The sequence below is a fragment of the Chitinophaga sp. 22308 genome (assembly GCF_052045305.1).
Lineage (GTDB): Bacteria > Bacteroidota > Bacteroidia > Chitinophagales > Chitinophagaceae > Chitinophaga > Chitinophaga varians_A.
This window is the reverse complement of sequence record NZ_JBQEOP010000002.1, coordinates 1156040-1211777: the sequence shown is the minus strand read 5'-3', so window position 1 is coordinate 1211777 and position 55738 is coordinate 1156040. Positions and strand designations below refer to the sequence as shown.

The window sequence follows — 55738 nt, the reverse complement described above, 5'->3', positions numbered from 1 at the left end:
CAGGTACCCGGATAAAATTGGGTAAAAATTACTTTTGAGACAGCCTCATTAAGTTCGAAACTATCCGGGGAATTAGCAGGAAGAATAATTTATCCTGATAAGTTTAGTATGCCGGACTAATCCTCCGCCGGAGATACTTTCAACGGGCTACTTCCGAACTGCCCCAAATCCGTCTCCTTCATACGTTTAATCCACACATTCCTTCCCGGAAATGCTGCGTCACAAATATTATCGCCAATAGTTACATGCCGGCATCCATCGAGGTACACATTCACCTTACGGGAAAATGGCGGATACGTATTCGTATATATTATCTTGTTAGATGAAAACACCAGTGTATCTACGGAACGGGCGTACAGCAACGCATAATCGTAATGCTTGAAGGTATTACCGGTGATACGGATGTTGTGATGATATGCCGGAGAGACTGAATCTTTCGGAGTGATAGATGGTGTAATGGTAATAACTCCTTCTCCCCACTCGGAGGTATAACAGTTCTCAAAGACATTGTTTTCAATAGCTACATCCCTCACTGCACCTGATTCATAATACACGGTCCGGTCGCCTTCAATGAGGATGGCTGAGCCCGCAGTATTGAAGTAGTTATTGGATATACGTACTTTGCCTGGACTGGTTACCAGTATCCCCCTTGCGCGGTGGCGCTTCATCACGCGGCAATTGGTGATCTCCACATCCGGGTTCTTGTCTATATTTTCCAGCAGATCTCCAATTTTGAGTATACCGGTGATATTCTCGTTGAACTTAATCCGGTGTCCTGTAACATCGTCGTTTTCCAATTCATCCTCCTGCCCTACCACGGATAAAATCTGCCTGCGCTGCATGGTAGCTGTATCCACACGCCAGGCTTTTTCGCCCTGCTCAAAGCCTATGTACCTATCATGCTGCGCCAGCAGCACTTCATGATCGCTCAATACTTCGACTACCGGGGCATACATACTATGTATATTGACAAAATCATCGCCCGCGCCGGTTACCGTGCATCCGTCGATCACAATGCGGCCTTTACAACCACTAAAATGCGTGGCGTCGGCTACGGTACTGAATACACGATTTTTCTTTTCATTGGCTATGATATTCACCTGCTTCAGGGTGATGTCTTCACATTCGGAAGCGCTGACCCCAGCACTCAGGGCATGGTAAATGTTGATTTTCTCCAGCCACAGCCGGCTGCTCTGCATCAGCTGTATACCATCGGTGATGTAATAGTCGTGGTAAAGGGCAATCAGCGTTCCGCGCTCCGGCTTCCTTTCAAGCGGGAAATGCAGCCGTACCAACCCATTCTCACGCAATTCAGCCGTGGCGTTCCAAATTTCCCCCAGAGGATTATCGGTGGTCTCGTATACGAGGTCTTTATTACCTGCATTGAAGATATTGTTGTAATTGGTGCCAATCTTACTTCTCCATTCCTCTCCTGTAAAGTAAAGTGTATCGTTCTTTATCTCGTACGGATATTCGTTTTTGTCTATCTTCAGATCCAGAAAGGTGTCGCTGTATCCCACAATCTCCGCCTGCGAAATTAAAGGCCGGTCCCAGTCGATGCTGAAATTCCGGAGCGTTATATCCTTCGCATTCTGTACGTTGAACGCCATCATCTTTTCATGAAATACAAACTCCGATCCCTGACCGTCGATGCATACACCCGACCTGTCGCGGATCTCAATCCCAACGGGGGCGTCGGACAAATCCTCCCTATCTTTATTCGGACAAAAGTCGTACCTGCCACGGGGAAAAACCAGTTTCAGGTAGCGCGCGTTCCTGTTTTCTTTCAACAGCTTCCTGATCTCCGGTTCTACATTGACCCGGCTGTCAGGATGGATGCCATAATCTGTTACGTTTATCTCAACAGTATCCTGCTGGCCAAAACACGAGCTGTTAAGGACCAGTAGTAAAAAAGATATCAATGTAACTCTCATCTTGTTAATTATTAAAGATAAATCATCAGAATGCACCGATCTCAGAAAAGTACAACACCTTGTTAGTGCCGTGAATAGCGGTGACCACCAGTTTCAGGTAACGTGCATTCACTGCTGCAGGAAATGAAAGCCTTGTTTTGCTTTCATCCACAGGGCCTTCCGGTATTTCGATGTTAGTATAAGTAGCCGCCGTTTGCCAGTTAACGTTATCCTCGCTCACCAATACCTGCATATCTTTGGGCTGGCCGCTGGAATAGTCGATATCAAATTTGCGATTCTTAAATGTAATACCATGCAACGATTTTGCCGATTTCGTATCGATGGTAATATGATGCGGAAAAGGCGCTTCCCCGTTTACCCCGGCGGTAGACCAAAACGTATATGGATTATTGTCCAGTACATAAGCAGCACCTCCTTCCTCCGGCGCTGAAGGCCAGGGCTCCTGAGAGGAAAAGTCGATCACTTCCCAACCAGTCCGGTCATATTCTTTCATATCGAACACGATATGGTAATCATACCCGTGCCGGGCCTTGGTAACCAGATTTAACCCGGCTGTATAGAGCTTGAACGACTGCCCCATGACATGCTGGTTATTGTTGGTTACATTCACAAACCAGTTGTACCACCAGGAGATTTGCGGAAAACCGAAATCCCTGGGGCTCCAATCCTGTGTTGGCATACTATTGGCAAAAGAAATAAATGTTTTACCATCGGTATCATTGCCAATGCAAACATATTTTTTGAGGAATTTATTGTAACATACATTGGCAATATTCACGTCCGGTATAATGATGGTTTCATGGCCACCAATGCCGGCTTCCACCCAGCTACCGTTGTAGAATTTCTTCCAATACCCCGGTGCAAGTTTATCACTGAGCCGGCACCTGGCCACACAAATATCCTGCTCCGTTCTGTGCCCCGAACTATCTGAATAGAAGCCTTTTTTATAATAGACATACGCATACCCATCGCCCGGAATGAAAAGATCAAGATCACCCGCACCGTAATATTTTTGCCCCGGCGGCGGTGGGATGGATTTGTCCTGCGTGATGATATCGCCCTGATAGGTCCATGTTTGTCCATTGTCAACCGACGTAGCAAGCCCCATGCGCCGTTCCTTTGCTTCGGTTTCCCATTTTTTCATGTAGTTGTATTCACTGTAGGCAATGGAGTAGAATTTACCATCAGACGGATCTATCCAAAGTCCCATCAGCCAATAGTTACACCAGTCGTCGTTTCCTTCCGTAGTATAGTAAGGAAAGTTAGCTGCAGGTTTTGGCTGCTGCAACTGCTTCACGGCATTGTTGACATTAGCGCCTTTCCATAGCTCCCATAAATTATACTCGCCATCCCAACTAGCACAGTTTCCGCCGAGTATATAGAGCTGCCCCTGGTATCTGTCGATGCCCGCCATCTGATCAAACTTGTACGCATTTTCGTTTTTTACGGTATCCACTTTCCAGAGAATAGAATCATAGGTAGCACTGGAGCCTATCACACCTGCTGTGAGCGAGCGTTCTGTGAGCGAGCGTTTAGCAGTATTTTTCGGATCCGGGGCCACTGTTTCCTTTACCATTTCTTTGTTACACCCCATCCCTCCAATACTCAAAAGTATAATCAACAATAGTTTACGGTACATATATGTATGTGTTTAAGGTGAGATAATAAAAGGTTGTTATCCCCCGCGGCCAGCGCCGCAGGGGGGATAAGGTAGTGTTTGTTTTTATCGAATACGCGGCTTGTCCTTACGGGATAAGAGAATTTCCCGCTGAATGCGTCATTAAGTATCTTTATTGATTCCGCGACATCAGCATCAGAATAAGCGTCTGGGTCTTCATTCACAATATGTATAACTACAGGTAATGTAACTAAAGTCAGAGGAGGCGCCAGTTGACCAGGGGCGGCCATGTAATGCCTTTGCAGGATAGCTTTGTTGGCAGCTTGCTCCCTTCCCCGGAAAATAGAATTCTTTCGCCATTCCTTTTGTAGTATCTCTGTACCACAAGGACGGACAAATACAGGCATCCCTTCCTGAGCATAAGTAATAAAAGGCAATAAAAGCACCATCAAAAGCGATAGCTTATGTCTTTTTAGCATAGGTATGATCGTTAAAAATATGGTCCAGGTCATAATAGGTATGATCGTTAAAAAATATGGTCCAGGTCATAAAAGGAATCTGCCAAACTAATAAAACACCGATCGACTACATTCTTCCTATGCGACAGCTGATTTTTTTTATTCTTCGGAAAAAATCTGAAAAATGAAAGCGTTTTGAAGTAAAAAAGAATCAGTTTACAACAATCCCGCCCGTTTTTTTTAAGATGGCAGCTCAGGATGGTCGTCAGCTTAGAAGATACAAGCGCAGATGGAAGATAGAACGTTTTTTTTACATGGCTCAATGCCTTCAAACGTGTAATCGCACGATATGACAGAGAAATAGAACGCTATCAAGCACTTATTCATCTTGCTTTTGCTTTAATCCTGATGAGAAGAATTATATAGTATTTATGAAATAACCTCTAGTAACAATGCATAAATTCTCATAGAGATTCATTTTTTTGGTGAAAAATCATGCACCGATTCGTCTTATCTGACCAGGGTTTCATGGGCAGTACGTTATATCCGCACGAAGGTTTTATTGCGATACATATAATAAAGTAAGAGCCAGAGAACGCCAAAAGTGCCAGCGGTCAGCAGAAAACCACCAAATTGCCCGAGATGTTTTGCCAGACCTGCGAACAAGGTATTACTGATGTCGCCAAAGGGGATGATACCCGGCGCTATGTAGGCTACAATAGCATTTGTGCCGATAATGATGAAGACAAATGCCCACCGCCGGAAGCCTAAAATGTCTATCACCCAATAAAATAATGCAAGTAACAAGAGGCTCCAGCCTCCCGCCCACAAAACCATCGAGCTGGTCCAGATATGCTTGATGATTGGAAATTCAAAACTCCAAAGCCAGCCTGCCAACAGGCAGGCCAAACCTGATATAATTAACCAGAACACTTTGGGCAATTTAGGCCCCGGAGCGCGTAGCAAATGGCCCGCCAGAACGCCTATCAGCGTCGTAGCGCCGAATCCTATGCTGCTGAGTATCCAGGTGTAATCATTACCGTCCCGAAAACGGCCTAACAGAGACTGATCAACCCACATTGCCAGATTTCCCTCGGGCGAAAGCACCCCAATTCCATGGCCCGGCACCAGTACAAAACGCATCAGCCCCCAAAAAATCAGTAGTAAAATGCCTGCCAGCACAGCCTGTCCTTTTACCGGCAGCTCTACCAATGCAATTGCGGAAATCAGGTAGCCCGCCGCAATTGCCTGAAGGGTGTTGCTGTAAAGCAGCAGGTCGTCCATGCGGAAATGAAGCAGATTGCCTTGGGCAACCATGCCAAGCGCCCACAATAGCAGCACGCGATAAATGACTTTCAGGTAAATGCGGCGGCGACCATCCCCCTGCGCCAGCCGTTTCCCTATCGAAAACGGCATGGCGGCCCCCACGATAAACAAAAAGAGCGGCATGATCAGGTCCCAGGCAACAAAACCCTCCCACGGAACATGATCGAATTGTTCTTCCAACCAGGATGGAAGCGGGTTGGCGAAAAGCTTGAAAAATTCATATACCATAGGGCCGCCGCCCGCAATCCAAAACATATCAAAACCCCGTAGCGCATCTATTGAAACTATACGTTCTGCAGGCGCAACAGTATGGGACAAGCGCGTACCTTTCATTTGAGTGGATTCTTTCGTCATTAGTGATTTGAATAAGTTGCTAAAAAAAGAAATATCTGATTTTTGGGGCCGTTGTTTCCCGGAAGCTGAACGAGACTGATCAGATATCGCCATATTAGTTCACGTCCCATTTTACGTTCCATCTGGCAGAAAAATATTCCAGTGCTTTGCAAAAATTGCCAAAATTTTTGTTGGCAACCAATGTCCAGCCATCTTCCGCATAAGCGGCCAGTCTTGGGTACACCTGCTTATTCATACTGGCTTCATCGGGTATCCATTCGCCCCACATCTGGCAGCCAGTGCCGAGTATTTTTGCATGATATTTTGGATCCAGCCCTTTGGGGATAGGATCAAAGCCATAGGCTTTTTCCAGGGAAATGTCTTTGTAGGAATAATCAAGGTAGGTAAACTCACTGAAGGAGTTCACCACATCGTAACCTCTTGAAACAGCCTGGTCAATGATTTTAAGGTCGCCTGTCCAGAACTGTATAATAGTGCCGGGCGCTAATTTTTCTCTGTTGGAAACCTTGCCGGCATCAACATCCTCCAGCATGCTGTTCATGATTTCATTCCATCCGGCCATCCTGCGGTATTTGCCAGCCAGGAAGTTGGATATCCCGTTGGTGAACGCAATCTGGAGGTCTCCAGGAGACACAATGTGATGTTCTTTCATGTAAGCCTGTACGCCGGCATCTGCCTTCCACTGGTCAAACTTCACTTCATCCCCACCTATGTGTATTACTTTAGAAGGAAATAGGTTGATCACTTCCTCTAAAACATCATGCAAAAAGGCAATTACCTTTGGATCTGCTACGTTGTATACATCGTATTGTATGCCAAATTTGCATGGTACCCGGATTTTTTTTTGCGATGTTCCGAGCCAGGGATAGGAAGCAATGGCTGCAGCGCTATGCCCTGGCATTTCTATTTCCGGGATAACAGTGATATGTCTTTCAGCAGCGTAATTGATGATTTCTTTGATGGCTGCCTGCGTATAGAAGCCCCCATGAGGCTTACTGTCATAGGTATTGCCGTCAGCATCCCCGCCAATTTGCGTAGAGTCGCGGTGGCTGCCGATGGCAGTGAGCTGCGGATATTTGAGTATCTCAATGCGCCAGCCCTGGTCGTCGGTAAGGTGCCAGTGAAAAGTGTTCATCTTGAGCAAGGCCATTTCATCCAGCAGACGCTTCACGACTGTGCTGCCTTTGAAGTATCTGCCTTCGTCGAGCATGAAGGCTCTCCACGAAAAGCGAGGCTTATCTTTGATACTGACCGCATTTAACGTATATGTGTTACCATTACCATGAATGAGTTGGCGCAAGGATTGAATGCCGTAAAAAATGCCAGTTGAAGCAGGGGCAGTGATAGAGATATTATCCGGATTTACTTTCAACAGGTAGCCCTCCTCTCCGAGTTCTTTTTTCAATTTTTCATCGACAATCAGCCGAATAGAGTTGTTTTTCGAAGATGTTTTCAATTGGATGTTCAGGCCAGATGCTTCCTGTATTGCCTGTTGCAATTGACGCGCTTCCACAATATTGTTGCCGGCGTTTATGACTGTGGCGCTGGTCAGTTGGAACACGCCGGTGCCGGTTTTTACTTCAGCTGGCTGAGGTATAATGTTGATCGCGTGAAGAGGAATACTGATAATCAGTAGCATGCACCCATATACCCCAAAGGCAAATAATTGTTTCATCAAATATTTTTTTTTGTTTATTGAATATTGCTAAGACTGTGGCAAAATGAATGCTCGTTTATTTGCCGGCCGTTTTTATTGCATATATTTTAGAATAGTTATAGTAATTCTGCGGATTGATACTGCTTGTGGCAGTGCTGCTGCCTGCCCTTATGTAATAAGTGGTATTGGGAGCTAACCCTGTGAATACTACAGTAATAGTCGTATCTCCATTTACAGGCTGTATTTTCCGGTACCGGGTGTCTCCCTTATTCACCCCCCGGAATTCCTGAACATCCACAACTGAAGCGGTATTTAAAAATGCTCCCCCCTGAGCAATTTGTTGAGCGGCGTCATTGCTCTTGATACTATAAGTAAAAGTTGCGGAGGTGTCGGTTATATTACCCGTCTTCAACGTCACATAAATCCAGGGGCGTACTTTGAGATCCAGTTTCGTATCTCCATTCACAGTCGCAATAATAGTATCTGCATAGAATGGTCCTGATGGCGCCACCTTATAAGTTCCGGAGAAAATACTTGCATTTTTATATGTTCCGTTGGTAAGAAAGTTGCTTCCAATAGCACCAGATGCTGTTGAACTGTAGTTCATCTGAAACAAATTAAGTATGCCTCCCTGTCCTATACTGCTCGCCATAGGAACGGTGTCGTTCGTTCTGCTGTCTATTATTGCGCCAGACAGGGATGCCCGGGGAGGCTCATAGTTATCCAGCTTATTACTACAACCGCTCTGTATACATGCGGCAAGGAATATCAGGTAAAAAAGGATTTTATTTTGGTTCATATTTTTAAATTTTAAGACACTCAATAACCTGGATTTTGCGCCAGGTAGCTATTTGCTCCACTGACGTCAATTTGCTCATAGTACAGCCGTGGTGGAAAAGTACGACCGGGTTTAACAGGTATGGGAGCAATGGTGAACGTGTATTGCATTTGTGCCGGATTGGTATTTGCTTTCCAGTTTAACCAGGGAAAGAGTGCGTGGAATGTGGTGGCATTTAACACCTGGTCTGCAATATGCCATCTCCGTAAATCCCAGTAACGATGGTTCTCAAAAGCCAGCTCCACCCGCCGTTCATGTCTCACCTGACTGAGGCCAACCATTGATAGTAACTTTATTCCGGCCCTGGCTCTTATCTGGTTAATAGCGGATAAAGCATCACCTGGTTTTCCCAGCTCCACAGCCGCTTCCGCAAAATTCAGCAACACTTCACCATACCTGAATACGAGCCACGGCTGGTGTGACTGTCCATCATTTGGCGTAAAGTTCGCATCTTCTATCAGGTATTTCTTCTGATAGAAACCAGATTTTGTTGGATCTGCTGTTGTAGTAGGTCCGTCTTTCCCTGTGAATGCAATTGTATATGGAGCAGTACCATAAGTTTTGGTCAGATCCTCGTTAATGAGTGTGTCAGTTCCGTTCACAATTCCTCTTCTTAACTCAATATATCCACCCTGAGGGTCTTTATTGGCATGCCACTCAGCACCAGGATACTGAATGGATGCGAAAAAACGCGGATCCTTTCCTTTAAACAGATCGGCCGGATTGTTATACCTGATCGGGTTGCCTCTGTCGTCTACTATTTTTAGTTTACCCGGTGTGCCATCTGTATATTCGAACTCTTCAACCAGCTCAATCACAGGATTCACAGAGTTGCCATAGTCAACCCTAAAGCTTTGAGGGGAATTATAGTAGTCGAAACTATGTCCTCTGTTTGGTAATGAATAGGCTTCAGCCAGAATGGCTTCCGGATTGGTGGCAGCATCCCGGCCATTGAACAATAATTGAAAATTTTTGGCCGGATCGCTGCTGCCCTGAAATAACTTAAATTTGTCAGATGTAATAATAGCCCTGGCTGCTTCATACGCTTTTTGCCAATATGTGTTTGCCATAGATGAGGGGATACCTACCAGACCATTCAGCTGCACATGCCCATATTTGGCTTCTGAGGCGGCATATAACATTGCTCTGCATTTCAACGCAAGGGCGGCAGCGTTAGTGACTCTGAGTGGTCCGCCAGCCTGTAATCCATTACTGCCAATAATATCATCTAACTCACTGGCAACAAAATCATAAATCTGTTGCGCTGTACTTCTTGGTATTTTCAGATTGTCAGCGGTGGTCAGTACTTTGGTAACCAATGGTACGCCTCCATAGCGTTTAACCAATCCGAAATACGTGAGCGCGCGGAGGAACCGTACTTCCTGCAAATATTGATTGCGGTCAGCGGCTCCCAGATTTGTGGCATTAACGATTTTGGCAATAAAGTCGTTTTGCCGGCGTATAAGATCATACGGCCACCAATTCCCAAATTGTCCATTAGGTATCACGCCAATGATTGACGGATCCGACCAGGCATAAGACTGAACGGCTTCGTCTGTCCAAACACTCATATAGTTGCTTCCCTGCCCGTAGGTAAAATCTTCGTATCCGGCGCCGGAGAGATCGTTATAGAGCGCCGCAACAAGGGCCTGCACAGCAGCAGAAGAAGCATAAGCCTGGTTGTCCGCTATCAGGTCCTGAGGCTGAAGCCTCACAAAGTCTTTGTTACAGGCCAAAAGTATGGTCATCCAAATCAGGCATAATATATATGTACGTTTCATGACTTTACTGAATATAAAATGAAGGATTTTAAACCTAAAATTTTGCATTTATTCCAAATACAAATGTTCTCTGCTGAGGGTAATACGCCGCTTCAGCATCACCAACTTCGGGGTCAAGATATTTTACTCCGGTGATAGTAAATACATTCTGACCTGAAGCAAAGAACCGTAAACTTTTTATACCTGATTTTGCCAATATTTTCTTTGGAATGGCATAGCCAATCTGTACGGTTTTCAGGCGCAGATAGGTGCCTTTTTGCAGCCAGAAGCTGGAGGTTAACCTGTTATTTGGATTGCCGCTTATGATGGTAGCCGGGAATTTTCCAGGTACCCAGGGACTGTTCGGATTATATATATCTTCACGATGCCAACGATCAGTAAAATAGGCATAGGAATTAGCGTTATTCCAAAAGGGATTTTGCAGCACGCCGCTGTAATTCACATTAAAATTGCCTGCGCCTGCAAACAGCAGGGAGACGTCAATACCCTTATAACTTGCATTCAAGGCAAGTCCATATTGAAGTTCGGGGTAGTCGCCCCTGCCTATTACTGTTTGATCCCGGCTATCAATTACACCATCTCCATTTATATCTTCGTATTTAATATCACCGGGATGTAAGGTTGCATTACCACGGCTGTCCTGTACAGGAGAACGATTTATTTCTTCCTGTGACTGAAACTGGCCGATGGCATGGTAACCAGTTAACCTATTTTGCCATCTGTAAGCGGTATTATTCAGATAGTTCTCACTTGCGCTCCCGTAAGGAGGTTGTTCTATATATGCATTCCTGCCCCGGGTCCATGATATATTGGGACTTACATTTAATACAAAGTCACCTATCCGTTTATAATATCCCAGCTCCAGTTCAAATCCCCTGTTATTGGTGCTGTTCAGATTCTGCTGGGCTACGGGTATCGCGGCAATGCTGGGAAAGGAGGCGGCAGGATAGGCCGGAATACCTGTCACATTTCTGTAGAATACTTCAAAGGTACCGGTAATAGTATTGTCAAATAATCCAAAGTCAAGCGCTGCATTAAAGATATTAGCTGTTTGCCATGAAAGGCGTGGATTGGCAAGAGTACCTACTTGCAGACCATTAACAACTGTACTGCCCGAGAAAATATAGTTACCGCTGGGATAGTTGTACCCACTCAGATATTTAAATTCGTCGAATGAACCGTCATCTGCCACCTTCGCCCAGGAAGCACGCAATTTCAAATTACTCAGGAAGGCGAAGTTAAAAAATGGTTCTTTATTGATCACCCAACCGGCAGAAATTTCCGGGAAGAAAGCACCATTTAAGAATTTGTAAGAGTAATCATATCTTCCTCCCAACTCTAACAGGTATTTAGCCTTATAGTCGTAGTTGATACGACCTACATAGCCCTGGTACGCGCTTTGACCGAGCTGGTAAGTCCCTGTGGTTTGATTGGCAGCGTTGCCCAGGTCCAGATTGGGTATAGCATCAACGGTAAACTGCTTCGATCCCTGTATGCCGGTAGAATTGGTTTTTCTTCTCTCCAGCAGCAACAAACCTGTAAAGTGATGGGCGCCGTTGAAGGTATGATCGTAATTAAGCGAAAGTTGTACATTGGAAGTGGTCCCTCCCTGTGAATAACCCTGCTTTAAGGTGGAAGGCGCATTTCCGGTGTAAGTGGGGGTATACTTTTTTGTTGTGGGATCATAGCTGTACAGGAAATACTGTTTGCTCCAGGTCGAATACCTGTTATTATTCGATTCATAGTTGAAGGAAAGTCTGGCATTCAATCCTTCAATATACGGGATACTATATGTTAAAGTGCCAATACCAGTAAAAACATCCCAGACGCTATTGTTATAGCCAGAATAGGCGGCCTGGGCCATGGCAGCAGGATTTACCTGAACATTTGTAACCGCAAAGTAATTGGGATCGTTGTTGGCATATACCGGCGTTATAGGATAAGACCGCTGAATAACATTGACGATGTTAATGGCATCGGTGCCAGGTATAGGGGCGTTAGGGGAAAACCTGTTTTCCTTTCTGCCCCCCAGGTTTAATTCTGCAGTCAATCTTTTATTAATCTGCATACTGATATTACTCCGAAAATTATAACGCCTGAACTTCACATCTCCTGAGCGAAGTAACCCCTGCTGGTCTAACATCCCGCCTGAAACAAAGTACTTTACCTTCTCCGTGCCACCCTGTATATTGAGATTAACATTGTTCATAGTGGCCCATTTTCTAAATACTTCGTTATACCAGTCTGTGCTCTTGTAACCGGAGTCAACTCCCATTTTCCATTTCTGCACCTCTTTCGCTCCGTAAATTGGCGCATTCCCTGCATTTACGCTCGCTTCATCCATGAGTTCAGTGAATTCCCCCGCATTCATTAACCTGGGGTATCTTGTGATACCCTGGATGCCTGTGTAAGCATTTAGCGCAACCACTGGCTCCCCTGTTTTCCCTCTCCTGGTAGTAATAAGTATTGCGCCATTTGCGCCTTTGAAGCCATACATAGCGGCAGCGCCGTCTTTCAAAATGGTAAAGCTTTCAATTTCATTAGGATCAATCTGGGCGATGTCGGATGGAACGCCGTCAACAATTGTCAGAGGAGATCCAAATCCCCTTATATTAAACTTCGCTACATCGTCTCCGGGCTGACCGCCGCCCTGGCGAAACGTTAAACCCGGCAGGCGCCCCTGTAAACCATTGATAACATTGGCAACAGGCGCTTTTGCTATTTCGACGCCGCTGATCTGCGCTACTGATCCCGTGAGGGTTGTTTTCCGTTGCTTTCCATATGCCACTACCACCAGGTCTTCTAATTTATTTTCTGAAACAGCCAGTATGACCTGTAAATAATTACTGCCTGAAAAGGCTATTTCCCGCTGTTTAAACCCTATGGAGGAAATAATAAGTATGCCGGCGGGTTCCGGTGATTCCAGGAAGAAAGTTCCGTCGTCTTTGGTCACAGTACCTGTTTTGGTCCCTTTTATAAAAACGGTAGCCCCAATAACCGGACGCCCGACTGAATCTGTGACCTTACCCGAAATCCTGGCTGGAGGGGTGACGTTGTGAATAGTAGGGGAAAAGGGCAATGCCGGGGCCTCCCCGACCACGATCATTTTGTTAACGATTTTGTAGGTGAGGGGCTGACCTGCAAAACATATATCCAGCGCTGTTTTCAACGATTGATTATTAATGTCTGCCGTAACCGGCCTGGCATTCTGAATATGTGTTTCATTATAGAAAAAAAAGTAGCCGGATTGTTGCTGTATTCTGGAGAATACCTCGCTTAATTTTGCATTCTTCACTTTAATAGTGATGACCTGACCGGTTGAGGCCCTGGATTGCAGGCAGGCAATGACAAGCAGGAGAGCTGTGAGTTTCATGAATAAAAGGAACGTGGATCGTTTTACCAATATTTGTATTAAATAAAATAATAATACAAATTTCGTGATAAGAAATTGCATATCTTTGATAGATTAAGGCTGATAATAAGAAGGTCTGATTAAATCTTGTTTACGCCTTTTAACGTCCCGGTGCTGTCAACACTGGGATTTTTATTTGCATAAGGCGTCCATGAAGTCATGTATACATCTGTCTGTTTGATTTTGATAAAAAAATTATAGGGATAAAACAGTTAATTTATTCCCCTCTATTTTGAAACGGATATTTGCATGTTGCAATACCATCAGGAGCTCTGAAAGGGGTAATGTCCTTGGCACAGTGCCGGTAAACAGATCCTTTGCCGGCGCACCTTCATATTGCACATCAACATTATACCAGCGGCTTATCTGGCGCATCAATGTGGCAATATCGGTTCTATGAAAGCGGAAAAATCCATCTTTCCAGGCAATGATTTCTTCAGTATTTACTTTTTCTACGCTTATATTTCCCATTTTATCCAACCTTGACTGCTCACCGGGAACAATTATTCTTCCATGTTGGGTGAACGTTTCTATTATTTTGACGCTTCCCTCCAGCAGCGTGGTCCGGATTGTATTTTCATCAGCATAGGCATTGACGTTGAAATGCGTACCCAACACACTTACCTGCATGTTACCAACGGATACAATAAAAGGTTGTGCAGCATTTTTAGCTACTTCAAAGTATGCCTCCCCCGATACTTTTACGGCTCTTTCTCTCGTCTGGAACAACGTAGGGAAAGTTATCGACGACGATGCATTCAGCCATACCTTCGTACCATCGGGTAAAGTGAGCCGGTATTGGGATCCACGGGGCGTGGTTACCGTATTATTCACAACAGTGACGGCCCCCTTTCCTTCTTCATAGGTAACACCATCTTTGCCGGATTTGACGATCCGGGCACCGCCTTCGTCAGCCAGCATACCGCTTGTTGAATCATCAAGCGTTATCTTTCTCCCGTTTGATAATGTAAGAATAGCTTTGTTTACACCGGGGGCAATGTCATTTTTGAAATATGGACTCTCTGTCAGGGTTTCAGGATCCTGCATGGAATCCTTACTGCTACTATACCGGTAAAAAGAAATAGCTATAAAAAGCAACACCACAGAAGCCGCGGCAAAGTATAATTTCTTCCTTTTTTGAATGGATAAGGCAGGACGATGCAAGTCGGCAATCCGGGAAATCTTCACAAAGATCCGCCTTTTCAGCTGTTGTCTGGAAGCGGCAAAATCCGGCTCCATCTTAATCTCTTTATCGTCTGATACGCTGTCATACCAGTCATTATACTCCCGCTCTTCCTCTGGAGTAAGCGTTCCCTTTAACCACTTCCTGGCTAATTCACTGTATCTCCTGTTATGGTCGTGTTCTTGATTATTGAAAGCACTCATCTCGCTGAAGGGAAGTTTTCCGGAAGCCCCTGTTAATAGGAAGTCAATCAGGGAATAAAAATCCCCCCTTGTTTTTTGCTTTTTTTTGGGGTAATATTTTAATGAAAGTGTTCCTTTATTTGTAAGTTATTAAAAATCAACTTAAAATTTCAGAAAGCGGGGAAATATCAAAAGAAGCTGGTAAAATGCCTGAAAGAGTTCATCAATGATTGAATGGCGCGGGCAATACTTCGTTCAACGGCCTTTTCAGACACTTGCATTACGCGGGCTATTTCTTTATGGCGTAACCCTCCTTTATGATTAAGTTGAAAAGCTATTCTTGCTTTCTCAGGCAGGGAGGCAATATGAGTTTCCAGGCGTTGTTGCAATTCTTTAAAGTCAAGCCATTCTTCCTGGCTTGAGCATGAGACGTCGATGTTTCGGATAATTTCCTGCCCGTAGCGTGTAGCATGGTTCATTTTAGCCTGGATATTGATTATCCGGTATTTCACTGCAACGGCGAGATAAGCGGGAAAACTATTTTTCACTTCCAGTTCGCCTCGACGTTTCCAAATGTCTGCAAAAACATCTTGTACAGCATCTTCTGCACAACTGGCTATCTTCAATCTTTGCATGGCCATATAAAAAACCTTGTCCCAATACCGGTCATATAGTGCAGCAAAAGCCTGCTCGTCGCTATTGCGGAGCAGCAATAGCAAATCATTGTCACTATAAGTATCATATGTCTCTCTGTTGGGCTTCACGAGCTACTTGTTCTCAGAAGGGGAAATTTATTAACCCAGGATCTGGCAAAAGATTTGGTTGCTACTTTTTAGGTAACTGGTATTAAAGTGCGATGTTAAGGTAATGAAATTTCTTAAAATAATATTAAGGCATGGATGTTTTTTTATAGGCACCCTATTACCGCCGGCGTCTACCAACTCCTCCATTCATGCGCACCGGGTGCAACCATCGAGGTTGTTGTATGGGGTATACATGCCTTCAGCGATATTTGAACGATGGCCGATAGAGATTGCGATTCAAACCATTGTACGAGGCATCATTTTCGGATAAGTGTAAGCAGGGTTCCTTTCTATTTTTAATTTTATATTTTCGCATAACTTATCCCTCAACCGGTAACATAAGTATATATTGTGTACGCTAAATATGGTTATTAATTATGAACAGCATCCAAAAACTCAGCCTGATTGTTGTACTGATGGGAGTTACATTACTTGCAAATGCCCAGCATCCCTGGAAGATACGTACCGACAACATCAATCCGGCGAGTTACTACGGCGTCACAGTAGCTAACGGCATGATTGGCCTTGTATCTTCACCCGAACCTTTTAAAGTAAAAGATGTTGTGCTGGCAGGAGCCTATGATCTGTATGGACGGGGACGGGTAAGTAATTTTCTGCGCAGCTTTAACCTACTGAACATGCGTATGAGCATAGACAACCAGAATATTGAGGGCGCTGCTGTCCGGCATATGCGACAGGAGCTTGATATGCAGCATGGCAGTTTTTCCACGTCGTTCGATTACGGTGATAAAGCTACCATTACCTACACCTATTATGCGCTGCGCCATCTTCCTTTCACCGTGCTGATGGATGTGAGCATCACTGCCGGGAAATCCATTACGATTACAGCAGGCAGTGTACTGGAAGCGCCCGATGCGCTGAAAGATGTACAAAACTATTATAATGAAATAGACCGGCCCCATGTCCTTATCAGCCTCCTGAGCTCATCAGCAAAAAGCCCTACAGGAAAACTGCAGCTTTGTGCCAGCAATACTTTCCTTTTCAGTGAGCCTCATGGTAAGGAACCCAGGGTAGTTCACGAAATGTGGGACAACAGCATGCACCTGATGAAGTTCAGTAAAACACTGCATGCTGGGGAAACTTACCGCTTCTCTATTGCAGGTTCTTCCATCACATCCGCACACGATGACGATCCGCTGAACCAGGCCGAACGTTTAACCCTGTATGCCAGGCTCGAAGGCCGTGAACGCCTGCTGAAACTACACAACAAGGCGTGGGAAGAGCTATGGAAGAGTGATATTCGCATAGAGGGGGCAGCACAGGCGCAGCAGGATGTACATAGTATGTTATATCACCTGTATTCGTTTATACGTGAGAACAGCGCGCTATCGCCCTCCCCTATGGGACTCAGCGGCCTGGGATACAACGGCCACGTATTCTGGGATACCGACCTGTGGATGTACCCGGCATTGCTGGTACTACACCCTGAACTGGCCAAATCTATGATAGAATACCGTTATCAGCGATTGGAACAGGCAAAGCGCAATGCTTTTGCCAAAGGCTTTAAGGGAGCTATGTATCCGTGGGAAAGCGCCGGCAGCGGCGCGGAAGAAACGCCGGTATGGGCGCTGAGCGGTCCCTTCGAACATCATATCACTGCCGATGTGGCCATAGCTGCATGGAATTATTTCCTGGTAACAAAAGATACGGCATGGCTGCGGGAAAAAGGCTGGCCTATATTAAAGCATACCGCTGATTTCTGGAGCAGCCGCGTGGAGCGCGATGGCCCGGGACATTATAACATCAACAACGTAGTGGCTGCGGATGAGTGGGCGGAGAATGTAGACAACAATGCCTTTACCAATGCCGCGGCTAAAGCCAATCTTGTGTTTGCCACCGAAGCAGCCCGACTGCTTAATACAAACGCAGATCCCGACTGGCAACATGTAGCCGCCAACATACCGTTATTAAGCCTCGACAACGGCGTAACAAGAGAACACGCCACCTACAAGGGCGAACCTATCAAACAAGGTGATGTGAACCTGCTGGCATACCCGCTGAAAACAATAACGGATACTGCGCAGATAAAGAAAGACCTTGCCTACTACGAAACAAGAGTACCTGACGAAGGCACACCCGCCATGACGCAGGCCGTGTTTGCACTACTCTACAGTCGTCTTGGAGATTCCCGTAAAGCAGCGCATTGGTTCAAAGAATCCTATGAACCTAACCTCTTACCGCCCTTTCGCGTGATCGCAGAAACAAAAGGAGGTACCAATCCCTACTTTGCCACCGGCGCGGGAGGAATATTACAAAGTGTTCTGATGGGATTTGCCGGATTGGACATTACTGACAATGGCATCAGACAGATATACTCCGTGCTGCCGGAAGGATGGAAAAAACTCACCATCACCGGAGCCGGCACTGAGAAGAAAACTTTTGAACGGAAATAGTAAAAAGAGCCCAAAGGGATAATTTTCCCTTACCATGTTGGAGACCGGCTCTGCCGGTCTTTTCATTTAGAAGGAACTTCCCCCAAGTGCCATAGTAACAGCAAAAGGGCAAAAATCGCAGTCTCCACTTTCCTGCCGACCAGAAAATATTTTTCCCCAATATATCGGCTATTCAATGGGTCAAATGTAATTGACCGGTGTTATGTCTAAGGAAGAGAGTTCCTGAAAAGTAAACCTGAGAAGACCTGTGGTTTGCGCTGTAATATCTGCCCCTCTTTACGATCGCACCGTGTACTTTTTCATTTAAAGCGATAGGGGGTAATCAATCGTCGTGCGTTTATAGATTACAGGAGGAATTTCCGAATAAAATCTGCTATACATCTCCGGCCGCAAATATATGATTACTAAGTATTATATTTATAAACTTCATCAGTGAGCACAGAGAAACTTTACAGACACTTTCAGCAAGTTTTCGAACAGTATTATAAGCCACTTTGTAAATATGCCTTCAGTTTCATAAAGGAAAAGGAGGTGTGCGAAGATATTGTACAGGATATTTTCGTGAAAATATGGGAAACCCGCAAAGACCTCCTGATGGTTGCAGGTATAAAATTTTACCTTTATACCGCTGTTCGCAATAATTGCCTTAACCACCTCTACCGTGGACAATGCCGCCCTGTGTACAGCCTCACGAACATGGACATAGAAGCAGCGTTACCGGCAGAGGCAGAAACAGGTGAAGGAGAACTCATAAATTATAAAGAATTGTTAGAAAAAGGGATTGAGCAGCTTCCCACTAAATGCAAAGAGGTCTTTCTATTAAGTCGTATCGGTAATTTCAGCAACCAGGAGGTCGCTGACAACCTGGGTATATCCATTAAAACAGTGAATAACCAACTTTGGAAGGCGCTAAAATTCCTAAGAATTTTCGTTAAAGCTACGCCATAAATTTTCTTTGAATTATTTTATTCTGCGTGTAGGAATTTTACCAACAATTGTGTTTTAGTAAATAGGGGAAGATAACAAATGGAACAATTACCTGACTATATAAAAGAAATACTGCTCAAAAAGCTTCAGGGCTTGTCCTCCGAGGCGGATGATAAAATAATCGACGACTGGACATCGCCGGATCCTGCTAACAAAGAGTCAATTGCGCAATTGACTGCCACCTGGCGCATGGCAGACCAATGGCTGGAGGAAAAAGAGTTTGACATTAGCCGCGCATGGTCAAAAGTAGATCAGCGAATTATGCTGGCCACAGAGCAGGAGACCGACACAGCTAAATCCGTGTTCCGGATAAACACGTTCCAGAAAATAATGGTAGCCGCGGCTATTATAGGAGGCTTCATTTTCAGTGGATGGTGGTGGTACAACAACCGGCAGGAATCCCTTACCGTCATCACAGCTGCTGCCAATCAGCAAATAACATTATCCGAAGGCACCACGGTATGGCTTAGAAAAGGAGCTACTATCCGGATTCCCAAAATATTCAAAGCTCATGAGCGGAAGATATATCTCTCAGGCGAGGCATATTTTGACGTAAAAACAATCACACAGCAGCCATTCCGCATCGAAACCGGAAAGGGACTGATCACGGTACTCGGCACCGCTTTCCTGGTAAATGCCGGGCGCCAGCAGGAAAGAGTAGCTGTCGCTACCGGCAAGGTGTTGTTTGCAGATAAAAACCATCCACAAAAAAAGTGCATCTTAACAGCCTGTGAAGAAGCTATCTACACAGGAGATACATTTGAAAAAAACATATTTTTCGGCTCTCCCCTGCAATGGCAACAAGAAGAATTAAGTTTCAGAAGTATTCCGTTAAAAGAGGTACTCCAAACACTTGCAATTTATTATAATCATCCTGTCAAAGTTGATACCACACAGACGCCAGGGGCAGGTAAAATATCTATCACCGCCAGCTTTGGAAAGGAATCTTTATCTCAGGCAGTAGATGAAATAGCAAAATTAACAGGGCTTCATTACCGACGACAACAAGACACCCTTATTTTATACTAACATTTATTCGACTTATTGTAAGGAATTTTAAACATAGCAAATACATTCACATTTTCGGCCGTCGGCCGTTATGGCATTGCTGTGTCAATCGTTGCCAAGCTTTAGGCTTTCTCATATCCGTGGTACTGCTTTGTAGTGCATTACACTCCTATGCCCAACAATCCCTTACCAGGAAAATATTCACATGCCATGCTGCCACCGGCAGCATTCCTTTCTTACTATCCAAAATAAGCAGCTATAGCGGCACGATCATCGAATATTCCACCAACTACCTCACTACAGACAGTACCTATTCTATTGCTGACGGAAATGTCATGCTGGGTACCGTACTCCATAAATTACTGAACGGGCAGCAAGTAACAATAGAAGAAATAAACAACAAGATCATCCTTCTGCCTGCAAAAAAAACACCTGAGCAGTATCCGCTCTACGGATTCACGATGGAAGAAGGCAGTATGGAACCATTGGCCTATGCCACAATACAAGACCTGGCGTCCGGTCAGATCTGCCAGGCCAACAGGTTTGGCTATTACAACATGATGTTGTCTCGGGGCAAACACTACCTGGAGGTAAAACACAGCAGCCTCCCTCCTAAAACAATCACCATCTTGCTTGAGACATCTACTCAAAAAAACCTCATCATCTCACCAGTTAAACTACCAGAGGTAAAAATTGACGCGGGCAATACACTTCAACCCGATGGCGGCTCCCGGATGGATAAATACCAAACTGATGCCTACAACAATTTCATGGGAGAAACAGACCCCGTGAGATCTTTATACTTGTTGCCGGGCAATGTGGAAACACAGGAGACTACCGGAAAACTGGTGGTTAGAGGTGGTGATCCGGACCAGAGTATTTTCCTGCTGGATGGCAACCAGGTGTACAATCCCAGTCACCTGCTGGGTGAAATTTCAATCATCAACAGTACGCTGGTTAAATCAATCAGGCAATATAAAAATGACTTCCCCAGTCGTTTCGATGGCGCCATTTCTTCTATCACGGAAGTTAATACCCGGGATGGAAACATGGACAAATGGACGGGGGAAGCCAATGCGGGACTGCTCGCCGGCGCCATGTCCGTAGAAGGTCCATTACGCAAACAATCAACCGCCATGATGTTCTCCATGCGCCATAGTTGGTCCAATCCACTGTTGAATATCCTGGATGACAAGTACCAACTGCGGTTTTATGATATCCATTTTAAGTTAACCCATCTCCTCAATGCCAATAATAAGCTGATGCTTACCGGCTACCTCGGCAAAGACCACCTGAATATCCATAATTCGGATTATCAACGTCTGCAGGCTTGGGGAAACCGGCTGGGAACGCTCAACTGGATCCATTTGCTCGGCGTCCGCTCATTTGTAAGTACCACTGTAAATGTCAGTAACTATACCAATCTTGCCGGTATTAAATTCGCGCTGTTCAACGATTCTACCCAGCAGGCTGAAGATAGTAAGGCGTTTAACAATTATGCATCCATTGACAAACTGGAAGCAAAAACCCAATTTGAATACAACGCATTACCCAATTCCCGGTTCCGGTTTGGCGCCAGGTATGCCCATATCACGATCCGGCCTTTTAATACCACCATTTCTCCCGAATTTCTGGAAGAAGAGGGTTATTATCGGCCCATGCAACCGCTTCGCTTTGGCGAGTTCGCCCTTTATGCTGAAAATGAATTGCGCATCGGAACGAATATATTAATCCGACCGGGCCTGAACTACGCCACCTACAAATTCCATAGCTACACCCATCGTTCCCTTCAGCCCCGGCTATTTGCCGCATGGCGGATCAATCATGACCAGCAGTTTACTTTTTCGTATGCCCGCATGATACAATACCTTCACCAGGTAACTACACCGTTTTTAGGCATCAACAGCGAGTTTTGGGTGCCTAGTACCGGACTGTTGCGCCCTGTGGAAAGCCATATGGTAAACCTGGGATATAATTTCAATGACAAAAAAGGGTTGTTCCTCTCTGTAGATGCTTACTACAAGCAGATGAGCAACAACACCAACTTCGCAGAAAAGGGAAATATCTTCTATAATGAAGATACCTGGGAAACCGATATCCTCGCGGGGAAAGGCTGGAGTTACGGACTGGAAGTACTGGCCAGGAAACAAATCAATAAATGGCAGTTTCAGTTTTCGTATGCGCTTACCCGGAGCGAAAGACAATTTCCAGACATTAACGAAGGGAAAAAATATCCTTTCTGTTATGACAGGCGGCATAATTTAAATGCCACCATCAACTATAGCCCGCTTAAAAACTGGAACCTCGGCCTCGTATGGTATTTCAGTTCCGGCGATGCAGAGTTCCTTCCTCCGGGAGTCAATGATGACTTTGATACTCCCGCTCCTGTGGATCCTGGCAATAAAGAACCCGACGAGAAAAATCCCTTTGTCTTTGACAGAACCGGGTACAAGTCCAGACGACTGCCGGCCTACCATCGACTGAACTTTAACACCAGCTTCTCATTTCATACCGGTCAGCAGCTTACGCACAAGTTATCTGCCGGCCTTTATAATGCCTACCAGGCCCGTAACAAGTACATTCGGGATGTTTGGAACCTGGAAGACAATAGCTATAATACTACATCATCAGGAAACCGCTTATTTGATCTTACTTTTTATTTATCCTATACCCTCAGATTCTAGTTTTTTTATTCTTTTCTGTAGGAAGTTTCATTTTTTTGTTGTTTTCATAACAGATATGGTTAAAGTCAACCCCAATCGCAGATTGTAGCTCACATCATACCTATAATTAACCCGGAGGCGCTTTATAGCGCCTCCTATTTTTATTTATATAAGCCTTTTCTGAATAGCTACGAAATAAAATGTTAAAGATCCTGCATTCTCCCCAAAAGAATAGGAAGGTCGTTCTACTTCCGGTTTTATTAAACGTAGACCTAATTAAAACAACAGCAGCACCACTCTTCTATCAGTAAACAAAAAATAATGGAAATGAATATAATAATAAACATTCAAAAGCAGTATGTATATGCTTTTTTAGGCAACAGCAAAGTAGATGCTACCATTAATTTACAACTATGGCTGGATAAATAAAATCCGCATATATGAACTTATAACGCTTAACAATGGCACAATGAAACAAATACAGGCATTTTTTTATGGTACATTACTCATGACATCATGTACACAAAAGCCTTCTCGTACAACTGTCAACAGCTGTGAGCTGCACGGCGACACTGTAATCATTAATTCACAATCTGCACTGGCAAAAAAAATCCATATTGACACCATCAGCAGACAGCTGTTACGTCAACAGATGTCTGTAGCAGGCGTGGTAAAGGTGATCCCCAATAAGTTTGCAGAAGTAGCGCCGACTTTTTCGGGCAGGGTCCTTTCAGCTTACCTGAAACTTGGCATGAAAGTAACGCCTGCTACTCCCCTTTTTTCCATGAGTTCGCAGGATTTTATTACAGCGCAGAAAGCATTCTTTCAGGCGAAAGAACAACTGCTGCTGGCAGAGAAAAGACTGGCACGACAGCGTAATTTAGTGGCCAATGGCGTAGGCGTTCAACGGGAGCTGGAAGAGGCGCAAATGAATTATGATGTAGAAAAAAAAGAATTTGAAAGCGCCCGGTTGAGTATCCGGTTATACAAGGCCAATCCCGATGAACTGGTCCTGGGACAGCCCCTGATCATCTACGCCCCTATTACAGGTGAAATAGTAGAGAATAAAGTAGTAGTAGGCCAATTGATAAAAAATGACGGCGCCAGTGTGGCCTCAGTAGCGGAACTATCAAAGGTATGGGTAGCTGGCCATGTCAAAGAAAAAGATATGGGCGCTATCCGTCAGCTGAGCCATTCACAGATCACCATTGCCGCGCTGCCAGGTAAAATTATACGGGGAACAATCTTTCATATCAACGAATTGATCGAGGAAAGCTCCCGCAGCGTGGAAGTATTAATGGAGTGCAAAAATGACGACCATGCACTTAAACCGGGTATGTATGTGAATGTTAATTTTGAAAACACGCCGCAACCTACCATCCTGATTTCCCCCAAATCACTGCTGCAGCAAAGCAATACCTCCTTCGTTTTCCGGCAGGTCGCTGCTGGCAGGTACGTACGCCAACAGGTAGAAACAAACGGTGTCCTCGGCAACAAGGTGGTAGTAAAGTCGGGGCTTTCAGAAAACGATACCGTCATTAGCGATGGCGCCTATTATCTATTGGACGCCAGGTAGCCATTATTTATTAATTGAAAACAACATGATGAACCTGATTTATATAACCATCCGGAAAAGATGGTTACTGATAGGCTTTTTTATAATGCTGGCACTATTTGGCTATTATTCGTGGAAACAATTGTCTATCGAAGCATACCCGGATATTGCGGATGTAAGCGCCCAGATTATTACGCAGGTGCCCGGACTGGCAGCGGAGGAAATGGAACAGCAGATTACCGTCCCGGTAGAGCGGGTACTGAATGGGCTTCCCGGCATGAGCGTCATGCGCAGTAAAAGCACCTTCGGCTTATCTATCGTTACCGTTGTTTTTCAGGATGGTTACGAAGACTACTGGGCCCGGCAACGTATCAATGAAAGACTGAACGCATTAACACTTCCCTATGGAGCCAAACCGGGATTGGACCCGTTGACTTCCCCTATCGGGGAAATCTACCGGTATGTGATAGAAAGTAAAGGCCATGACCTGAGGGAATTGACCGACCTGCAAAATTGGGTAATTATACCCCGTTTAAAACAGGAAGCCGGTGTAACCAACGTCACCAATTTTGGAGGCATTACCACCCAATACCAGGTAGAACTAGACCCCGCACGGTTGGAACAATATCAATTGTCGCTCGGCGATGTCCAGGCCGCCATCACTAACAATAACGCCAACGCCGGCGGAAGTATACTCAACCAGGGCGACCTGGGCTATGTGATCCGCGGAATCGGATTGGTGAAAACACTGGAAGCACTTGGCGACCTGGTTATTAAAACCAACAAAGGCGTTCCTATTCTGCTAAAAGACGTAGGTGAACTCAGATATGGCAACCTGGAGCGGAAAAGCATCCTGGGCTTTACAGACCGGGAGGTAGATTACAATGAAAGCATCGAAGGCGTAGTACAATTACTAAAAGGGCAAAACCCTACGCTGGTATTGCAGGGAGTACACAATGCCATTGATGATCTCAACAACCACCTGCTGCCTGAGGGAGTACGGATCCGGCCATATATGGATCGTACAGACCTGGTGAACACCACGCTGAATACGGTTTCACACACCTTGATAGAGGGCATGATGCTGGTCATTATAGTGCTCATCGTATTTCTTGGCAGTTGGCGGGGGGCATTGATCGTTGCTATTACAATACCATTAGCATTGCTGATTGCCTTTATATTGATGTATTTTACCAACATTCCGGCCAACCTGCTTTCCCTGGGCGCCATTGATTTTGGAATTATCGTGGATGGCGCCATTGTGATGATGGAAACGATCCTGAAAAAACGGGAAGAAAATGAACTGGCACCGCTGGACGAGCGTTCCATAGCGCAACGGGCGGCGCTTGTTGGCAAGCCGGTATTATTTGCTACCATTATTATCATTACCGCCTACCTGCCTTTATTTGCTTTTGAAAGAGTAGAACGTAAGCTGTTTACACCAATGGCGTTTACGGTGAGCTACGCTCTGGCAGGTGCCTTGATAGTAGCAATGTTGCTAATTCCAGGTCTCGCTTACAGCGTATACAGAAAGCCGCGCAAATTATACCACAACAAATGGCTGGAAAAATTATCCGTAGCCTACCTGGCCCGTACCAGAAAGATCATGCAAAAGCCTAAAAGGGTTTTGTGGCCATTAGGCATAGTGCTGATAAGCGCTGCTATACTTTCCGCGACCGTAGGCAAAGACTTTCTCCCCTCTTTAGATGAAGGCTCTATATGGCTACAGATACAACTCCCCACGGGCATATCACTCCAGAAGTCGAAAGAAATGAGTGACTCTTTACGTATGGTAACCCTGAAACACAAAGAGATCACCTATATGATGGTGCATGCCGGCAGAAATGACGATGGAACAGACCCCTGGTCGGCCTCCCATTTTGAATGTTCTGTAGGGCTCCGGCCTTATAAAGAGTGGCCCAAAGGAAAAACCAAAGCCGATCTTATTGAAGAACTGGCGGCCGACTATGCCGCAATGCCAGGTTATAATGTTGGCTTCAGTCAGCCGATGATCGATAACGTGATGGACCGGATATCAGGCGCCCATAGCGAGCTGGTTGTAAAAGTATATGGCGACGATTTTGCAGAAACCCGGCGGATAGCGCAGCAGGTGCTACAGTCCCTAAAAAAGATAAAAGGCGCGGTAGATCTCTCTATCGACCAGGAGCCCCCTCTGCCACAACTGCAAATTAAAATCGACAGAGCGGCTTTGGCGCAATACGGGCTGAACGTGAGCACTGTGTCGGAGCTGGTAGAAGTAGCCATTGGTGGTAAACCGGTGTCCCAGCTTTTTACCGGCAATAAAGTATATGATATCACCTGCCGGTATAAAGAAGACAGCCGAAATACGCCGGAAAAAATTGCCAATCTGATGCTGGCATCTCCCACTGGGGCCAGGATTCCTTTGTCGCAGGTAGCTGCTATCAGCACCACTACCGGGGAAGGCATCATTACCAGGGAAATGAACAAAAGGCACCTGACTGTAAAACTAAATCTCCGGAACGTGGACCTGTCTTCTTTTATGGAACAGGCCAGGCACAGTATAGAAAAAGACATCTCTTATGATCACGGAAAATACCGGATTGTATGGGGAGGGCAATTCGAGAATCAAAAGCGCGCCTACGCAAAACTGGCGGTGGTGGTGCCTGTAACGCTGCTGTTTATGTTCCTTCTGTTATACGGCGCATTCGGACGATTCCGGCAGGCGGGGCTGATCCTCAGCATTGTTCCGCTGGCACTCTTTGGCGGCATGTTGGCGCTCAATATAAGAGGTATGACCCTCAATGTATCTTCTGCGGTTGGCTTTATTGCATTGTTTGGCGTAGCTATTCAAAATGGAGTGATCATGATCTCCAATTTCAATGAGCTGCGCATACAGGGAGCTACCTTACTGGAAGCCGTAATTGCCGGTGCGGCCAACAGGTTCAGGCCCATATTGATGACCGCCACCGTTGCCATTCTTGGCTTATTGCCAGCCTCATTGGCTACCGGCATTGGCTCAGATGTTCAGCGCCCACTGGCTACCGTAGTAGTATACGGCCTGCTGGCTGCTACCGTCATTACGCTATTTGTTTTGCCGGCATTGTATTATCTGTCTGAAAGCAAATGGGGTGCTACAGACTATCAGCAAAAGGATGAAAAAAAATAAACAGATGGCTATCAGATATGGTAATATCCTGCTATTGCTTTTCCTGGCAGTACGGGGAAATGCACAAGTAACTGACTCGTTGACTTATACCCGCTTCCTGGCGGAAATAACAAATAACAACCTGGCGTATGTAACAGAGCGGTTCAACGTCAACCTGGCTGCCGCAAGGGTTGCTGCGGCAAAGGTTTTCCCAGACCCGACGCTGTCATTTGGCTGGGTGGATAACGGGCAGAAAAGAATGAAAATGGGGTATGGATTTAGTACCTCTGTCAACTGGCTGCTGGAATTGGGCAATAAACGACAAGCCAGAAGCAGCGTAGCAATAAGCCAGCTGGAACTGACAAACCTGTTGCTGGAAAACTACTATCGCCAGCTCAGGGCAGATGCCACGCTGGCCTACCTGCAAACCACACTACAGGAAAACCTGCTCAAAGTAACCACGGAATCTTATCAAAACATGTCGCTGTTTGCCCGGGCAGATAGCATCCGATTTCAGCTGGGAGAAATAAAAGCAGTAGATGCGCGCCAGAGTAAACTGGAAGCCGCCAACATGTTGAATACAGTGTATAAGCATGAAGCCAGCTTTAAGGCCGCCTTATTACAATTGGGGATGCTGATGGGAAAATCATCAGATACGCTTTACTACCCTGCTACGTTCAAATCCGGATTTGACAGGGAATTTAGTTTAAAAGACCTTATCAACACCGCTGTCAGCAACCGGGCCGATGTCCTCGCTGCCGTGAAAGATAAAGAAGTGGCCAACAACCTGGTGAAGCTGGCACAGGCCAACAGGATGCCGGACCTTGGACTAAGCCTGGGAATGGCGCAAAACTCCGGTGCTACCAACACCATAGCACCAGCCCCTTCCACGAATGTTATTTCCGCAGGTATTAGCATACCATTGAAGTTTTCCGGCAGGTCGAAGGCGGAGCTGTTATCGGCCCAATACAGCGCAGCCCAGGCAGCTGCCCGTTACCAGCAGGCGGCATTACAGGTACAAACCGAAGTGGCCACCAGCTATTATAATTACCTCGCTGCCCGCAAACAAGTAAGCCAGTTTCATACCGGCATACTGGAAGATGCGCAGAAAGCACTCGACGGTAAGATATACAGCTATCGGTCCGGCGAGATCAATCTGCTGGAAGTACTGAATGCCCAGCGCACCTACAACAGCCTGAAACAGAGCTATTACGAGGCACTAAATGGATATGCCGCGGCGCTGGTGGAAATGGAAAGAACAGCCGGCATCTGGGATATTAACTTATAAACGAATGATATGAAACATATTCTGATAATGATAGCTTTCCTTGCATTACTTCCGCCTGTTTGCGCCCAGCAAGACAGTAGCGGATACCGGGAAGTATCATTTGGCATAAAAGCAGGGGTATCTTCCAGCTCACTATATGGTGGGGACCTTCATTTATTGTCGTCCGGCAGCTACGTAAAACCTCTGCCCGGTATGTTTGCAGGAATTACGGTGCACTCCAGGCTAAGCAAGTATTTTGGCATCCAATCCGAATTATCAGTTGGGCAAAGTCCGGTGATGTTGCATCTCCTGGACAGCAACAGCCAACAGGTATACAACAGCCGTTTTAAGAGCACTTATCTGATGATAGCCCCCATCTCAACTACTGCTTACTTTCACCGGTTCCGGTTATCTGCCGGCCCTTACGTTAGCAGCTTGCTGCACAGCAGTATAGAACGAAAAGGCGCCGATGGACAAATAACAACAGAAAGAAACATTTTCGGCACCGCTACTGCTCCGGGAGGATTCCGCTACAAATTTGATGCTGGCATCGTGGTACAGCTGCGCTATGAATGCAACAATGGCTGGAATATAGGCGCTGGCTATTCCCGTGGATTTATACCGGTTATAGAAGACCCACGCATACAGCATCAATGGAAAATATACAACCAGCAGTTCAACCTTTTCCTGGGTTACCAATGGCGGAGAAAATAAACAGGAAATCGAGTAGACAGTGAGGGATTATTTCCCTCACTGTCCTTTCACACCACCGTACGTACCGGCCTGGTATACGGCGGTTTGTTAGAATAATTTCTTCCGATGTTCTGTTTTCATATCTTAGTGATGATAGAATCCTAAGTAACCTTTCTTCCTAAAGTACTTGCTGGCGAGTATGCTACACAATATCGGACTGCGTGACATGCAGCTATATCCCGAACTGGCGTTACTCCACTGCTATCCGTCACCTTTAGGTCGCCTAGTTTTATGAGATGCCGGCACTGCCCTTTGATTGTCTTCCATTGCTTCCAGGCACACATGCGTAGCCGCCCATGCACTTTGCTGTCCAATTTGTACATCAACTTCTTAAGGAAGAGCTCTTTTAACGTATAACCATATAGGTTATCACACATAAAGGCCACTCTCTGTATTCAGAGGTGGCCTTTTCCGTTCTCTACATCCCAAAAAATTTATTTATGTTGTGATACCTGGAGTGCAACTTTGGTGGTTCCCGTCCCCTTTGCCAGACCACTCAGGTACAATGTTGCCACTTTTCCATCCTCCAGTTTAACAATAGGAATATCGAGTATCGTCGTTTCTTTTCCACCAACCTTGGTTTTGACTTTCACATGATAATCACCCGCAGCAACAGATTTGAATACAGATAGTGATTTAATATCGGGCTTATCCCCAACATAAGTAGCATTACTTACCAACCGCAGACTGTCTTTATTCTTAAAAACATCAATATCAACAGCGGTAGCATCAGGTGACAGGTGCAGGAAACGTACGTTGGACTTCCCTTTTGCCGGGCTGCTGCGGTCATCCGTTAACAACAATGCCTTTACTTTGTTGTTCAACAGCGTGTCATACACGAACAACGAATAACTCACTTTGTCTGTCAACGCATATTTCCCATCCACTATTAACTTACTTCCGTCCAGTAAGAATTTCAATACCGCTTCTTTGTCAGCCGGCACAGGAATGTACCCGTTTGACTGTCCAAGGAACTTCAGTTTATCCTGGTGCTTTTTGCCATTGATATCTGCGGTCAATTCACCGGTCTTTGGAGAAGCATGCACGAATTGCATAGTTGCATTCCTGGCTGGTGGCGGTGGCGGAGCCGGATCGTCTTTCTTTTTGCAGGAGGTCACCAAAGTGGCGGCTAACAGGGTAAAGGCAATACCTTTCAGGGGCATTCTTACTTGTTTCATATACTAATTTTTTTTGAATAAATACTACTGTACAGACTACGTTTCGTTCACCGGAAGGCTGTTCTTCTTCCTGATAGAAAACAACAGATTGCGCATTCTTCCTATGGCAACCAATGTTATTTTTAATTTTTTTGAAAGAAAATATTTAATAGCTGCCTATAAATGTCATCAATAGCCTATCTAAACAAGGAGGCTGGCCGCTGAAGAGCCGCCTCCGTTGATTAATGCACCAATAACTGAAGCGCTTCCGTAGTAAACATTCTACTAATATTTCACCATTTGCGACATCAGCAACTTCGTTGGTATGACAGGTAATAGCCCAACATCAATAATATACCGCTACGGACCCTGGTAAAGTTATTGCTCTCCCCATTCCAGGAACTACAAACAGCGGCCGCAACCTTCCGGTTTTCCGGAACAGCAAATGTTCCTGTTTTATTACGCTCCTGTTTCTACAACATTCAAATGAACACGCCGGTACACCGCTGTCTGCTTGCAATAACGTTTCCTATTCTGCCTGGTAAATACAATATTGATAGAATCAATGTTTTTTGCCTGTCTTCTTCGCAGTATCTACCTTTGCTGGTTTTAATACCGGTGCTGCGGGACGGGATCCAGTTTTTTTACTGGTATCTGCCATCTGTTTGCGTTGTTCTTTTGATGGCTGCTGTGCCATTGCACCTGTAGTAGAAATCACGGCAACAACCACTGCCAGCATCGCTGAAAAAAATAATCTGTACTTCATCATTTTAATTTTTGCGTTATTAAATATTAACCGGTAGAATAACCGATACGTACAATTGAAAAACATAGGATAGGAATATTTTCCTATCCTCCCCAGGACGGAAGATTGTTAAAGTAGCGTTAAAGGAAAAAACATTAATAGCCAAAATACAAGCCATTCATATAAGGGAAGTCGAAAAATTCAATATAACAAACAACTGTTGGCTATTACCCGGTTACGTCTGTATCAAGCTAACTCCCGATTCCTCCTACAGGAAACCATATACCATTAAACTTATTCATGGCTGAACCTCCTTCTTAATTTTCCCAAAATTGGTTAATGCGCCTTTGCGTAAATGACCTTGGCAACTTCCCTATAAGCATTCAGGCATACCCCGCTTCTCAAATACATCGTTTGCCAATAATACGCCATCAAAATTACCGGCTTTAACGAGGCTGCGGGTATAGTTTCCAGGCTGGCCCATAAATACCGGTTATTGTTCGGCGCCTGGGGAATCATGTTGGTCATCAAAAAGTAGCGGAGTTAGCTGTCTCATCTGCGGTTCTGTCGCCCGAAGGGCAATTGTGACCTCGAAATTCATTCTCATAATGCCATTGTTACGCACAATGTCTTTACGAATGATAGGGAATCACAGTACCCTACAATGCCATGGGATTAATGTTCAGCGTACTTGTACAGGAAAAGTCAAGGTGATACGGCTAACAGAAAATAGGTTGTCTATAGGCTACAATAGGGCAACTCATCCATATTTCACACGGGCTACCCACCGTTCAATTCATCACGAACGAATTAAATATCTCACCCAACTATTTAAGCCGGTTACTTAAAAAATTTAACCGGCTAAAGCACACAACAATTCATACACAGTAAGTAAAGCGATCGAAAAGGCAAAAGAAAAATTGTCGGCAACCGATTTATCTGCAAGCGAAATCGCATATAAACTGGGCTTCGAGCATCCACAGTCATTCATCAAACTATTCAAAAGCAAAACGAATGTCTCCCCTTTGGCTTTTCGGAAGTCGTTTAACTGACAAAGCGAAAAGATCAAAGAAAGCCGGCGGGATAGCCCGGCCGGCCTCACTTCAAACAACATAAAAAGCCCTATGGCAACATCCGTTTAATAGTCATCAGTAACAAGCGCAGATCTTCCCATCACCCGCATAAACAATTCTTCCTCCAGCAGGTCTTTAATGGACCGGATCACAAAGTCAGGAGCATAGCCGAAATGTGCCAGGTCTTCTTCCCGGGTCACGCCTGTTAAGGTAAGTACGGTAGTAAAGCCCATAGAGCCTGCTCCCAGTATATCTGTCCCCATGGTATCCCCTATCATCACTGTTTCATCTGTGGTGAGCTGCAAGGCTTTCCTTGCCATACGCATCATCACCGGGCTTGGTTTCCCTACGCTGAAAGCTTTGATACCCGTCGCAAATTCAAGCATAGCCACCAGTGCGCCGCAACCTACCCGGTACTTACCGCCTCCCATCGGGCAATTGGGGTCCAGGTTGGTGGCAATAAGCTTGGCGCCCTTCATGATCATATTAATCGCCTTATCCACAGATTCCAGCATGATCGTTCTGCCTTCGCCGATAATCACGTAATCCGGCTGATCATCTACAATGGAATAACCCGCATTATGCAGTTCTGTCAGCAGGCCACCTTCGCCGATCACATAGGCGGTACCATTTTCCTTCCGGGATGCCAGGTACCTGGCTGTGGCCATGGCACAGGTGAAAATATCCGTATCATTTACCCTGAAGCCCATTTTATTGAGCTTGTAACAAACATCCCTGCTGGTCCTTTGGCTGTTGTTGGTGAGGAAGAGGAAGGGCAGCCCTTTGTCTCTGAGCCCGTTGATAAAATCAACTGCGCCGGGAATGGGCTCACTGCCTTTGTAGATTACGCCATCCATGTCGATTAAAAATCCCTTTTTTTTCATAGCAATCAGATGTTTGGTTAGTTATATGCGAATTAAATAAGCGAACGCTATCAGAAAAAAAATGGAATAAATAAAGGCAGGATGGAATGTATAAAGGCAGGAAGAAAGATGCGCTATCATAAATACAGGCATCTGTCTTAAAGATAATTATTAATTCCGGATTGTTTTATTTATTTTCAAAAAGAATACCGTTGCAACATTTAGGGATACCATTTGTTACATATAATAGGGCAACAGAATTGTGAGAAGCAGCGAACAATTCATTCTTTCCTCCGGCGTAGCGTTTTCCTATACTTAAACATAGTACCGATAAATCTGTCCCCTTATGAACACAGCAAATCAATAGCACGCAAATCATTACACTTGTTATTTTTTAACATCAACCATCAAAATCAAACGTATGTGGACATGTTCACACCCCTACAGATCCGGGGCCATCGTATTGTACCTGTTACTTTACTGGAGCACTGCCATGGCACAAACCAGCAAAATCATCGGAAAAGTCAGCTCCGTCCGGGGCGAACCTATTCCCGGAGTATCCATCATGCTGAAGGATTCCAAGACCGGGGCCGTAACCGATGCCCAGGGTAACTACATCATCACCGCGCCCGGCAACGGCACCCTGATATTCAATGCCATTGGCTTTCTCAAACAGGAGGTGCCTATCAACAACCGGAGTATTGTGAATGTCATTGTTGCAGAGGATAACAAACAGCTCGGAGAGGTGGTCGTAACAGCGCTGGGGGTCACCAAGACGAAAAAAAGCCTGGGGTATGCCACCACTGAGATCAAAGGAGCCGACCTCGCCGTTACCAACGAGGTAAACCCGGTAAATGCCCTGCAGGGCAAAGTGGCCGGGGTGCAGATTGACCAGGGCGGCGGAGGGCTCTTCGGCAGCTCCAAAATTGTGATCCGCGGTAACTCCACGCTGGGCACCAATAACCAGCCCATATTTGTGATAGATGGGGTGATCGTGGAAAACAATACCTTCAACGGCACGGGCCGCGATTTTGGTAACGATCTGAAAAACCTCAACATGGAAGACTTTGAGTCCGTCACCGTGCTGAAAGGCTCTTCTGCCGCGGCTTTGTACGGCTCCAGGGCTATCAACGGCGTTATCCTCATCACCAGTAAAAAAGGACGGGAAAGAAAAGGGATAGGGGTTAACGTTAGCCAGACCTTCAACACCTTCCGCCCCTACGCCGGCCCGGACTTCCAGAATGAATTCGGAGGCGGCACCGTAGGTTATTTCTTTACTGACAACCGCGACCCTAATTATAAATCGAACGAACGCTGGAGGACCAAGGTATTCCCAACAGACCCCACTACCGGCAAACCATATATTGACAGGCAGGTAGGACGCGAACTGGAAAACTGGGGACCCCGTTTCGCCGGACAGGAGGTGCTGAATTACGATGGTACCCCCACTCAATATGTAGCACAGCCCGATAACTTCATGGATGCATTCCAGAACGGACGCGGCTCCGCCACCAATATTGCGCTGGACGGAGGTAACGACAGGTCCACCTTCAGGGTGTCCTACACCCGCGATCAAAGCCAGGGGATCGTCGCTAAAAACAGCCTGTTAAAAAACAGCTTCGACGTACGGGTCACACATACCATCAACAGGTTCCTCAGTGCCGATGTCAGCGCCAACTACACCGACTTTGCAGGTAAAAATCCGCCCCGGCTCGGCGGACTCGACGCTTTCGCTTCCTATAACTTCGGGAAACTGTTTTCGTGGATCCTTCCCCGTAACTATGATACGAAATACTGGATGCAGAAAGCCCATTACACCAGTGTATTCGGAGGCGCTCCCAATCCGGCGGACCCTAATGAGCCCAACAAAGCGCCGGAATCCCGTTTCTGGTTCAGTTTATTTGAAAATGAATACCTGCAGAATGAACAAACCATCCGCGGACGTATAGCCCTCACCGCCACCATAACGCCCTGGGCTAAACTGCTACTGGAAGGTAACGTCAATAACCTGTATACAAAGAATGAAAACAAGGAACTGGGACAAAGCCCCGATTTCAAAGGTGGTCTTTATGGACTTGGACATACCAGCAAGGAAAGCTATTTCCTCAAATGGATGCTGATGATCAATAAAACCCTTGCAAAAGACCTGGACCTGAGCGGTTATATAGGCGGCGAAACCCAGCGCTTCCAGACGACCTTTAACTACAGCGAAACTGTAGGCGGATTGAACTACCCCGGCCAGTTTTTCCTGGGTAACTCCGCGCAAAAAATGGAACCCAAAGGTGGACTTAAAACCAAAAAAGCTTTTAACTCCCTCTATGCCAGCGCCGATCTGGCCTGGAAAAACCAGCTGTTCCTGCAAGCCACCTTCCGGGGCGACTGGTCCTCCGCGCTGGCCTACACCAACGGCGGCGGTAACTTCTTTTACAACTACCCGGCCGTTAGCTTATCATGGTTGTTTTCCGAAACATTCAAACTGCCCTCCTGGATCAGTTATGGTAAGCTGAGAGGAAATCTTGCAGCACTGGGTAACGATACCGATCCGTTCACCATCAACCCCGGATTCACCTTCAACGGCTTCACATCGTCCAATGGGACCGATATCCCTATGTCGACCTATAGCCGCTACCGTGACCCGCTCACCGGCAAGCTGATGGTCATACAGCCTAACCTGAGGCCACAACGGAAAATAGCCAAGGAATTAGGCGCCGAAATGCGTTTCCTGCAAAACAGGATCGGCTTTGATTTATCCGTATACCAGGATAACACCCGGGACCAGATCCTCGACGTAGCCACCCCTCCGGAAAGCGGACAGGATGGTATTATCATCAATGCAGGTAACATCCAGAACAGGGGACTTGAACTGATGATCGACGGAACACCGGTTAAAACAAAGAATTTTGAATGGAGCACCAATCTTAACTACTCCTTCAACCGCAACCTTATCAAGGATTTATACCCCGGCCGGACAGAATACGACCTGGGCGCCAATATCGGCGAAATAAGCACCTGGGCCGTAGTAGGTAAGTCCTATGGCGTATTACGCACACTGATTCATTCCAGCCCCTACCAGGCCAAAGATGCCAATGGCAACCCGGTAGATGACCCCAACAACGGTAAACCGGTACTGGCCTGGCGCTCTGATGCCCGTGCCGCATTCCCGGCCCGTAGCAATACCTGGCAGGATGTTGGCGACATCAATGCCAAATTCAGGGCAGGCTGGGGCAATACCTTCCGCTATAAAGGCTTTTCGCTGAATGTACTGCTGGATGCTAAAATAGGGGGCGATTTTGTGCTCCTCACCTACCGTTACGGTACCCACACCGGCGTATTCCCCAATACCCTGGCAGGAAGGGATGCCGCAACCGGCGGTATCACCTGGACCAGCAAATACGATGGCCAGACCTACGACGACGGCCTGATCCCCGATGGCGTATTCCCGAAAGGCCAGACAATCACACAGCCCGACGGAACACAGGTGGACGTAGGCGGCATGTCCTACGCACAAGCCTACGAAAAAGGATATGTAGAGCCTACGCATGCTCCGCAGTTTTATTATCGCTATGGTTCCTCCTCCACAGGTGTAGCCGATTACTGGGTCAAAAAGAACACCTGGGTATCATTGCGGCAGGTATCGCTGGCGTACCAGTTCCCGGCCAGTATCTGCAAAAAACTGATGCTCAATAACCTGAGCGTGGCTGTTGTAGGCCGCGACCTGTTGTACCTCTACAACAGTCTCCCCTACAACTATAACCCTGCTTCCAACAACTCTAACAACACTGCTTATTCCGGTGAAGAAGGATTTTTACCGATGATCCGCTCGATCGCAGGTACTATCAGGGTAGGGTTCTGATGAACGGTTTATTGCTACATCAAAAAACAAGATCATGAAAAATATAAAACACCGATATATAAAGGTTTACATAGCACTGGCCCTGCTGGGCGCCGGCTCCTGCTCCAAAAATTTTGGCGATATCAACACCGACCCAAGCCTGGTGAGTAAACCGGATGTAAAATTCCTGCTCAGCTATTCGGAGGACAAAATCTTTACCTACCAGGGCACCGAGTGGGTATGGGAAAGCATGGAACAGCTGATGCGCTTTACACAACATGTCACTTCCAGCCCGTACGAAATTACCAACAACGTAAATACCCGGTACAATAGTTACTACCTGCAGATACTACCCAACCTGAATGAGATCAGGCGGCAGGTGGATGCTATGCCCGACAAGGAAAAGTACCAGAAAATAAAGGTAGTTACCAACATCCTGATGGTGCTACATGGCATCAAGGTAACAGACATGAATGGCTCTATTCCTTTTAGCGAGGCCGTAAAAGGACGGTACGAACAGAAATACAATCCCGTTTATGATGAACAGCCAGCCCTCTTTGCCAACTGGCTGGGGCAGCTCGACGAGGCCATTAAAGTACTGTCCGATAATTCAACGGTAGCACAAATGGTTTACGGACCCTCTGACATTTTTTACCAGAGCGACTGGGTAAAATGGGTAAAACTGGCCAATACCCTTAAACTTCGTATAGCCGCCAGGTTAGAGAATGCAGACAAAGCAAAATGCCAGGCCATCTTCCAGGAAGTGATGAAAGACGCGATAGGCCCCATTAGCGACAATGATTCGCAGGTGAAATATGTTAATGCCACCTATGTGCCATTCGGGACCGGGGGAGATATTGATTACCGCAGCCGCAGGTACGCCACCACTTCTATTATGAGTTTCCTGAAGAAAACCAATGATCCCCGGTTACCGGTATACTTCGAAAAAAATGACCTGGTGGGGAGTTATAAAGATTCACTGGCCAAATATCAGGTATCCCTTCCTTCATTCATTGATCCGAACGATCCGCTGATCATGTACCAGGGAGGACCCGCCGACTGGACCACCAATCCCGATGTGGCATCCTATATCGGGAACCCGCTACCGGTAAGCCAGTTCACAAAATACTCCCTGATCTCTCCCATTAACCGCAGGTTTTTCTCGCCTCAACTCAACCAGGCAACCGGTAAGTTCATGGACGTTGCCGTTACCTATGCGGAAACCTGCTTTTATATAGCGGAGTTCATCCAGAAAGGTTACGCCGGCGGCGTAAATACCAAAGGCAGCGCGGAAGACTGGTACAAAAAAGGAGTAACCTCCTCGATACAGACCATGAATGCCATAGCAGCAGCCGCAGGTTCCACCACCGCTTATTCCGGCGATGGGACAACAGAGATCAACAACTACCTGGCTAACCCGTTGGTGAAATTCAACGGCGTAAACAACCTGGAAAAAATTTACATCCAGCAATTCCTGGGCATGTACCGGCAACCCAATGAAGCATATGTATTTTGCAGACGTACGGGGTATCCTAAAACCGGTTCGGCCTACTACGGCAGGGAACCATTCAACGAGTTGATCCCACGCCGTTTCTGGCTGATAGATCCCGGAGAAGTGAACAGGGCCAACTGGTCGGCCGCCATGCAGCAGCAGGGATTCACACCCAATGCGCAGGACTTGCCAACCCTCAGTTCACAGCGGGTCTGGTATGATAAAGCTGCTCCCGGTTTCGGAAAAGGACAGTAAACTAAAAAAAGGGTGTCTCAAAAGTAATTGAGGCACCCTTTTTTTATTTTCAGTTTTTCGGGTGGTTTTATGCACATTTTGACTGTATAACTAAAGTGTGTCAGAATTGGTCTTTTTGACAATTTTTGTTGTTATATAAGTATGGCAAGAGGAAAAACACTAAAGGTTGTCTTTAAGGCCAACCACCAGAACCAGGGGATGTTATTACCCCCTGATCTCAACGACCTGATCGCTGCCGATCACCCTGTCCGGGTGGTCAACGAGGTACTTGACAAGATAGATATAACGGCTTTGCTGCATCAATACAAACCCGGTGGGACCAGTAGCTATCATCCCCGCATGCTATTAAAGGTGCTGGTGTACGCTTACATCAACAATGTCTACAGCAGCCGTAAGATCGAAGAAGCTATAGGTCAGAACATATTTTACATGTGGCTGGCAGGCATGAGCAAGCCAGATCACAATACCATCAATCGGTTCCGGGGACAACGATTACAGAAGACGCTGCAGCCTATTTTTACGCAGGTTGTTTTATTGTTATGCGAAGAAGGCTTACTGAGTATCAAGGATCTCTACACCGATGGCACCAAGATCGAGGCCAATGCCAACCGCTATACTTTTGTATGGGGCAAAGCCATCAAGAGCAGCCGTGAGAAGATCAGGACACAGCTCAATGAACTCTGGCAATATGCCCAATCAGTAGCTGCAGCAGAGTTAGATAATGACACCGATCCTTCGGGTTTTAAGAAGATCGAAGCAGAGAAAGTGCAACAGACCGTCGAGTCGATCAATACTGCCCTGAAGGATAAAAAGATAGATGCAAAGGTTCGGCAGAAGTTAGCCTATGCCAAGAAGAACTGGCCTGAAGCGCTGGACAGGTATGAGGCCCAGGAAAAGATCCTGGGAGAGCAACGCAGCAGCTTTAGCAAAACTGATCGGGATGCCACCTTTATGCGTATGAAGGAAGACCACATGCGCAATGGCCAACTCAAGCCTGCATACAATGTGCAGATCAGTACCAACAATCAATACATTGCCTCTTACTCTATCCATCAAAGCTCCACTGATACCAATACACTGATCGATCACGTGGGACAACACATCCGCTCTTTCAAACAAAAGCCCAATACACTTACAACTGATGCTGGCTATGGTTCCGAACAGAACTATCAATGGCTGGAAGGCAAACGCATCACAGCTTTTGTAAAGCACCAGCAGTTCGACCGCAAGCAGCGCAAGAACTGGAAAAAAAAGAAGCCTTATATAACAGACAACCTGGTGTATGACGAAAAGAAAAAACAGTTTATCTGTCCCAGTGGCAAACCCATGAAAAAGATCGGGAAGTTCAAGAAGGTCACTAAAAACGGCTACCAACAAACGATCACAAAATACCAGGCTGAAAACTGCAGGAGATGCCCATTACGTAAGCTGTGCCATGACCAGAAAGGCAACCGAATAATAGAGGTCAACCACAACTTGAGACGCCTAAAACAGCAGGCAGACAAGCGGTTAAATACTACTAGAGGTATACAGAAAAGAAAGCAGCGATGCTATGATGTTGAGCCAGTCTTCGCCAGCATCAAACACAACCACGCCTTTAAACGCTTTATGTTGCGGGGAATCGAGAAAGTGGCAATAGAAACAGGATTATTGGCGCTGGCACATAACCTCAGAAAGAAAACAGCCTGAATAGGCAAGCCTCCCAGTTCATTATTTTATAAACTCCCCTCTCCCCATAAAACATCTATAAAAAAAATCTACTTCCTAGCTATTGCACGCCATCAACCATTACTATTGCACGCCACACAGGCCTATAAAACGAAAAAAGGGCGCCTCATACTTTTGAGACACCCTCTTTTTATCCTGCGTAACTACAGATCAGTCCGCTTGATTAGAATACAGATTTCCGCTGCCGGATATTCCGGTCACGTGAGCTGTAGTCCCACTTTGGGTAGCGGAGATGGAAACTCCAGCCAGCTCTGTAGGACTGTTGGGGTCATCCACATAATCGGCACTCACCAGCACGCGGCAGGCCTTCTGATTGATATTAGCGCAGCCGCTCAGGTTTTTGCCTTTGTACTCCCAATAAGCGTTTGAGGGGTTCTGCACATTGGCTTGAGTGTAAGGCTGGCTGCTCCGGAACTCGAACACGTACATATCAGCACGCTTTGAGCTTTTGGCTTCCTTGAATGCAAAACCAGTAAATGCGACCACAGCGGCAAGTATGCCGAACAAATACTTTTTCATGACATGAAATTTTTGTTGTTATCAAAATTGTTTACGATGAATACCGGACAAATTACCCCTTCATGCAGGAGGCGCTCGGCTACCTGTACTGGATCGTTTACCGCTGGCCACTATTCCAAGTATCGCCAGAACGATCATCAAAAAATTGAACACGATGTGCGACTTCCACGACAAAGATTCCAGCAAGCCCGCACACATACAGGGCAGCTTCGGCGCAAAGGCCATCATATAGCTCAGGTAAACGATAAATACCAACATTACTATGATGGTCGCCTTAAAACCGACCTTACGTGTTACGGGAATGAACAGCGCCACGGCTATCATGATTTCCGTTACAGGGAGTGACCATGCCAGCACATTCGCTATGTCTACCAACAGGGGAGACTTACCCAACGCATCTTTGAACTGATAATAATTATACAATTTATCAAGTCCAGTAAATAGGAAAAGGCATATGAGCAAACCTGCCGCTACCTCTGCCACTATGTGCCAACGGCTATCTGCGGATATGTATGAGCGATATGTTTTATGGAAATTCATAGTTATGATAGGCAATACAATTCCCTATAAGGGTTATCCTTATTACTATACGCTCCATTCTGTTGTTGGTAAGTTAGAGTTACTGTCCTTTGGCTAAACTGCGGTCTTCAGGATTTCTATTGTGTCTGCTAAATCTGTACTAAAGGTAGGAAGCCGCCACATTGCTAACAATATCGGAAAATTGAAATTTCCTTTTTGATGTAAAAAACTGCTTTTTTGACACATTGTATTTTTTACATCCAATCGAACAACATCAGCTCTACCAATAATTGAAAAGCCATTCCGATATTTTTATCACGCCATGCAGACAGCTTTATTTTCTCCATCGGAAAGAAAGCACGCCGCAAATTATTGTATGTACGGAATCCGCATTGTCTCGCCACCTCACTAAGCGGTAATTGTGGATTGGACAGCATGATGTGCTTCGCTGCTTTCACACGTTCGTACATCAGGTAGCGATACGGCGTAATACCGAACACCTGCCGAAACTTGTACTTAAAATCCGTGGTGTTCATGCGTGTATCTTTCGCCCATTGTTTCAACGTCATAGCCTCCGGGTATCTTTTCCGGATCATCTCCCGGACGAGATATAAGTTCTCCACCTGGTCAAAAGCTATCTTCTTATCATGCTCCTTGTTTTTGATAAGTGTATTGACTACCTCTTGTAAAATGTGCTTCGCTACAACTTCTCTTGTGGGATCTTTCAGCAGGTCTTCCATTGCTTCTAACACTGTATAACTACTCCACGCCGGCCTGTCCGCAATCCACACGGGCCGATCTGATCCTATCTGTGCTGCAAAATTCTCAAACGTGCGCCCGCGTTGTTTTAGCTGACTGAACAAAGCTGGCGATACCTGCATATCCACTACCTCATATACCTCGTTCCCCTTTAGGTGCAATTCAACATCTGTTAAAGGAGAATAGGCAAAGTGCATCTGGCCCTGCATAATTCCAATAGGCTTGCCCAGGAACACATGCGCTATGTGCTTCTTCAGCATTAGCCGAAAACCCAGCCATCGCTGATCCCGCCGCACACGCAGCGATACATCCTCGTAAGGCTGGTAGGTACTTCGCCAGATAGTGAAATGTTCCTGCTGTACTTCCTGATAAAAAAAATCGCCAAAATTGTTAGTAGACTGGAAAGCTAGACTTCCGGGAATGTGGGACTGTGGTAAAGCGTAAGGACTGTTTGGCATAAAGCTAACCACTCCGTTCGTTCGTTCGGACAAGGTAAACATATAGGGTGGGTTTAAATGATTAATGGGTTACCTACTATTAAGTTGCTGGCATCTTTCCGTATTAATTTAAAATGGTTATTGAATACGGGGTATTGTCCGGTTGAGCTGCCCCTATATAAATTTACTAAACTCCAACCATTTCAGCATATAGGCTTCGTCTACTTTATTTACATATTTATCTAGTAGCAGATTGAATTACAGGAGAAATCAGCCCAAAGCCTGTAAACATTTCTATTTACATCATTCTACCGGTAATAGTTAGGGTATTTGGGTAGTCGGCGTAAGAACATCAATATAGCATCCGTTGCGTCGCACTCTTGTACGTCCTGCTTTCCTATTCACCAGCGCCATTACTCACAGCATTTTTCCAATCACGATTACATACCACTTGTTAATAACGTCTACGTACACACGATTGTTACACAATTACAACAATACTCCAATAGATGTACTGTTTTCAGGATGCAAAAAGAACAGCCCTGGAAAAAAATCTCCACCCTCGATGGCTTTTATTGTTACGGGCCTCGGGTAGTATTTTTTTCTGGCAGGCAGTTCTTTTCTTTCCTGAAAACACTAATACGCTTTGCGTGCGAAAAAGAAGAAAGCGGCGCACACAGTAAGCCGCAATGTTTAACTCAAAACTTTTTCGTTATGCAAATTCCCAACAACTTATCAGAAATCGCGAAGATCATCCGCGCAGATTGGAAGAACGTACACTATACCGCTAAACCCTACCTGTCCGCACTGGAAACATTGGACAGCATCAACGATCACTTTTTTGAAGACAGCGCCCGCAGCATTGTTTGTTACTTTCTCGCCAATGCACACTCATGGCACGGCGAGACAGCAAGAGCGGTAAAACAGAAGTTAAACGACTTGTTGAAAAATCCCAATCAGTAGAACCACCGCCGGGGAAAGCCCCCGGCTTCCTTCCTCACTATAAACTTTTTATCGATGAAAACAACAACACTTAGCCGCCTGATGCGCATGTCATGGGAAATACAGCGCCGCCGCTGTACCAACCGTTCTACGGCCCTGCTGTCTGCGTGGGTAATCTTTAAAAATGACGATGTAGCCGTAGGCTACCTGCGCGCTAAACACAGCACCCGCAACAGTAAACCCGCACCCGCTGCAAACTATTCCCTTTTCAACTTTTAAAAATATCAGTCATGAAATATTTCAATAGTTGCAAAACCATAGAAGAAGTTAAGACACTTTACCGCGAGCTGGCAAAAGAACATCATCCCGACATGGGCGGAGATACTGCCACTATGCAGGAGATCAATAAAGAATATGCTTTTGCCTGTGCCTTCATTGCGAAGGGTTCCGGCCTCACCGATGAACAGGTAGACCAAGAGTTAAAACTGTCCGAAGAATACCGCGCAGTGATTGAAAAAATCATTCATCTGCCCGGCATCACTATTGAGCTGGTCGGCAACTGGATATGGGTTACCGGTGATACCAAACCAGTCAAGGAAACCTTGAAAGATGCCCGCTTCATATTCGCTTCCAAAAAGGTAGCATGGTTCTACAGAAATGAAGCCTTTAAAGTGCGCGGCAACGGCGCACCCCTCGAACAAATCCGCGCCAAATACGGCTCGCAGACTGTACACGGCAAATCCAAAAAAGAACTTACCGAAGCATGATTATACCGGGGCGGCACAACCGCCGCTCCGCTCATCTTTTCTTTTCACTCAAAAAATTTATCTCATGAAAAAGATCAGTCAACAGGCTACCGAAATATTTAGCCAAATCTTGGAAAAATTGGGAACTCAATCGCACGTAAAACTCGAATCCTCCGGCTTCATGCCTTTGACGGTGGAAGTGTTAAACAGGTTCATAACTACTGCCGCAGGAGAAGGCACTATCTACAGCCTTTGCCACTACTACGAAATGAACGGCGACCTGATGCGTGACCCCGAAATGTGTTTTCTCGTCGTTGATTGCCGGAAGGAACCAACAGACTTTAAAAACCTTCACGTCTGCCCCCAGATGTTCCAACAGGACAGCTTTCCACTATATGAGGAAAGCATCGAAATAGAAAATAATACAGTTGTAGCATTCTGGCCAGGCTACCAACATCAGCACTGCCTTTTTGCAAACCAATGGCTAAAGAATATCCAGCAACAAGGCTTTTTGAAATAACACCAGCGCGGAGCAATCCGCGCTTATTCTCTCACTCTAAAATTTAATCACATGCCCGCACTTAATCAAATGTACAATGTTCACAAAGCAAAATTAATCTGTGAACTTTTTCCCGAAGAAATGCCGTCGTTCCTCGATTTTACAAAGGCACTATCCGACAGGATAACCGCCGCGCCCGATGATCTCCGTAAGGACTGGAAAGAAAACCCAATCATCGGCCCCGATCATTGGTTGCGCTATGCTGCGGAAACCAGCAGCATTATTTCAGAGTACGGAAAAAAACTGGCAAAATCACCGAAAGCGTTTTCCGATCAGCTTTTCGATGGAATGATAGCACTGTACACCTGCCACTGTTTGGATCAGTACGTCCAGCACGAAACCACTAACGAGAAATTCAAGTTCGCTCACCAGCTCATTTTTTAAATCATACTTAAATACAAACGATATGCAACCGACAATATTTGTACGGCCTGAAATGGTATTGCCTGATAATGACCAATGGCAACACAGATTCAACGTAAAAAGCGAAACATCCAATCGCCTCTATGTTATCGCACAGAACAAAAAAGGCAGGTATTGGGGCTGTTCCTGTCCGCGCTGGAGAACGCACCGGACTTGCAAACACCTTTCCGCCCTCGGGCTACCGGCAAACTGTACACCGTATGAAGTGAATCTAATAAACCATTAGACTATGGCAAAGAAAAAAGGCTTCCTCGACGGTTACCAGACATACGATACAGCAGGCGGCTACGGCAATGCTCAGAGCTGGCGGGATGCGTTCAAACAGACTATGAGCAAGGAAGATGCTACCGTACTAATGAATGAAGCTGTGCAAACTCCGCATGAGATACTAGGCATATCACCGGCAGCTTCCGCAGCAGAAATAAAAACGGCATTCCGTCAACTGATACGGCAATGGCATCCTGATACCAACCAGCACCGGCTTGCTGAGGCCGAGGCTATGAGCAAAAAGATCATAGCAGCCTACACACTTCTTTCATAGAATTTCCTCAGAGACACTTTTTTCCTTAACCGGTCTGCCTTCCGTGGACATGGAGGGCAGGCCATTAAAACACATCATTATGAAACACAATTATGAAGAACGCCGACAGAACCGCATTGACTACGCAAACGAGCAGGCGGCTAAATTGAAAAAGGAATCTGATAACCTGTATAACAAGGCTATGGATATGGCCTCTTATATTCCTATGGGCCAGCCAATACTGGTAGGGCATCATTCTGAAAAGAGGGATCGGAGATACCGGGAGAAAATTCACACTACACATGGAAAATCCATTGCAGCCAGTGACAAGGCCAGGTACTATGAAAACAAGGCTGCCACAATAGAGGCGAATGATTCTATTTCATCAGACGATCCGCAGGCAATCGCCAAACTAAAGGACAAACTTGCAGTATTGGAAAGTACCCAAGCATTTATGAAAGCAGCTAATAAATGCGTCAAATCCCGTAACAAAGCGGCATTTATGAACCTTCCCCACGCCACAGAAAAAATCTGGCTGGAGATTACAACGCCTGACTATTTAAAGCGTACTGGCTTCGCAGATTACACCCTCCGAAACAACAACGCCAATATCCGTAGGGTAAAACAACGCATTGCCCAACTAGAACGTTTGGAACAGCTTATAACCGCTGAAAAAACGATAAATGGCGTTCGTGTAGTAATAAATACAGAGGCAAACCGGGTACAGCTTTTCTTTCCGAACAAGCCGAATGAAGATATTATAAACCGTTTGCGTAGCAGGGGTTTCCGCTTCTCCCGTTCCGAGGGCAACGCCTGGCAACAGTTTATCAGTAGAAGCGCCGTAGATCACGCCTATATGGTAGCTGGCCTTTATGAAACAGGAGACGGCGCACAGTAACTAGTAATCAGCGGCGCCCCATCCGGCGCCGCCATTTTCCCACTTAAAAAAAACCATATGTCAATACCTAAAAGGAAAAACGCTTATAAGGTTTTCTGCCGGTCTGCGAGACGAGTAACTATGCAGGAGGCACTTTCAGATCCGGATAAATACCCATATGCAGAAAACCTGAATGAAGACGGTGATGTTTTAGCTTTTCATACATACCTTGATGGTTACTTTTTCTTTGAAACCAAATGGGACGGAAAAATAGTTTACGAAGTTCCTACATCAACCATGAACCCAATTTTCTTCGATCCCAAAGATGCAGAAAAGGATCTATTTGATATGTGGAAAAAAAATAGAACATGATCCAAAAGAAGCTGCCGCCATGCGTTAGCTCATTTGATAGAAGACAACGCATGGCGGCAGCTTGCAATTACCTAAATAGACAATGATCTACAACTCCAGGCATCGAATGCTTTCCAAAAATGGTCTGCCTTTCCGTATTCCGATTTTCAATTCATACCGATAATCTACTGGACAAAATGCAAAGTCCAACGATTCACTGTTCAAGGTATAGTTTCGTAACCGTTTGTTGAGAAATACCGTCAACTGGAACCTCAAGCCTCCTTCCTGTGAAAAGTAACCATTAATCCCCATCACCTTCTTTGCCCATATTTTGAAGTCCAAACGGGCAACCACCAATCCGGTAGGAATCATTTTTGATTCATAAGGATAATCCTTTGGACGCAGCCCGATCTCTAGGGCTTTCCCCCACGCCAGCACATTGTTCTCCATCTTCATTTCATTTCTGCGTTAACAAGGATATTTTTTCGTTCAGTTCAGTTAGCCCGGCTTTCTTCAGCAACTCATCCGCAATGCCTTTTATCTCGCCAGCAGTATTTTCATCCATACCTGCTAGTAGACTATCTTCCCTGTTCTTTAAGCCTGAATCAATCACTTTCACCAAAAGCAGGATTAGTCTGCGCGGTTGGTTCACAGACAACTTCACCGAATCACCCATTCCAGGGCTTGCGAGTAATGTTTCAAACACCACCACTACGTCTTTTGCACTTAACATACACTTGCGTTTTTATGAACAATATTTTTCTGTTGTAAAAATATTTTCTTCCATCATCACATCCATGCTTATCCTACTTCCTTATTTGCAGGGGTATGTTCCCCGCTGTGCCACAGAGTTACTTTTGTATCTGCATTATTGATTAGTGGATTTTGAAAACTGTGAGTTATGACAATAGAGCAAGCGAAAGAGCTGGACATGGTAGACTATCTTGCCAAAATAGGATTCCAGCCCAAGACGATTAACGAACCTCATTACTGGTATATTTCCCCGCTACGTCCGGATGAAAAGACACCCTCTTTCAAGATCAATCGGAGCATGAACAAATGGAAGGATTGGGGTAGTGGTGACCACGGCAACCTGATCGACTTCGGCATCAAGTTCCACCAATGCTCCGTGAAAGATTTTCTGCAAAAACTGGATGCAAACACTCCGACGTTTAGACCAACCCAGCAGAAGGAAGATCCAAACGGGCCACAGAGTGAAATTACTATCCGCAGAGTTCAGCCGATAACATCACTTCCATTGATCCAGTATGTGCGACAACGCGGCATTCCCTTGGATACCGCAGAACGATATTTGAAAGAGGTGCATTACGATCTCAAAGGGAAAAATTACTATGCCATCGGATTCAAAAATGATGCTGGTGGATACGAGCTGCGCAACAAGTATATCAAAGCCAGCTCCGCACCCAAAACGTCCACGTTTATAGACAACAAATCAGGTGAGCTTGCAGTATTTGAAGGCTTTTTTAATTTCCTCTCCCATCAAGCCATTAATCGCAACAAACAACAGCCACCAACCAATTTTTTGATACTAAACTCTCTCTCTTTTTTCGGCAATAATATTTCCCGCATGACAGCCCATGATCGTGTCAAATTATATCTCGACAACGACAAGTCAGGCGACAAGGTAACTAAGCAGGCAATGGCTATCGACTGCCATAAATTCAGCGACGAACGCAAGCTATATGCACCTTCCAAAGACCTCAATGACTGGCTGCTAACAAATCATCCACAACAACAGCACCAGCACAACCAGCACCAACAGCGCCGAAGCCCTTAGCATTTCCCGGCGATAGGTACTCTACTCACCTGGGCAACGGCCCATGTTTGCCATAGGCCATTGCTGCATCCAGTACTGCACACCCATTTGTCACCCATGACAAAATCTGAGATCGCCTGCTGCGCCGCGATCGGCCAGATGTACGGTTGTGGCACAAGCCTCAACCGAATCTGGCCGGCCCTCTCCGAAGTCGGGGCCGGGAATCGCCACAGGCGCTAAAAGAACCATTTTTTCCCATTCAAAATTTATCAAATGAAAGCGCAAAAGATCAATCGCGACAAGCACCTCCATGTGCGGCTCACGCCGGAGGAATACAATAAGCTATACGCACAATTCACCACTTCGTCAAGCCAAAAATTCAGTGAGCATATTCGGAAAATCCTATTGGACAAGCCCATCAAAATGTATCACAGAAACCAGTCGCTCGATGACTTAATGGCAGTATTAATTCTGCTCAAAGACGAGCTGAATGCCATCGCCAACAACTACAACCAGGTCGTCAAAAAACTCCACATGCTCAATGATAAATCTGACCTCGCAGGTTGGCTCTCACTGAATGAAGCTGGCCGTAAAGCCTTGAACGAAAAGATCATCGAGATCAAAGAGAAAATCGCTCAAATCAATGACAAATGGTTGCAAGAGTAAACGCCAGCAAGTCCCTGCGCAATGCACTCCACTACAATGAACATAAGGTAAAGCAGTCCGCTGCTGTCCTCATTCATTCCCGGAACTTCGCAAAGGACACGCATAAGCTAGGCATCACCGACAAACTGGGAACATTACAGAACCTCGCGGCTCGTAACGAGCGCACGAAAGTAAACAGCGTCCATATCTCTTTGAATTTTGATCCATCGGAAAAAATCGACGACAGTACGCTGCAAAAAATTGCTGATTCTTACCTTCAGAAAATCGGCTTTGGAGATCAACCGTACCTCGTATATCGTCACAACGATGCCAGCCACCCGCACATACATATCGTCACCACGAATATCAGGCGAAATGGAAAAAGGATACCATTACATAACATCGGCAAAAACCAGTCAGAAAAGGCGCGAAAACAAATAGAAAAGGACTTTAATCTTGTCCGGGCAGATTCAAAACAGCGGCAGCAGGTACATGAAGTAAAGCCGGTAAATGTTGAGAAAATCTTGTACGGAAAAAATGCCGCATCAGGCACTAAACGAGCAATCGCCAATGTTCTCGATGCAGTCCTTCCGAAATACAAATACACCTCGCTACCTGAACTGAATGCCGTCCTGCGACAATATAATATCACCGCCGATCAGGGCGGTAAAGAATCCCGCATATACAAAGCTGGCGGACTGGTTTATAGGGTGCTTAACACCAATGGCGAAAAAGTGGGCGTGCCTATCCCGGCAAGCCATATCTACAACAAACCCACACTTAAAAATCTGGAAAAAAGATTCCAACAAAATCAAATCGACCGCCGCCCACATATGCAGCGTGTTCGCAACGCCATAGACTATATCATCGCGACAAAAGGTAAAATCACCATACCCGAGCTGCAAACACATTTACAGAAAGAGCGGATCGCCCTTGTGGTTCGACAAAACGCGGATGGTATCATCTATGGGTTGACCTATGTAGATCACAAAACCCAAACTGTTTTTAATGGTTCTGATCTCGGTAAAGCCTACAGTGCAAACCAAATGCAAAATCGCCTCCAGCAGATCCTGCCTACGCCTCAGAATGCCCTGCATCTCAAACCCGCAACATCCCTTTCACCCAAGCCAGAGCAGACGCCCGCAGAGGTAGTAAAAGGCGCTATCGAATCGGTATTGGAGATAGAAAAGGAAACCTCTCCGCAGGCTGAATTTGACGAAAGAAAACGGAAAAAGCGAAAAAGACTATTTCATTAAACCTGCTGGCAACCAACATTCCGCAGGTGCGAATCCAGTAAAGAATACTTCGGAAGCCAGTAGATCAAGTACAAAAATATTTTGTTATGTCAATGCGAACAGGTGAAAACGAACAGGGGTTGAAAAAGATCATTGACCTCACAAGAATGATAGCAATAGTAATTCTTCTCCTTCATTGCTACCACCACTGCTATTACGCTTTTAAGCTCGTCGGGTGGACGAGCAATATATCAGACCAATTACTGAAAAACATTATAAAGACTGGGCTACTATCAGGGTACTTCAAAAGTAAACTCATAGCACTTTTGTTCCTGTTTCTTTCCTTACTCGGAGTGCGCGGCAGGAAGGATGAAAAAGCTGACGCTAAAGCCGGTGTAGCCCTTCTCTTTTCCGGATTAATAATCTACTTTATCAGTGGTCTGATATTAATTGTAGACAGACTTCCGGCGCAAGTTGTTGCTACTGTATACATATTATTAAATGCACTGGCGTTTATACTACTCATTACAGGAGGCAGTATAATAGCCAGGTCTTTAAAAAAAAGACTGAGCGGAGATATTTTTAACAAGGAGAATGAAACGTTTCCGCAGCAGGAGAAACTACTTGAAAATGAGTTTTCGATTAACCTACCTGCGTTCTATTTTTACAAAGGCTCTCGGCGGGATTCATGGCTGAACTATGTTTCGCCTGCGCGTGGCCTACTCTGTGTGGCATCGCCCGGAGCAGGAAAATCCAGATACCTAATTGAGCCTGCAATCCGGCAACTTCTTGCCAAACACCATGCAATGGTGTTGTATGATTTCAAGTATCCCGACCTCACCATTATTGCATACAACCACTATCTGAAAAACCGGAATAAGTATCCGGTGAAACCCACATTTCACGTAATAAATTTTGACGACCTCCCGCACAGTAACCGCTGTAATCCGCTATTCCCCGAGATGATGCACGACATTTCTGATGCCGTTGAAGCTGCGCGCATACTCATGCTCGGTACCAACAAAAGCTGGCTCCGCAAGCAAGGAGATTTTTTCGTGGAGTCTGCAATTAATTTCACCATTTCTGTCATTTGGTTTCTACGAAAATATGAAGATGGCCGCTACTGCACCTTGCCGCATGTCATAGAATTTATGCAGGTGAAAATGGATAAGCTGTTTACGGTACTTCAAACAGAGCCGGAAATATCAGCTTTCATTTCACCTTTCATTTCTGCGTTCGTTGAAAACACAATGGAGCAACTGGAGGGCCAGCTTGATGCTGCCAAAATTGGCCTTGCCCGGCTGTCATCACCAACCATATACTACCTATTAAGCGGCAACGATTTCACGTTAGATATTAATAACCCTGCTGCACCAAAGATTTTGTGTTTGGCAAACAACCCGCAGAAACAAGAGGTTTACGGGCCACTATTGAGCTTGTTCATGACGCGGATCAGCAAGATCATGAACCAGCCAGGGAAAACCAAATCCGCAGTAGTACTAGATGAATTTCCCACCCTCACATTTTTGGAACTCAGCACCCAAATCGCCAGCGCGAGAAGCCATCTAATTTCTACCATTTTGGCTATGCAGTCGGATCATCAGTTGAGGCTTCAGTACGGGAAAGAGTGGGCTGATGTTGTGTTGAACATTTGCGGGAATATTATGATCGGTCAGACCAGCGGGGAACTCGCCAAACAGGTATCGGAGCGCCTCGGCAAAACAATGCAAGATAGAGAGAGTATCTCCATTAACAGCGGTGACACGTCCATTTCCCGAAGCAAGCAACTGGAAATGGCCGTGCCAGTGAGTACGATTTCAAACCTATCGAGTGGTGAATTTGTTGGAATTTGCGCAGATACACCTGAGCAGCCCATTGAACTAAAACGGTTCCATGCTCATGTGAAAGTCGATAACGCCGTCTTGAAAAATGAGAAGGAAAGTTATCTACCTGTCCCGGTGGTTAAACCTGTAACCCGCAAGGATATTATGGACAATTACGCCATCATCAAGCAGGATGTGCAAGATATAGTCGAGGCAGTGTTACAAAGCGTCTTAAATGATCCGTCGCAGGAAGGGCTGATCGTGAAAAAAACTTAATTGGCTGTTGGAGCATCTGCCACGTCATGTTCGGCAGTAGGTTGAAACAGATAAAAGGTTTCGCGACTGCGTTTTTCTGATATGAATTTTCCACCTCCGTTGATGTTCAATATAAACTGATCCTCACGACTGAGGTCTGACAGTTTGCGCGCTACCGTGTTTTCGTTATAGGCACCGTTCAACCTCTTTGCTACAAAAGATGCAAGCTCCGCACGAGAATATTCTCGTCGTTCGCTAAAGGCTTCAGCCAGGGCAGCGTGTAATTCGTTCGCCGAACTGGAGCCTTCCTTTTCGCTTTTATCTTCATCCTTGTAGTCCACTTTAACCAATGTTTCCAGCTCTTCATCATAAGCAATATAAATCGGTTCATACCGTCTTTTAAAACGCATTTTCTTAAACACCAATTGGAAAACATCTTTGTCCTCTTTATCATTCACACGACGTATCTGCAATTGAGTAGACGCCTTCAATGTAAGCTCCGTACCTACGTGTCCGCGGGCTTTGTCATTTCCGCTCAGATTCTCATGTATCAACAGCAGGAAGGTCATATTAAATTCAGTTCTCATGACGTTCATCCAGTCATGGATCTTGTTTGCACTTGTAGAGGAGTTAAAATCATCGATACAATCCGTAGAAACATCAAGAACGACCAACATATGTTCCTTTACTTTTTTCCTCAGTTTTTCGACATATGACTGCAAAACTTCCAGCCTATTATCCCGGGAAATATTCAATATAGGAACAGGAGTAAAACGGGATGAAATGGTATTTGGTTTGTGGCCCGCATTCCTATTCAGGGATTGAATAGAAGTAGGAAACTCGTCCTGCATGTTGCGTTCAGTGTCAACATACAAAACATGGCAGGGCATATCCGGGTTTGCGACAATATTCAGTTGATTGCCACCCGGATTACCGACAGCGTTATTTCCGACAATAGCGGCAGTGCAGATGATCTCCGCCAACCGGCTTTTATGACTACCTTCTTTACCTTGAATAGCATTGATGGTATAGGGCCGAAACAGCGGCTGTCCATTTATATTTAACAACGCTGGCGGCTGTGCAATTGGATTTCGCGAAGCCTTTTTTACTTGCGCCACATTTGTTTCAAGAACTTTTAATTCTTCGTCAACGGTTTTTCTTTCAGTGAAACTCATAGTTACTATTGATTAGGAATGTCGTAAAATACTTTGATTCCAAATTCCAAATGTTAATTACTTGTAAACGCCAGTCTCTTTTTTTTGGAATCAGTCCATCATGTTAGTGTAACGAATGCGTGTATGTGTATATGTATATATAGCCATTGAAACACGCATACATTTTTATCGCGGGAGAAAGTCTGATTGGAGGGCACGAATTTACGTCATCGGAACCATTCCAGCAAGCCTTTTCACCGGCAGTCTTTCATTCGGTAAAAATCAACCGCTGCTCCGTAAAAGTCAACACCTTCAAATTAATGAAAATCTGCTAATTCACGTACTTTTCGCGTATACCTTAACGCTATGCCCATACTCCCTCAAATAATTGCTGACTACCGCTATAATAGGTGGTCTTCAGAGCAGCTCCGCCAGCAGCTCAAAACAACTGAACTGCATCTTTATGAACTTGGAAATCGCATTGCTTCCATTAATCGCATCCAACAAAAAAGCCTACTGCGAAAGTTCAAAAGTCAGCTTCTTATTTATCAGATTGGCTACTACTTCGCTCTTTACGAGCATCTATACGACATTTATATGGAAAAGGAGAAACAACAACTAATCAAGGATCGCCCCGGTATGAAAGTGCTATTTGACGAGGGGATTGTAAAAGACATTCAGGACGTTATTTCTCTTCGAGAGAAAGCAAAAAACAGGCGATCAAATCCTCCATGAGTAAACGACAAACATTTAATTTTTTCAACGATTTATTAAACGTTTTCTAAATCTTTCAAATTTGTGGCACATAGATACATCTTGCTTTGTTCCGAACGATTATACAGAGATCGCCAGACCGCACAGGGCAACAAAACAATGCACTTTCATTAGTAATTTCGTTATATCCCTCTTAGCACTTGGAATTGTGAAGTATGAACAAGTGTGTGTTATGGACAAAAAAATGAAGCCGGAAACCGCAGTTAAAATACTGGGTGAACAGGGCATTACTGTATCTGTGGAAGAAGCCGCAGCCATCCTCGACATTATCTATCTATTTGCTGAAATTACAATCACCGAAATTTTAAGTCATGAAGAAAGCTGATTTATATATACGCGCAAGGAATGAGGTTTCCGCCCAACGGAATTGTATTGCGCACCAAGAAAAGGCACTTTTTGAATACTGCACCATCCACCAGTTAGAAATAGGGGAAAAAATATTCGACTACTGTCCCGCTGGTAACTTTAAAAGAAGCGGATGGTTAGCATACTACAAACGCTTACAGTCTTCTGCTGTCAAGCCCGATTTTATACTGTTCACGTCGTGGGACAGATTCAGTAAGAACTTTGAGGAATTGCTTATTGTAAAAGCTACTCTTAATAGAATGGGGATTACCGTTATGCCAATTGACGATTCGGAATCCTTTGCCGACGCCATAAAATTATACGGGCCTCAAAATGACAATTATGCGCGGATAGTTATTGCTAATCAATTTTTTTAAAAGTAACCATATGTTAGTAGCAGATTTATACATCAGAGTGAGTACAGACGATCAGCGAGACAAAGGCTTCTCCCAAAGAAGCCAGGAAGAAGTGCTGCGTAGATACTGCGACCACAACTTTATTCAAATACGCCAAGTGATTTTTGAGGATCACAGTGCCAAAACTTTCAATCGTCCACAGTGGAATAAGCTCCTGTTCGATTGGCGAAAAAAGAAGCATCAGGTTGATCTTGTGC

At 45.5% G+C, this 55738-nt stretch carries 46 protein-coding genes and 1 pseudogene (1 of these 47 only partly in view); 28 read left to right on the top strand and 19 right to left on the bottom strand.

Features of this window, described 5'->3' with window-relative positions:
• Window positions 1-116: 116 nt before the first annotated feature.
• The 10 genes from ACTJJS_RS11740 to ACTJJS_RS11695 form a co-directional block, all read right to left on the bottom strand.
• Complete coding sequence (locus tag ACTJJS_RS11740; RefSeq protein ID WP_440663817.1) at window positions 117-1934, bottom strand: hypothetical protein; 1818 nt, start codon at window positions 1932-1934, stop codon at window positions 117-119.
• Between the two features lie 25 nt (window positions 1935-1959).
• Complete coding sequence (locus ACTJJS_RS11735; RefSeq protein WP_168737405.1) at window positions 1960-3573, bottom strand: discoidin domain-containing protein; 1614 nt, start codon at window positions 3571-3573, stop codon at window positions 1960-1962.
• Window positions 3552-4064: a hypothetical protein gene (locus ACTJJS_RS11730; protein ID WP_168737406.1), complete on the bottom strand. Its 513-nt coding sequence runs from the start codon at window positions 4062-4064 to the stop codon at window positions 3552-3554. Before ACTJJS_RS11730 ends, ACTJJS_RS11735 begins: the two co-directional genes overlap by 22 nt.
• A 486-nt stretch (window positions 4065-4550) precedes the next feature.
• Entirely contained in the window at window positions 4551-5690 is a 1140-nt protein-coding gene (locus ACTJJS_RS11725) for an acyltransferase family protein (RefSeq protein ID WP_168737407.1), read from the bottom strand.
• A gap of 94 nt (window positions 5691-5784) precedes the next feature.
• Window positions 5785-7365 carry a beta-N-acetylhexosaminidase gene (locus ACTJJS_RS11720; RefSeq protein WP_168737408.1) on the bottom strand — a complete coding sequence of 527 codons (1581 nt, stop codon included), beginning with the start codon at window positions 7363-7365 and terminating at the stop codon, window positions 5785-5787.
• 58 nt (window positions 7366-7423) lie between these two features.
• Entirely contained in the window at window positions 7424-8146 is a 723-nt protein-coding gene (locus tag ACTJJS_RS11715) for a DUF3823 domain-containing protein (RefSeq protein ID WP_168737409.1), read from the bottom strand.
• A 20-nt stretch (window positions 8147-8166) separates the two neighbouring features.
• The gene (locus tag ACTJJS_RS11710; RefSeq protein WP_168737410.1) at window positions 8167-9966 is read right to left on the bottom strand and encodes a RagB/SusD family nutrient uptake outer membrane protein; all 1800 of its coding nucleotides are present in this window, start codon (window positions 9964-9966) and stop codon (window positions 8167-8169) included.
• Window positions 9967-10000: 34 nt separating this feature from the next.
• The gene (locus ACTJJS_RS11705) at window positions 10001-13339 is read right to left on the bottom strand and encodes a TonB-dependent receptor (protein WP_168737411.1); all 3339 of its coding nucleotides are present in this window, start codon (window positions 13337-13339) and stop codon (window positions 10001-10003) included.
• Window positions 13340-13573: 234 nt separating this feature from the next.
• Window positions 13574-14764 carry a FecR family protein gene (locus tag ACTJJS_RS11700; RefSeq protein WP_168737412.1) on the bottom strand — a complete coding sequence of 397 codons (1191 nt, stop codon included), beginning with the start codon at window positions 14762-14764 and terminating at the stop codon, window positions 13574-13576.
• A gap of 167 nt (window positions 14765-14931) precedes the next feature.
• Window positions 14932-15507 carry an RNA polymerase sigma factor gene (locus tag ACTJJS_RS11695; RefSeq protein WP_168737413.1) on the bottom strand — a complete coding sequence of 192 codons (576 nt, stop codon included), beginning with the start codon at window positions 15505-15507 and terminating at the stop codon, window positions 14932-14934.
• Window positions 15508-15923: 416 nt separating this feature from the next.
• Here ACTJJS_RS11695 and ACTJJS_RS11690 point away from each other — a divergent pair, with 416 nt between their 5' ends.
• The 8 genes from ACTJJS_RS11690 (at window position 15924) to ACTJJS_RS11655 (ending at window position 29281) form a co-directional block, all read left to right on the top strand.
• Complete coding sequence (locus tag ACTJJS_RS11690) at window positions 15924-17960, top strand: glycoside hydrolase family 65 protein (RefSeq protein ID WP_168737414.1); 2037 nt, start codon at window positions 15924-15926, stop codon at window positions 17958-17960.
• A gap of 432 nt (window positions 17961-18392) precedes the next feature.
• The gene (locus tag ACTJJS_RS11685; RefSeq protein ID WP_168737415.1) at window positions 18393-18908 is read left to right on the top strand and encodes an RNA polymerase sigma-70 factor; all 516 of its coding nucleotides are present in this window, start codon (window positions 18393-18395) and stop codon (window positions 18906-18908) included.
• A 78-nt stretch (window positions 18909-18986) separates the two neighbouring features.
• On the top strand, window positions 18987-19976 hold the full coding sequence (locus ACTJJS_RS11680) for a FecR family protein (RefSeq protein WP_168737416.1): 990 nt from the start codon (window positions 18987-18989) through the stop codon (window positions 19974-19976).
• A 119-nt stretch (window positions 19977-20095) separates the two neighbouring features.
• Window positions 20096-22639 carry a TonB-dependent receptor plug domain-containing protein gene (locus ACTJJS_RS11675; protein WP_168737417.1) on the top strand — a complete coding sequence of 848 codons (2544 nt, stop codon included), beginning with the start codon at window positions 20096-20098 and terminating at the stop codon, window positions 22637-22639.
• 487 nt (window positions 22640-23126) lie between these two features.
• Complete coding sequence (locus tag ACTJJS_RS11670) at window positions 23127-24194, top strand: efflux RND transporter periplasmic adaptor subunit (protein WP_343745520.1); 1068 nt, start codon at window positions 23127-23129, stop codon at window positions 24192-24194.
• A 25-nt stretch (window positions 24195-24219) separates the two neighbouring features.
• Window positions 24220-27321 (top strand): efflux RND transporter permease subunit, encoded by a 3102-nt coding sequence (locus ACTJJS_RS11665; RefSeq protein ID WP_168737419.1) that lies wholly within the window; start codon window positions 24220-24222, stop codon window positions 27319-27321.
• A 4-nt stretch (window positions 27322-27325) separates the two neighbouring features.
• A complete protein-coding gene (locus ACTJJS_RS11660) occupies window positions 27326-28588 on the top strand; it encodes a TolC family protein (protein ID WP_168737420.1) in 1263 nt (420 codons plus the stop codon).
• Between the two features lie 9 nt (window positions 28589-28597).
• A complete protein-coding gene (locus tag ACTJJS_RS11655) occupies window positions 28598-29281 on the top strand; it encodes an outer membrane beta-barrel protein (protein ID WP_168737421.1) in 684 nt (227 codons plus the stop codon).
• A gap of 473 nt (window positions 29282-29754) precedes the next feature.
• Here ACTJJS_RS11655 and ACTJJS_RS11650 read toward each other — a convergent pair whose 3' ends face one another.
• Window positions 29755-30498, bottom strand: a complete 744-nt coding sequence (locus tag ACTJJS_RS11650; RefSeq protein ID WP_168737422.1) for a DUF4397 domain-containing protein — start codon at window positions 30496-30498, stop codon at window positions 29755-29757.
• Between the two features lie 541 nt (window positions 30499-31039).
• On the bottom strand, window positions 31040-31246 hold the full coding sequence (locus ACTJJS_RS11645) for a hypothetical protein (RefSeq protein WP_325528959.1): 207 nt from the start codon (window positions 31244-31246) through the stop codon (window positions 31040-31042).
• 896 nt (window positions 31247-32142) lie between these two features.
• Here ACTJJS_RS11645 and ACTJJS_RS11640 point away from each other — a divergent pair.
• Window positions 32143-32274, top strand: a complete 132-nt coding sequence (locus ACTJJS_RS11640) for a helix-turn-helix domain-containing protein (RefSeq protein ID WP_414647047.1) — start codon at window positions 32143-32145, stop codon at window positions 32272-32274.
• Between the two features lie 86 nt (window positions 32275-32360).
• Here ACTJJS_RS11640 and ACTJJS_RS11635 read toward each other — a convergent pair whose 3' ends face one another.
• Window positions 32361-33179: an HAD-IIA family hydrolase gene (locus tag ACTJJS_RS11635; RefSeq protein ID WP_295867848.1), complete on the bottom strand. Its 819-nt coding sequence runs from the start codon at window positions 33177-33179 to the stop codon at window positions 32361-32363.
• Window positions 33180-33579: 400 nt separating this feature from the next.
• On the opposite strand from ACTJJS_RS11635, the gene ACTJJS_RS11630 reads away from it, so the two are divergent.
• The 3 genes from ACTJJS_RS11630 (at window position 33580) to ACTJJS_RS11620 (ending at window position 40426) form a co-directional block, all read left to right on the top strand.
• Window positions 33580-37011 (top strand): SusC/RagA family TonB-linked outer membrane protein, encoded by a 3432-nt coding sequence (locus tag ACTJJS_RS11630; RefSeq protein ID WP_295867846.1) that lies wholly within the window; start codon window positions 33580-33582, stop codon window positions 37009-37011.
• 34 nt (window positions 37012-37045) lie between these two features.
• Window positions 37046-38737 carry a SusD/RagB family nutrient-binding outer membrane lipoprotein gene (locus tag ACTJJS_RS11625; protein ID WP_325528957.1) on the top strand — a complete coding sequence of 564 codons (1692 nt, stop codon included), beginning with the start codon at window positions 37046-37048 and terminating at the stop codon, window positions 38735-38737.
• 141 nt (window positions 38738-38878) lie between these two features.
• Window positions 38879-40426 (top strand): IS1182 family transposase, encoded by a 1548-nt coding sequence (locus tag ACTJJS_RS11620; RefSeq protein ID WP_325528956.1) that lies wholly within the window; start codon window positions 38879-38881, stop codon window positions 40424-40426.
• 189 nt (window positions 40427-40615) lie between these two features.
• Here ACTJJS_RS11620 and ACTJJS_RS11615 read toward each other — a convergent pair whose 3' ends face one another.
• The 3 genes from ACTJJS_RS11615 to ACTJJS_RS11605 all read right to left on the bottom strand — a co-directional run bounded on the left by ACTJJS_RS11615 (window position 40616) and on the right by ACTJJS_RS11605 (window position 42762).
• On the bottom strand, window positions 40616-40984 hold the full coding sequence (locus ACTJJS_RS11615; RefSeq protein WP_168873177.1) for a hypothetical protein: 369 nt from the start codon (window positions 40982-40984) through the stop codon (window positions 40616-40618).
• 60 nt (window positions 40985-41044) lie between these two features.
• On the bottom strand, window positions 41045-41524 hold the full coding sequence (locus ACTJJS_RS11610) for a MauE/DoxX family redox-associated membrane protein (protein ID WP_440663814.1): 480 nt from the start codon (window positions 41522-41524) through the stop codon (window positions 41045-41047).
• 233 nt (window positions 41525-41757) lie between these two features.
• Window positions 41758-42762, bottom strand: coding sequence for a helix-turn-helix domain-containing protein (locus ACTJJS_RS11605; RefSeq protein WP_440663813.1), 1005 nt, complete (start codon window positions 42760-42762; stop codon window positions 41758-41760).
• Between the two features lie 651 nt (window positions 42763-43413).
• Here ACTJJS_RS11605 and ACTJJS_RS11600 point away from each other — a divergent pair.
• The 8 genes from ACTJJS_RS11600 (at window position 43414) to ACTJJS_RS11565 (ending at window position 47138) form a co-directional block, all read left to right on the top strand.
• Window positions 43414-43662, top strand: a complete 249-nt coding sequence (locus ACTJJS_RS11600; protein ID WP_168873174.1) for a hypothetical protein — start codon at window positions 43414-43416, stop codon at window positions 43660-43662.
• Between the two features lie 54 nt (window positions 43663-43716).
• Window positions 43717-43920, top strand: coding sequence for a hypothetical protein (locus ACTJJS_RS11595; protein ID WP_168873173.1), 204 nt, complete (start codon window positions 43717-43719; stop codon window positions 43918-43920).
• Between the two features lie 11 nt (window positions 43921-43931).
• Window positions 43932-44408: a hypothetical protein gene (locus ACTJJS_RS11590; RefSeq protein WP_440663811.1), complete on the top strand. Its 477-nt coding sequence runs from the start codon at window positions 43932-43934 to the stop codon at window positions 44406-44408.
• Between the two features lie 64 nt (window positions 44409-44472).
• The gene (locus ACTJJS_RS11585; protein WP_168873171.1) at window positions 44473-44907 is read left to right on the top strand and encodes a DUF6908 domain-containing protein; all 435 of its coding nucleotides are present in this window, start codon (window positions 44473-44475) and stop codon (window positions 44905-44907) included.
• 51 nt (window positions 44908-44958) lie between these two features.
• Window positions 44959-45330: a hypothetical protein gene (locus ACTJJS_RS11580; protein ID WP_168873170.1), complete on the top strand. Its 372-nt coding sequence runs from the start codon at window positions 44959-44961 to the stop codon at window positions 45328-45330.
• A 268-nt stretch (window positions 45331-45598) separates the two neighbouring features.
• Complete coding sequence (locus tag ACTJJS_RS11575; protein ID WP_440663810.1) at window positions 45599-45910, top strand: J domain-containing protein; 312 nt, start codon at window positions 45599-45601, stop codon at window positions 45908-45910.
• Window positions 45911-45989: 79 nt separating this feature from the next.
• Window positions 45990-46787, top strand: coding sequence for a DUF3560 domain-containing protein (locus tag ACTJJS_RS11570; protein ID WP_168873168.1), 798 nt, complete (start codon window positions 45990-45992; stop codon window positions 46785-46787).
• 57 nt (window positions 46788-46844) lie between these two features.
• Window positions 46845-47138: a hypothetical protein gene (locus ACTJJS_RS11565; RefSeq protein WP_440663808.1), complete on the top strand. Its 294-nt coding sequence runs from the start codon at window positions 46845-46847 to the stop codon at window positions 47136-47138.
• Between the two features lie 87 nt (window positions 47139-47225).
• Here ACTJJS_RS11565 and ACTJJS_RS11560 read toward each other — a convergent pair whose 3' ends face one another.
• Together ACTJJS_RS11560 and ACTJJS_RS11555 are read right to left on the bottom strand one after the other, a co-directional pair.
• Complete coding sequence (locus ACTJJS_RS11560) at window positions 47226-47567, bottom strand: hypothetical protein (protein ID WP_440663807.1); 342 nt, start codon at window positions 47565-47567, stop codon at window positions 47226-47228.
• A gap of 7 nt (window positions 47568-47574) precedes the next feature.
• The gene (locus ACTJJS_RS11555; RefSeq protein ID WP_440663806.1) at window positions 47575-47850 is read right to left on the bottom strand and encodes a hypothetical protein; all 276 of its coding nucleotides are present in this window, start codon (window positions 47848-47850) and stop codon (window positions 47575-47577) included.
• A 168-nt stretch (window positions 47851-48018) separates the two neighbouring features.
• Between ACTJJS_RS11555 and ACTJJS_RS11550 the strand changes: the two genes are divergently transcribed.
• The 4 genes from ACTJJS_RS11550 to mobC all read left to right on the top strand — a co-directional run bounded on the left by ACTJJS_RS11550 (window position 48019) and on the right by mobC (window position 52873).
• Window positions 48019-48915, top strand: coding sequence for a toprim domain-containing protein (locus ACTJJS_RS11550; protein WP_440663805.1), 897 nt, complete (start codon window positions 48019-48021; stop codon window positions 48913-48915).
• Window positions 48916-49167: 252 nt separating this feature from the next.
• Window positions 49168-49560 (top strand): plasmid mobilization protein, encoded by a 393-nt coding sequence (locus ACTJJS_RS11545; RefSeq protein WP_440663804.1) that lies wholly within the window; start codon window positions 49168-49170, stop codon window positions 49558-49560.
• Window positions 49545-50795, top strand: a complete 1251-nt coding sequence (locus ACTJJS_RS11540; protein WP_440663803.1) for a relaxase/mobilization nuclease domain-containing protein — start codon at window positions 49545-49547, stop codon at window positions 50793-50795. Before ACTJJS_RS11545 ends, ACTJJS_RS11540 begins: the two co-directional genes overlap by 16 nt.
• A 92-nt stretch (window positions 50796-50887) precedes the next feature.
• A complete protein-coding gene (gene mobC, locus ACTJJS_RS11535; protein WP_440663802.1) occupies window positions 50888-52873 on the top strand; it encodes a conjugal transfer protein MobC in 1986 nt (661 codons plus the stop codon).
• Here the strand turns inward: mobC and ACTJJS_RS11530 are convergent.
• Window positions 52870-54027 carry a hypothetical protein gene (locus ACTJJS_RS11530; RefSeq protein WP_440663801.1) on the bottom strand — a complete coding sequence of 386 codons (1158 nt, stop codon included), beginning with the start codon at window positions 54025-54027 and terminating at the stop codon, window positions 52870-52872. The two genes, mobC and ACTJJS_RS11530, sit on opposite strands and share 4 nt — an antisense overlap.
• 345 nt (window positions 54028-54372) lie before the next feature.
• Here ACTJJS_RS11530 and ACTJJS_RS11525 point away from each other — a divergent pair, with 345 nt between their 5' ends.
• The 4 genes and pseudogenes from ACTJJS_RS11525 to ACTJJS_RS11510 all read left to right on the top strand — a co-directional run.
• Entirely contained in the window at window positions 54373-54741 is a 369-nt protein-coding gene (locus ACTJJS_RS11525; RefSeq protein WP_440663800.1) for a hypothetical protein, read from the top strand.
• A gap of 211 nt (window positions 54742-54952) precedes the next feature.
• On the top strand, window positions 54953-55105 hold the full coding sequence (locus ACTJJS_RS11520) for a hypothetical protein (RefSeq protein WP_168873158.1): 153 nt from the start codon (window positions 54953-54955) through the stop codon (window positions 55103-55105).
• A complete protein-coding gene (locus ACTJJS_RS11515; protein ID WP_440663799.1) occupies window positions 55092-55502 on the top strand; it encodes a recombinase family protein in 411 nt (136 codons plus the stop codon). The genes ACTJJS_RS11520 and ACTJJS_RS11515 overlap by 14 nt, the downstream gene beginning before the upstream one ends.
• A 10-nt stretch (window positions 55503-55512) precedes the next feature.
• A pseudogene (locus ACTJJS_RS11510) lies at window positions 55513-55738 on the top strand (recombinase family protein); its annotated part runs 713 nt beyond the window's last position; the annotation flags it as partial.

What these genes read in the sequence shown, in the direction of transcription:
- ACTJJS_RS11740 (WP_440663817.1), bottom strand. Translation starts at nt 1,934, where the DNA reads ATGAGAGTTACATTGATATCTTTTTTACTACTGGTCCTTAACAGCTCG.
- ACTJJS_RS11735 (WP_168737405.1), bottom strand. Translation starts at nt 3,573, where the DNA reads ATGTACCGTAAACTATTGTTGATTATACTTTTGAGTATTGGAGGGATG.
- ACTJJS_RS11730 (WP_168737406.1), bottom strand. Translation starts at nt 4,064, where the DNA reads ATGACCTGGACCATATTTTTAACGATCATACCTATGCTAAAAAGACAT.
- ACTJJS_RS11725 (WP_168737407.1), bottom strand. Translation starts at nt 5,690, where the DNA reads ATGACGAAAGAATCCACTCAAATGAAAGGTACGCGCTTGTCCCATACT.
- ACTJJS_RS11720 (WP_168737408.1), bottom strand. Translation starts at nt 7,365, where the DNA reads ATGAAACAATTATTTGCCTTTGGGGTATATGGGTGCATGCTACTGATT.
- ACTJJS_RS11715 (WP_168737409.1), bottom strand. Translation starts at nt 8,146, where the DNA reads ATGAACCAAAATAAAATCCTTTTTTACCTGATATTCCTTGCCGCATGT.
- ACTJJS_RS11710 (WP_168737410.1), bottom strand. Translation starts at nt 9,966, where the DNA reads ATGAAACGTACATATATATTATGCCTGATTTGGATGACCATACTTTTG.
- ACTJJS_RS11705 (WP_168737411.1), bottom strand. Translation starts at nt 13,339, where the DNA reads ATGAAACTCACAGCTCTCCTGCTTGTCATTGCCTGCCTGCAATCCAGG.
- ACTJJS_RS11700 (WP_168737412.1), bottom strand. Translation starts at nt 14,764, where the DNA reads ATGAGTGCTTTCAATAATCAAGAACACGACCATAACAGGAGATACAGT.
- ACTJJS_RS11690 (WP_168737414.1), top strand. Translation starts at nt 15,924, where the DNA reads ATGAACAGCATCCAAAAACTCAGCCTGATTGTTGTACTGATGGGAGTT.
- ACTJJS_RS11680 (WP_168737416.1), top strand. Translation starts at nt 18,987, where the DNA reads ATGGAACAATTACCTGACTATATAAAAGAAATACTGCTCAAAAAGCTT.
- ACTJJS_RS11670 (WP_343745520.1), top strand. Translation starts at nt 23,127, where the DNA reads ATGACATCATGTACACAAAAGCCTTCTCGTACAACTGTCAACAGCTGT.
- ACTJJS_RS11665 (WP_168737419.1), top strand. Translation starts at nt 24,220, where the DNA reads ATGATGAACCTGATTTATATAACCATCCGGAAAAGATGGTTACTGATA.
- ACTJJS_RS11660 (WP_168737420.1), top strand. Translation starts at nt 27,326, where the DNA reads ATGGCTATCAGATATGGTAATATCCTGCTATTGCTTTTCCTGGCAGTA.
- ACTJJS_RS11655 (WP_168737421.1), top strand. Translation starts at nt 28,598, where the DNA reads ATGAAACATATTCTGATAATGATAGCTTTCCTTGCATTACTTCCGCCT.
- ACTJJS_RS11650 (WP_168737422.1), bottom strand. Translation starts at nt 30,498, where the DNA reads ATGAAACAAGTAAGAATGCCCCTGAAAGGTATTGCCTTTACCCTGTTA.
- ACTJJS_RS11645 (WP_325528959.1), bottom strand. Translation starts at nt 31,246, where the DNA reads ATGATGAAGTACAGATTATTTTTTTCAGCGATGCTGGCAGTGGTTGTT.
- ACTJJS_RS11635 (WP_295867848.1), bottom strand. Translation starts at nt 33,179, where the DNA reads ATGAAAAAAAAGGGATTTTTAATCGACATGGATGGCGTAATCTACAAA.
- ACTJJS_RS11630 (WP_295867846.1), top strand. Translation starts at nt 33,580, where the DNA reads ATGTGGACATGTTCACACCCCTACAGATCCGGGGCCATCGTATTGTAC.
- ACTJJS_RS11625 (WP_325528957.1), top strand. Translation starts at nt 37,046, where the DNA reads ATGAAAAATATAAAACACCGATATATAAAGGTTTACATAGCACTGGCC.
- ACTJJS_RS11620 (WP_325528956.1), top strand. Translation starts at nt 38,879, where the DNA reads ATGGCAAGAGGAAAAACACTAAAGGTTGTCTTTAAGGCCAACCACCAG.
- ACTJJS_RS11615 (WP_168873177.1), bottom strand. Translation starts at nt 40,984, where the DNA reads ATGAAAAAGTATTTGTTCGGCATACTTGCCGCTGTGGTCGCATTTACT.
- ACTJJS_RS11610 (WP_440663814.1), bottom strand. Translation starts at nt 41,524, where the DNA reads ATGAATTTCCATAAAACATATCGCTCATACATATCCGCAGATAGCCGT.
- ACTJJS_RS11605 (WP_440663813.1), bottom strand. Translation starts at nt 42,762, where the DNA reads ATGTTTACCTTGTCCGAACGAACGAACGGAGTGGTTAGCTTTATGCCA.
- ACTJJS_RS11600 (WP_168873174.1), top strand. Translation starts at nt 43,414, where the DNA reads ATGCAAATTCCCAACAACTTATCAGAAATCGCGAAGATCATCCGCGCA.
- ACTJJS_RS11595 (WP_168873173.1), top strand. Translation starts at nt 43,717, where the DNA reads ATGAAAACAACAACACTTAGCCGCCTGATGCGCATGTCATGGGAAATA.
- ACTJJS_RS11590 (WP_440663811.1), top strand. Translation starts at nt 43,932, where the DNA reads ATGAAATATTTCAATAGTTGCAAAACCATAGAAGAAGTTAAGACACTT.
- ACTJJS_RS11585 (WP_168873171.1), top strand. Translation starts at nt 44,473, where the DNA reads ATGAAAAAGATCAGTCAACAGGCTACCGAAATATTTAGCCAAATCTTG.
- ACTJJS_RS11580 (WP_168873170.1), top strand. Translation starts at nt 44,959, where the DNA reads ATGCCCGCACTTAATCAAATGTACAATGTTCACAAAGCAAAATTAATC.
- ACTJJS_RS11575 (WP_440663810.1), top strand. Translation starts at nt 45,599, where the DNA reads ATGGCAAAGAAAAAAGGCTTCCTCGACGGTTACCAGACATACGATACA.
- ACTJJS_RS11570 (WP_168873168.1), top strand. Translation starts at nt 45,990, where the DNA reads ATGAAACACAATTATGAAGAACGCCGACAGAACCGCATTGACTACGCA.
- ACTJJS_RS11565 (WP_440663808.1), top strand. Translation starts at nt 46,845, where the DNA reads ATGTCAATACCTAAAAGGAAAAACGCTTATAAGGTTTTCTGCCGGTCT.
- ACTJJS_RS11560 (WP_440663807.1), bottom strand. Translation starts at nt 47,567, where the DNA reads ATGGAGAACAATGTGCTGGCGTGGGGGAAAGCCCTAGAGATCGGGCTG.
- ACTJJS_RS11555 (WP_440663806.1), bottom strand. Translation starts at nt 47,850, where the DNA reads ATGTTAAGTGCAAAAGACGTAGTGGTGGTGTTTGAAACATTACTCGCA.
- ACTJJS_RS11550 (WP_440663805.1), top strand. Translation starts at nt 48,019, where the DNA reads ATGACAATAGAGCAAGCGAAAGAGCTGGACATGGTAGACTATCTTGCC.
- ACTJJS_RS11545 (WP_440663804.1), top strand. Translation starts at nt 49,168, where the DNA reads ATGAAAGCGCAAAAGATCAATCGCGACAAGCACCTCCATGTGCGGCTC.
- ACTJJS_RS11540 (WP_440663803.1), top strand. Translation starts at nt 49,545, where the DNA reads ATGGTTGCAAGAGTAAACGCCAGCAAGTCCCTGCGCAATGCACTCCAC.
- mobC (WP_440663802.1), top strand. Translation starts at nt 50,888, where the DNA reads ATGCGAACAGGTGAAAACGAACAGGGGTTGAAAAAGATCATTGACCTC.
- ACTJJS_RS11530 (WP_440663801.1), bottom strand. Translation starts at nt 54,027, where the DNA reads ATGAGTTTCACTGAAAGAAAAACCGTTGACGAAGAATTAAAAGTTCTT.
- ACTJJS_RS11525 (WP_440663800.1), top strand. Translation starts at nt 54,373, where the DNA reads ATGCCCATACTCCCTCAAATAATTGCTGACTACCGCTATAATAGGTGG.
- ACTJJS_RS11520 (WP_168873158.1), top strand. Translation starts at nt 54,953, where the DNA reads ATGGACAAAAAAATGAAGCCGGAAACCGCAGTTAAAATACTGGGTGAA.
- ACTJJS_RS11515 (WP_440663799.1), top strand. Translation starts at nt 55,092, where the DNA reads ATGAAGAAAGCTGATTTATATATACGCGCAAGGAATGAGGTTTCCGCC.